This is a genomic window from Streptomyces sp. NPDC006134, assembly GCF_040628835.1.
GTDB lineage: Bacteria > Actinomycetota > Actinomycetes > Streptomycetales > Streptomycetaceae > Streptomyces.
Genome location: NZ_JBEXTV010000009.1, coordinates 114,269 through 169,119, shown reverse-complemented (window position 1 = coordinate 169,119; position 54,851 = coordinate 114,269). Strand labels below are relative to the sequence as shown.

The following is a 54,851-nucleotide window of genomic DNA, read 5'->3' as shown; positions in this document are numbered from 1 at the left end:
TATTCCCCTCCCCGACGCTCTTCCTTTCTCCCCCCCCGCGCCGGCCTGCCGGCCCGCCCCCGGTCCGGGGGCGGGCCGGCCCCTCATCCGAAGCTGGCCCGCTCCAGCCAGAAGTCCAGCAGCTCCCGCTCGCCGAGCACCTCCAGCCCCGGCGTGTCCAGGGGCAGCCGGCGGTAGAAGGCGAGCAGGAGGGTGGTGAGCGGCCCGCGGAGCGCGACGGTCGCCTTCTCGTGGCCGCGGCGCCAGTCGACGCCGTCCCCGGTCAGCTCGATCAGCCACTCGGCGTTCAGCCCGGGAGCGGTGTCGGTGGCGTGGAGGTGGAGGCTGCGCCCCGTTCCGCGCAGCTCCCGCGCCGGGCCGTCCGGCTGGACCCGCTGCACGAACCGCACGATCTCCAGCCACTCGTCGAGCGCGTCGGCGGCCACCTCGGGCCCGACCTCGAAGGGACGGCCCGCCTCAGGAAGCGCCTCCCCGGGGCGCCCTTCCCCGGGAAGACCGGCCACGGGAAGACCGGCCGCCAGCGCGGCGTCCGCCCGGTGGACGACGAGTTCGTGGGTCACCCGGCGGGCCCAGAACCCCGCGGTGGGAATCCCGGCCCACGACCACACCTTCGCGTCCGGCCCGGCCTGGCGCAGCGCGGCGACGACCGCCTCGCCGGACTCGGCCAGCCACGCGTCCAGCGCGGCGGCGTCCCCCCGGGCCTGCGGCCCGCCGCCCCCGGGCACCTCCTCGACGGGGACGCCCTCCTGCGCCCGGGTGCGCACCAGCAGCTCCACCCAGCGCAGGGCGCCGCCGACATGCCGTACCAGCTCTTCCAGGGTCCAGTCCGGGCAGGTCGGCACGGTCGCGGACAGATCGGCTCCGGAGGTGATCACGTCCCTGAACTGCCGTACCTGGTGGGCGATTTCGTCGCAGTACCGGTCGTGTGCGAGGAGTGTCATGCCCCGCACCCTACGACGGTCCGGTCAGCCGAGCACCACGATGTCGGCCGGGTCGAACTCCACCCCGACCTCGTCCCCGACCTCCGGCGCCGTCCGCAGCGCGCACGCCGCCTCCAGGCGCGGCGCGTCCTGCGGCTGGAGGTGTACGGCGACATGGGTGCCCTTGAACGTGCGGGCGGCGACCGTGCAGCGCAGCCCTTCCCCGGCGGGCACCAGGCGCACGCCGGCCGGCCGTACGAGCAGCGTGCGCTCCCCCTGCGGGGCGTCCTCCGGCACCGGCACCTTGCCCCAGGCCGTGTCCGCGGCCTGCCCGGCGACGGTCGCCCCGACGACGTTCTCGAAGCCGAGGAAGCGGGCCACGAACGCGTCCGCGGGCCGCTGCCACACGTCGAGCGGCGTCCCGGACTGGGCGATCCGCCCGTCCCGCATCACCACGACCCGGTCGGCGAGCGCGAACGCCTCGCCCTGGTCGTGCGTCACCGCGAGCACCGTGGTGCCCAGCCGGCCGAACAGTTCCCGCAGTTCGACGACGAGCCGCTCCCGCAGGGAGCGGTCGAGCTGCCCGAGCGGCTCGTCCAGCATCAGCAGCCGCGGCCGGGGCGCCAGCGCGCGGGCGAGGGCCACCCGCTGCTGCTCCCCGCCCGACAGCGCGGCCACCGCCCGGCGCGCGGCTCCCGGCAGTCCGACCAGCTCCAGCAACTCCCGTACCCGCTCGTGCCGTTCGGCGCGCGGCACGCCGTGCATGCGCAGCCCGAAGGCGACGTTGCCGCCCACGTCCCGCTGCGGGAAGAGCTGGTGGTCCTGGAACATCAGTCCCACCTCGCGCCGGTGCGCGGGCACGCCCGCCTGGTCCCGCCCGCCGAGCAGCACCGCCCCGCCGTCCAGGGGCTGGAGTCCGGCGACGGCCCGCAGCAGCGTCGACTTGCCGCTGCCGCTCGGCCCGAGCACGCACACCGTCTCGTGTTCGGCGACATCGAGGTCGACGGCGTCCAGCACGGTCCGTCCGCCGAAGCGGACGGTCGCGCCCCGAAGGCTGAGCAGCATCCCTAGAACTCCCCGGTCCGGTCGGTCCGCAGCCGCTCCAGCACCAGCAGCGCCACCGCGCACACCACCATCAGAATCGTCGACAGGGCCATCGCCTGCCCGTAGTTCGTCTCGCCCGGCCGTCCCAGCAGCCGCGCCACCGCGACCGGCAGCGTCGGGTTGTCGGGCCGCGCGATGAACACGGTCGCCCCGAACTCGCCCAGCGACACCGCGAACGCGAACCCGGCCGCGACCAGCAGCGCCCGCCGCACCAGCGGCAGGTCGACCTCCCGCCACACCCGCCACGGCGACGCGCCCAGCACCGCGGCGGCCTCCCGCAGCCGGGCGTCCACCGCCCGCAGCACCGGCAGCATGGTCCGTACGACGAAGGGGACGCCGACCAGCGCCTGCGCGAGCGGCACCAGGATCCACGAGCTCCTGAGGTCCAGCGGGGGTTCGTCCAGCGCGATCAGGAACCCGAAGCCGACGGTCACCGCGGACACCCCGAGCGGCAGCATCAGCAGCGCGTCGAACCCGCGCACCAGGCGGCCCGCGTCCCGCCGGGTGAGCGCGGTCGCGGCGAGGCCGCCGATCACCACGGCGAGGGCGGTGGCGGCGACGGCGTACTGGAGGGAGGCGCCGATCGCCTCGATCGGCGGGACCAGGAAGGTGCCGCCGTCCGCGCTGGTCAGCGCCCGGTAGTAGCCGAAGCCGGGCGCGTCCAGCGACCGCTCGACCAGCACGGCGAGCGGCAGCACCAGCAGCACGGCGACGGTCGCGAGGACACCGGCCAGCAGCGCCCACTGTCCCGCCCCGCGCGGCCGGCGCGCCGTCAGGGAGGCGTCCACCAGCCGCAGCGCGGTCTCCCGCCGCCGTACGGACCAGGCGTGGACGGCGAGGATCGCGCCGACCGCGACGAACTGGATCATGGTCAGCACGGCGGCCGTGGACAGGTCGAAGACGTCCGCGGTCTGCCGGTAGATCTCCACCTCCAGGGTGGCGAAGGCGGGCCCGCCGAGGATCTGGACGATGCCGAAGGAGGTGAAGGTGAACAGGAACACCATCAGCGCGGCGGCGGCCACGGCGGGGGCCAGCGCCGGGAGGGTGACCGTCCGCCAGGCGGCCGGTCGCGAGGCGCCCAGCATCCGCGCGGCCTCCTCCTGCCGCGGGTCGAGCTGCGCCCACAGTCCGCCGACGGTGCGGACGACGACGGCGTAGTTGAAGAAGACGTGCGCGAGCAGGATCGCCCACACGGTGGTGTCCAGCCGGACGCCCCACAGCTCGTCCAGCAGCCCGCCCCGTCCGGCCAGCGCGAGGAAGGCGGTCCCGACGACGACCGTCGGCAGCACGAACGGGACGGTCACCACGGCCCGCAGCACCTGCTTGCCGGGGAAGTCCAGGCGGGCGAAGACGTACGCGCCGGGCAGCGCGATCAGCAGCGTCAGCGCGGTGGAGGCCAGGGCCTGCCAGGTGGTGAACCACAGCACGTGCCGGACGCCGGAGTCCGCCAGCACCTGTCCGATCCGCCCGAGGTGCCAGCCGTCGCCGTCCTTCAGCCCGCGCCCGACGATCGCGACGACCGGGTAGGCGAAGAAGACGGCGAAGAACGCGACGGGCACGGCCATGAGCCCGAGCCGCGCCGCGCTCCCCCCGCGCCGGCGGCGTCCGGCTCCTTCGGTCACTTCAGTACGAGCGAGGTCCACGTCTTGACCCACTCGTCGCGGTGTTCGGCGATCTCGTCCGGGTCCAGGGTCTGCGGGTCCTCGGCCTGCGGCCCGTACTTCGTGAACTCCTCCGGCACCTTCGCGTCGTCCCGCACCGGGTGGACGAACATGTTCAGCGGCATGTCCTCCTGGAACCGCTTGCCGATCAGGAAGTCCAGGAGCGCCTTGCCGCCCTCGGGGTTCTTCGCGCCGCTCAGCAGCCCCGCGTACTCCACCTGGCGGAAGCAGGTGCCGGGGACGATGCCCGTGGGGGCGGTGTCCGGCCGGGGGTCGGCGTAGATCACCTCGGCGGGCGGCGAGGAGGCGTACGACACGACCAGCGGCCGGTCGGCCTTGGCCTTCCTGCCGCCGGCGGAACCGGAGAACTCCTCGTTGTAGGCCTCCTCCCAGCCGCCGACGACCTTCACGCCGTTGGCCTTCAGCTTCTTCCAGTAGTCCTGCCAGCCGTCGTCCCCGTAGCGGGCGGCGGTGCCGAGGAGGAAGCCGAGGCCGGGCGAGGAGGTGGCGGCGTTCTCGGTGACCAGGAGGTTCTTGTACCGCGGCTCGGCCAGGTCGTCGAAGGAGGCGGGCGGGGTCAGCTCGTGCTCGTCGAACCACTTCTTGTCGTAGTTGACGCAGATGTCGCCGGTGTCGACGGCCGTGACCCGGTGCTTGTCCTGGTCGGCCCGGTACTCCGGCTTCACCCGGTCCGCGTCCTTCGGCTCGTACGGCTGGAACAGCCCGTTGTCGAGCGCGCGCGACAGCAGGGTGTTGTCGACGCCGAAGAAGACGTCGCCCTGCGGGTTGTCCTTGGTCAGGATCGCCTTGTTGACGGCCTGCCCGGCGTCGCCGTCCTCCAGGACCCTTACTTTGTAGCCGGAGCTCTTCTCGAAGGCGGCGATGACGTCCTTCGACGCGGCCCACGAGTCGTGGCTGACCAGGGTCACGGTCCTGGAGCCGCCGGACGCCTCGTCGCCGCCGCCGGACGACCCGCACGCGGACAGCGTGACCAGGCCGAGCCCGACGGCCAGCACGGTGGCCTTCTTGGTGATGCTCACTGATGTCCTCCTGGGTGACCAGGAAGAGACGCGGCCCCGCCCGGGACCCTCGGAGGGTGTCCCGGGCGGGGCGCAACAGCTCGAGTGGTGACCGATCTCCCTACCCAGAATGACCTGGGCCAGGTTCGGAGGGTCTGCGGCCGGTGCCGCACTCTCAGCGCTGTGGCGCTCCCCTGTCGGAATATGCAGATGTTCTTACGGACGAGTGTGAAGTTGTTCTTACGACGGTCAGATTACCGTTCGCTCGCGGCGAGCTGTCCGCACGCCCCGTCGATCTCCTGTCCACGGGTGTCCCGGATGGTCACCGGCACACCGTGGGCGGCGATCGCCTCCACGAACGCCTTCTCGTCCTCGGGCCGCGAGGCGGTCCACTTCGAGCCCGGCGTCGGGTTGAGCGGGATGAGGTTGACGTGCACGGGCCTGCCCTTGAGCAGCCGCCCGAGCCGGTCGCCGCGCCACGCCTGGTCGTTGATGTCCCGGATCAGCGCGTACTCGATGGACAGCCGCCGCCCGGACTTCGCGGCGTACTCGAACCCGGCGTCCAGCACCTCGCGCACCTTCCACCGCGTGTTCACGGGGACGAGGGTGTCGCGCAGCTCGTCGTCGGGCGCGTGCAGCGAGATCGCCAGGCGGCACTTGAAGCCTTCGTCGGCGAAGCGGTGGATGGCCGGGACCAGGCCCACCGTCGAGACGGTGATCCCGCGCTGCGACAGCCCGAGCCCGTCCGGCTCGGGGTCGGTGAGCCGGCGGATGGCCCCGACGACCCGGTTGTAGTTGGCGAGCGGCTCGCCCATGCCCATGAAGACGATGTTGGACAGCCGGGCCGGACCGCCCGGCACCTCGCCGTCCCTGAGGGCCCGCATGCCGTCCACGATCTGGTGCACGATCTCCGCGGTGGACAGGTTCCGGTCCAGGCCGGCCTGCCCGGTGGCGCAGAACGGGCAGTTCATGCCGCACCCGGCCTGCGAGCTGATGCACATGGTCACCCGGTCCGGGTACCGCATGAGGACGGACTCCACGAGCGTCCCGTCGAACAGGCGCCACAGCGTCTTGCGCGTGGTGCCCTGGTCGGTCGACAGGTGCCGCACCACGGTCATCAGCTCCGGCAGCAGCGCCTCCTGGAGCTTGCCGCGGGAGCCGGCCGGGATGTCGGTCCACTGCTCCGGGTCGTGCGCGTACCGCGCGAAGTAGTGCTGCGAGAGCTGCTTGGCGCGAAACGGCTTCTCGCCGATCGCGGCGACGGCCTCCTTGCGCTCGGCGGGCGTGAGGTCGGCAAGGTGCCGCGGCGGCTTCTTGGCTCCGCGCGGGGCGACGAAAGTGAGTTCTCCGGGCTTAGGCATGGCTCTACCAGTGTCGCAGACATACGAAGCGGGGCCCGCCGCCCTGTGGACGACGGGCCCCGCACCGAGGAATCCGCAGGTCAGCCGGCCCCCACGAAGGCCACCAGCAGCAGCCACACCACCGGAGCCGTCGGCAGCAGCGAGTCCAGGCGGTCCATGATGCCGCCGTGGCCCGGCAGCAGCGACCCCATGTCCTTGATGCCCAGGTCCCGCTTGATCATCGACTCTCCGAGGTCGCCGAGCGTGGCGCTGGCCGCGACCGCGAGGCCGAGCAGCAGGCCCTGCCACCAGGAGCCGTCGTCGATGAGGAACTGCATGCACAGCGCGCCCGCGGCCATCGCGAACGCGACGGCCCCGAGCAGGCCCTCGCGGGTCTTGCCGGGGCTGATGCGGGGCGCGAGCTTCTTGCGGCCGAAGCGCCAGCCGACGGCGTAGGCGCCGGTGTCGCTGACGACCGTCAGCAGCAGGAACGTCAGGACGCGGAAGGGGCCGTCGTCCGCCGTCAGCATCAGGGCGACGAACGTGGCCAGGAACGGCACGTAGAAGGCGGCGAAGACGCCCGCCGTGACGTCCTTCAGGTAGTTCTCGGGCGGTTCCGTCATGCGCCAGACCAGCACCGCCAGCGCGGTCAGCGCCATCGCCACCCAGGCGGCCTCGGGGCCGCGCACGTAACCGGCGACGACCATGGCCGCACCGCCGACGGCGAGCGGGACGAGGGGCGCCTTGATGCCCTTGCGCTCGTCCAGCCGCTTGGTCAGCTCCCACAGGCCGACCACGACGGCGACGGCGATCACGCCGACGAAGACGGCCTTGACGATGAACAGCGACGCGACGATCACCGCTCCGAGCCCGACCCCGACCCCTATCGCGGCACCCAGGTCGCGCCCCGCGCTCTTCTTCTGCGGCGCGGGTGCCGGCTGCGGGGCGTCGGGCATGGGCTCCGGATTCTGCGGCACGGCCCCCGAGGGCGGTGCCTGCGGCGTGTCGTGAGGCCGCGGCTGCGGCGTGTCGTACAGGTCCGTCCGCGGCGGCCCGTACGGTCCCGGCTGCGGCGTTCCGTACGGTCCCGGCTGCGGCTGCGGCGTCTCGTCGCGGAACAAGGGGCCGCTCAGCCGAGCGGCCCCCCGGTCGTCATCCTGGTCTCCGCCGTGTTCGGGTACGTCGGGCACGATGGGCATGGGGCGAGTCTGCTGCGCTTGGTGCGCATCGTACGCGGGACCCGCCGGGGCTGCCCCCTGGGCATGCCCCCGGTCGGTGGGCCCCCAGTACCCGGCTTGCGGCGGCGCCCCCCAGGAAGAGTCGTTCATCAGACCTCGAGCAGCTCCGCTTCCTTGTGCTTCAGGAGCTCGTCCACCTGGGCGACGTACTTGGCGGTGGTGTCGTCGAGCTCCTTCTCCGCACGGCGGCCCTCGTCCTCGCCGACCTCGCCGTCCTTGACCAGCTTGTCGATGGCGTCCTTGGCCTTGCGGCGCACGGAGCGGATCGAGACCTTGGCGTCCTCGCCCTTGCTCTTGGCGACCTTGATGTACTCGCGGCGGCGCTCCTCGGTCAGCTCGGGGAACACCACGCGGATGATGTTGCCGTCGTTGCTCGGGTTGACGCCCAGGTCGGAGTCGCGGATCGCCTGCTCGATGTTGCGCAGGGCGCTCTTGTCGAACGGCGTCACCACGGCCATGCGCGGCTCGGGCACGGAGAACGAGGCCAGCTGGTTGATCGGCGTCGGCGCGCCGTAGTAGTCGGCCACGATCTTGTTGAACATCGCCGGGTGCGCACGGCCCGTGCGGATCGCGGCGAAGTCCTCCTTGGCGACCACGACGGCCTTCTCCATCTTCTCCTCGGCCTCGAGGAGGGTCTCTTCGATCACCACTTGCTCCTGCGTGTCTTGAGTAGGCCCGGCTGCGGTTCCTTGCGGGGGCGGCGGCCGGCTGCGTCGCGTCTTCTTCCTGCACGGTTCCCGACCGGCAGGACATTGTCCATCCCCCGGCCCGGCTCCGTCCCGTCCGTCCCTCGTACAGGTGGTGCGGACAGGCGCGGCCCCGGCCGGGGCGGGTCCGGGGTCAGTCCCGGCTGCCCTCGTCGCCCACCAGCGTGCCGATCTTCTCACCCTTGACGGCGCGGGCGATATTGCCCTCCTTCAAGAGCTCGAAGACCACGATCGGGAGCCTGTTGTCGCGGCAGAGGGTGATGGCGGTGGCGTCGGCGACCTTCAGGTCGCGGGTGATGACCTCGCCGTAGCCGAGCGCGTCGAACTTGACCGCGCCGGGGTTGGTCTTCGGGTCGGAGTCGTAGACCCCGTCGACGCCGTTCTTGCCCATCAGCAGTGCCTCGGCGTCGATCTCCAGGGCGCGCTGGGCGGCGGTGGTGTCGGTGGAGAAGTACGGCATGCCCATGCCCGCACCGAAGATGACGACGCGGCCCTTCTCCAGGTGGCGCACGGCGCGCAGCGGGATGTACGGCTCGGCGACCTGGCCCATGGTGATGGCGGTCTGCACGCGGCAGTCGACGCCTTCCTTCTCCAGGAAGTCCTGGAGGGCGAGGCAGTTCATGACGGTGCCGAGCATGCCCATGTAGTCGGAGCGGGCGCGGTCCATGCCACGTACCTGGAGCTCCGCGCCGCGGAAGAAGTTGCCGCCGCCGATGACGATCGCGATCTGCGCGCCGTCCCGGACGACGGCCGCGATCTCGCGGGCGATGGCGTGCACCACGTCGGGGTCGACGCCCAGGCCGCCGCCGCCGGAGAAGGCCTCTCCGGACAGCTTCAGCAGAAACCGGCCGCGTACTTTGCCGTCGTCGCTCTTGTCGGCCTTGGTGGTCATGGAGATCCCGCCTCTGTTACGTGTTGCACATGCGAAGAAGGCCATTGCCGGTGGGTGGTTCGCATCCCATGCGCGGCAATGGCCTCCTCGTCAGATCTGCTGTCGTCCGCCGCCCGCGTGTGCGGATCGGCCTACGCGAACGCGCAGACGACTGCTGTCGACCCTACCGGGGTCGCGTGTCCGTCGCGGTGCGGACTCAGATGCCGACCTTGATGCGCGCGAAGCGCTTCAGGGTGACACCGGCCTCGTCCAGGACCTTCTGGACGGACTTCTTGTTGTCCAGCGCGTACGGCTGGCCGAGCAGCGTGGCGTCCTTGAAGAAGCCGTTGAGGCGACCCTCGACGATCTTCGGCAGGGCGGCCTCGGGCTTGCCCTCGGCGCGGGTGGTCTCCTCGGCGATGCGGCGCTCGGCCTCGACGACCTCGGCCGGGACGTCCTCCTTGGAGAGGTACTTCGGCGCGAAGGCGGCGATGTGCTGGGCGACGCCCTTGGCGACCTCGGCGTTCGGCTTATCCAGCTCGACGAGGACACCGATCTGCGGGGGCAGGTCGGGCATCGTGCGGTGCATGTAGGCGAGGACGAAACCGTCGGCGAACTGCGCGAAGCGGTCCAGGACGATCTTCTCGCCGAGGTTGGCGTTGGCCTCGTCCACGAACGCCTGGACGGTCTTGCCGGGCTCGATCTCGGAGCCGAGCAGCGCCTCGATGTCGGCCGGGGAGGTCTTGGCGACGTGCTCGGCGATGGCCTGGGCCACGGCCTGGAACTTGTCACCCTTGGCGACGAAGTCCGTCTCGCACTTCAGCTCGACGAGGACACCGGAGGAGTTGTCGTCGGCGATGATCGAGACGACGGCACCGTTCTCGGCGGAACGGCCCTCGCGCTTGGCGACGCCCTTCTGGCCCTTGATGCGGAGCGCCTCGACGGCCTTCTCGACGTTGCCCTCGGCCTCGTCCAGCGCCTTCTTGCAGTCCATCATGCCGGCGCCGGTGAGCTCACGAAGCTTCTTGACGTCGGCGGCGGTGTAGTTCGCCATGAGTCTGTGAATCTTTCTCGAAGTCTGGAAGATCGAAGATCTGCGGGATGCGCGGTCCATGGAGCCGGACCACGCTGTCCTTCCGCTGACCTACGGGTGAACGGCGGGAGCGGTGAGGGCACCTCCCCCGCCCCAGGGGCGAGGGAGGATCATGTCACCGCTCCCGCCGTCACCACTGACGCTGACGGGTCGGTCAGGCCTGCTCGGCCTCGGCGGCCGGAGCCTCGGCAGCCGGGGCCTCGGCGGGAGCGGCCTCGGCCGGCTTCTCGGCCTCGGCGTCCTTCTTCTCACCCTCGAGCAGGTCGCGCTCCCACTCGGCGAGCGGCTCGCCCGCGGCCTTGTCACCCTTGCCGGCCTCGGCGACGCCGGAGCGGGCCATCAGGCCCTCGGCGACGGCGTCGGCGATCACGCGGGTGAGCAGGGTGACGGAGCGGATCGCGTCGTCGTTGCCCGGGATCTTGTAGTCGACCTCGTCGGGGTCGCAGTTGGTGTCGAGGATCGCGACGACCGGGATGTTCAGCTTCCGGGCCTCGCCGACGGCGATGTGCTCCTTCTTGGTGTCCACGATCCAGACGGCGCTGGGCACCTTCTGCATCTCGCGGATACCGCCGAGGGTCTTCTCCAGCTTGGCCTTCTCGCGCGAGAGGACCAGGAGCTCCTTCTTGGTCAGACCGGAGGACGCGACGTCCTCGAAGTCGATCTGCTCCAGCTCCTTCAGGCGCTGCAGACGCTTGTAGACGGTCGAGAAGTTGGTGAGCATGCCGCCCAGCCAGCGCTGGTTGACGTAGGGCATGCCGACGCGGGTGGCCTGCTCGGCGATGGCCTCCTGCGCCTGCTTCTTCGTGCCGACGAACATGACCGTGCCGCCGTGGGCGACGGTCTCCTTGACGAACTCGTAGGCGCGGTCGATGTACGACAGCGACTGGAGCAGGTCGATGATGTAGATGCCGTTGCGCTCGGTGAAGATGAAGCGCTTCATCTTCGGGTTCCAACGGCGGGTCTGGTGACCGAAGTGGACGCCGCTCTCCAGCAGCTCCCGCATCGTGACGACGGCCATGGCCGTACTCTCCTTGAGTTCTCGGTTGTGCCGCGGGTGCCGGACGGCTCCCGCGCCTGACGCCCGCGGTGCGCCGTGCCGCGTAGGACCGAGGGGCGCTGATACCGGGAGACCGACGCGTGCCGGCCCCGATACCGGGGCGTGCGAAGTCGACCCGGTGGCCCGGGTCGCCACCAGAAGTGTACGGGACCCGGGAGGCACCGGGTGACGCCGCCGTCCACAACCGGCGAGTACTCCACAGGTCCCGGCCGTGAGCGGCGGCGGCGCGGCAGGGTTGCCGCATGCGACTGAGGCGATGCGTGCACCCGTGGACGTGGCCGGCCCTCCTGGCGGCGCTGCTGCCGGGTCCGGGTCCGGGTCCGGGCTCGGGCCCGGTGCCCGCTCCGGTTCCGGTTCCGGCGGCGGTGGTCACGGCCGGCGGGCGGCCCACCGGCCCGGCGGTACCGGCGGTACCGGCAGTACCGGCCGTGGGCCGCGTCTGGCCGGTCGGCACCCGTCCCCCGGTCCTGCGGGGCTGGGCGCCTCCGCCCGGCCCGTACGCCCCCGGCCACCGCGGCGTGGACCTCGCCGCGCCGCCGGGCGCCCCGGTGCGCGCGGTGGCTCCGGGACGGGTGTCCTTCGCGGGCCGGGTGGCCGGGAAGGGCGTCGTCTCGGTGGAACTCGCGGGCACGGGCGACCCGCCCCTGCGGACGACGTACGAACCGGTCCGGGCGTCGGTGCGCGAGGGCGAGGAGGTGACGGCGGGCGAGGTGATCGGCGCGGTGGAGCCGACGGGGTCCCACTGCGCGGCGCCGTGCCTGCACTGGGGTCTGCGCGCCGCCGGGACCTATCTGAACCCTCTGACGCTGCTGCCGCCATGGCTGCTGCGGGCGGGCCCGACGCGTCTGCTGCCGGTACTCGGCGTACCACTGCCGCCGTGACAGCCGCCGTCTTCCGCCCCCGCCCACAGCGCGGGCCGGGGCGGGGCGGGCGAAACCGTGGTGGGGCGGCACCGGCCGTGGTGGGGCCGCGGGCTGTGGTGGGGCGGCACCGGCCTCGGTGGGCGCTTCGGCCGTCACGGCGGTGGGAGAGAGGGAGGGGAGGGGGGAGGGGGGAGGGGGACCACTGCCTCGCGCAGCCATCGGCAGACACACCGGCGCACCAACGGCGGCCGGGCACCTCCCCCTCCGCGGAACCGGCGGAACCGGCGGAACCGGCGGGTCACGGACGCGGGCACACCGTGCCGACGATGGCGAAGACGGCGCCCACCCGGCGCCGCCCTCGTCAGCCCCGTACGCCCCGCAGTGCCATCGAGACCGCCGCGTCCGTGACCGACGCCGGGTCCTCCGCGGCCCCCAGTTCGATGCGCCGCACCGCCGCGTCGACGATCCCTTGCAGCAGCATCGCCGCCAGCCGGGGCTGGGCGTGCCCCAGCTCTCCCAGCGCCTCGACGATCATCGCGACCAGGCCGCCGTGGGCCGCCCGGATCTTCTCCCTGGCCCCGGCGTCCAGTTCGCTCGCCGAGATCGCCACCACGGCCCGGTGCCGCCGGTCGCCGACGAGGTCGAGCTGCTTGCGCACATACGCCTCGACCTTGGCCTCCGGCCCGTCGACCGCGGCCATCGCCGCCTCGACCTCCGCCGCCCAGAGAGGGAAGTCGACGGCGCACAGCTCCTCGACGACCGCCGCGCGCGACCGGAAGTACTCGTACACGGACGACCGGGCCAGCCCCGTGCGCTCCGCGAGGGCCGGGAAGGTCAGCGCCTCCGTCCCGCCCTCGGACAGCAGGGAGCGTGCCGCGTCCAGCAGGGCGGCACGCTGCATCGACCGGTGCTCGACCACGGAGGCCGCTCGAATCCTTGGCACGCCGTCCACTTTACGGACGCGCCACCGCGGGCGGGAGTCACTCCCTCCCCTCACCCGGCTGCCGTGCCGCGCCCGAGGGCGGGTCAGCGTCCGAATCCGGCCAGCTTCGCCCGCAGCTGCAGCACCGACTTGGTGTGGATCTGGCTGACCCGGCTCTCGGTCACGCCCAGCACGTTCCCGATCTCGGCGAGGGTGAGCCCTTCGTAGTAGTACAGCGTGACCACGGTCTTCTCCCGGTCGGGCAGCGTGTTGATGGCCCGTGCCAGCAGCTGCCGCAGCTCCCGGTCCTCGGCCACCTCCACCGGGTTGTCGGCGGCGGTGTCCTCCAGGGTGTCCATCAGGCTCAGCCGGCCGCCGCCCTCGCCGCCGGCGTGCAGCAGCTCCTCCAGTGCCACCACGTTGGCCAGCGACAACTGGCTGAAGACGGCGTGGAGTTCCTCGACGGCGATGCCCAGCTCGGCGGCCACCTCGCCCTCCGTGGGGGTCCGCCGCAGCCGCGCCTCCAGCGTGGCGTAGGCCCGCTCGACGTTCCGCGCCTTCTGCCGCACGGAGCGTGGGATCCAGTCGAGCGCCCGCAGCTCGTCGATCATCGCGCCCCGGATGCGCGTGATCGCGTACGTCTCGAACTTGATCTCGCGGTCGATGTCGAACTTCTCGATCGCGTCGATCAGCCCGAACACTCCGGAGGAGACGAAATCCGCCTGCTCGACATTGGGCGGCAGCCCGACGCTGACCCGGCCCGCCACGTATTTCACGAGGGGCGAGTAGTGCAGGATCAGCTGCTCCCGCAGCCGCTCGTCCCCTGTCGCCTTGTACGACCGCCACAGCTCGTCGAGCGTCGAGGGGGCGGGCGGCCGCACGCTGCCACCGTCCCGGGCGGCTGGGGGGATCGCCGCCCGGTCGGACCCGGAGGTGTGCTGGGGCATTCGTCGCCTTGTGCCGTTCTGCCGTGAAGTGAGGTGCCTCGGTGACCTGTCGTCCCGGGCCCGCTTGCCGATCTGTGTGGGGGTCCTCGTGAGCGTAGCGTGACTGGGGCGTCGCGGTGCGCGAAGAGCGGAGGGGGAATCGTACGCCGATACGTTCCGCGGGACACCGCACCGGAGGCATGATGATCGCTCTGCGTGATCACTCACCTGCCTCAACTGCGGTGATTCCCAAGGTTGTCGGCGTTCCCTCGGACGGCCGAACACGCTCGGTCAACTTGGCGGCCGGCCGGCCCGGCTGGACATCACTGCCTGGCGTGTCAACTTCCAGCCGTCGTCGTGTCGTTCGACGTAACCGAGTGCTCGAAGCTCGTACAGTCTCGCGATCGCGTCGTCCTCCGTCGTCCGGGCGCCCCTCGCGATCTCGGACGGCGCCGCCGTCCGGCGCGCCGGCAGGGCGGCCAGGACCTGGCGGGCGGGCCCGGGCAGCAGGTCGGCGGGGAGCACCGGGCCGCGTCGCTCCGGGGCCAGCTCCCCCATGGCCCCGACCAGCTCGACGACGTCGGCGGCGTCGGTGACGAGGGTGGCGTCCCCGCGCAGCAGTTCGTGCACGCCCGCGGAGAGCCCGCTGGTGGCCGGGCCGGGTACGCCCATCGTGTGCCGGCCCAGGCGCTGGGCCGCGCGGGCCGTGACCAGCGAGCCGCTGCGGTGTGCCGCCTCGACGACCACGGTGCCGCGGGTGAGCGCGGCGATCACCCGGTTGCGCAGGACGAATCTGCTCGGCGTCGGGTGCTCGCCCGGCGGCAGCTCCCCCACCACCAGTCCCTGGTCCGCGATCCGGCCGATCAGCCCGGCGTGTCCGCGCGGGTAGGGCCGGTCGACGCCGCAGGCGAGCACGGCGACGGTGGCGCCGCCCGCGCCGAGGGCCCCTCGGTGGGCGGCGCCGTCGACTCCGTAGGCGCCGCCGGAGACCACGACCCAGCCTCGTTCGGCGAGGCCGGCGGCGAGCGTGGCCGCCATGTGGGTGCCGTACGCGGTGCAGGCGCGGGCGCCGACGACGGCCACCGACCGCAGCGCCCACATCCGCAGGTCGGGCCGTCCGCGCACCCACAGCCCCAGCGGCCGCGCGTCCCCGAGGTCGTCGAGCTGTCCCGGCCATTCGACGGTGCCGGGACGCACGAACCGCACGTCCGCCGCACGCGCGGCGGCCAGGTCGCCGCGCGGATCGGCCCGCTCGGCCCGCGCCCGCAGCCCCGCCCAGCGCTTCGCGCTCACGCCCGGCAGGGCCGCCCCGTCCGCGCGCAGCCGCCGGGCCACCTCCCGCACGCCGTGCTCCCGCACCCACCGCCCGCCGGTCTCGTCGCCGGGCTCGAGGACCCGGGTGAGGAGGACGCGGTCGAGCAGTTCGGGGTCCACGCCGTCCCCGGCGTTCACGTCAGCGCCCCGATGGCCATGGGCACGCCGCGGGGCACGCCGGTCCGCAGCTGGAGCGCCAGGGCCACGTCCGTGGCGCCGGGCCGGTCGTGGCCGGCGAGGTCGGCGACGGTCCAGGCGACGCGGAGCACCCGGTCGAGGCCGCGGGCGGTCAAGAAGCCCCGTTCCAGGCTCCGCTCCGCCTCGTCCATCGCCCCCGGCGCGGCCGGCCAGCGGTGGCGCAGTTCGTGTCCGGGGATCTCGCTGTTGCTGCGCCAGGGCGTGCCGGCCAGGCGTGCGCCGGCCCGCTCCCGGGCCGCCCTGACGCGTGCGGCGACGGTCGCGGTGGATTCGCCGGGGGCACCGCGCGCCGCCAGTTCGGTGCGGGTGACGCGGTCGACCTCGACGCGCAGGTCGACGCGGTCCAGCAGCGGTCCGGAGAGCCTGGCCTGGTAGCGGCGGACCGCCGAGGGCGGGCACTCGCACAGGGTGTCCGTCTGCGAGAAGCGCCCGCAGGGGCAGGGGTTGGCGGCGAGCACCATGAGGAATTTCGCGGGGAACCGTACGACGCCCGCGCTGCGCGCGATGACGACGTGCCCGGCCTCCAGGGGCTGCCGCAGTGCGTCCAGGGCGTGGCTGCTGAACTCGGGCGTCTCGTCCAGGAACAGCACGCCCCGGTGGGCGAGCGAGACGGCGCCGGGCCGGGCGATGCCGGGGCCGCCGCCGACCAGAGCCTGCATCGTGGCCGAGTGGTGCGGGGCGCAGTACGGGGCCGCGTCGATCAGTGGTTTGCCCGGTGGCAGCAGGCCCGCGACCGAGTGCACGGCCGTGACTTCCAGCGACTCCTTGCGGCCGAGCCGGGGCAGGAGCGCGGGGAGCCGTTCGGCGAGCATCGTCTTCCCGGCGCCCGGGGGTCCCTCCAGGAAGAGGTGGTGCCCGCCGGCCGCGGCGACCTCCACCGCCGTGCGCGCCGAGGTCTGGCCGACGACGTCGGCGAGGTCGTGGCCGTGGTCGGACGGCGCCGCTCCGACGAGGTGGATGCCCGCGCCGGGCACGCGCAGGCCGGCCGCCAGGGGGTCGGGGCGGCCCTGTTCGTCCGGCTCCTCGTCGGGCACGGGTTCGTCCGCGAGGACGGCGATCAGCTGGCGGAGGGTGCGTACCCCCAGCACCGAGACTCCGGGCACCAAGGACGCCTCCGCGGCGGCGCACTCCGGTACGACCACCTGTTCGAAACCGGCGTCCGCCGCGGCCAGCACCGCCGGCAGGATGCCCCGGACCGGCCTGACCCGCCCGTCCAGGCCCAGTTCGCCGATCATCACGATGTCGGCGAGCACACGGGGGTCGATCCGCTCGGCGGCGCCGAGGACGGCGCTGGCGACGGCGATGTCGAAGCCGCTGCCCGCCTTGGGCACCGACGCCGGGCTGAGGCCCACCGTGAGCTTCTTCTGGGGCCACTCGGCCCCGGAATTGACCACGGCGGCCCGCACCCGGTCCCGGCTCTCCGACAGGCTCTTGTCGGGCAGTCCCACCAGCGTGAACGTCGCGACGCCCGGTTCGAGGTCGGCCTGGACCTCGACGACCACGCCCTCGACCCCGACCAGGGTCACCGAGCACGTCCGCGCGAACCCCATCACGCCACCCCCCGCACGTGCTCGACGACCGGGGCTCCGCGCTCCGGCAGCACCACGCCGATCAGGTCGATCCGGGCGCCGCCGGGCGGCGCTCCGCCATGGGTGTGGATCCAGCGCTCGGCGAGCCGCCGCAGCCGCTCGGCCTTCTCCGGGGTCACGGCGGCCATCGGATGTTCGAAGCAGCCGCCCCGGCGGGTCTTCACCTCGCAGAAGACCAGGGCGTCCCCGTCCCGGGCCACGATGTCGATCTCACCGGTCCTGCCGCAGCGCCAGTTGCGCTCCAGGACCGTCATCCCGGCCTCGGACAGCCGCCGTGCGGCCAGATCCTCGCCGTACCTGCCCAGCGCTCCTCGTGCGTTCATCTCGGCACCACCTCCGGTGCCTACGATGCGGGCGGGCCGACGAGCTGTTGGATCTTGGTGGACGGCTCGGCGATTGTGGAAAACTCACTCACCCACACGGGGGACGGACCACCCGGCGTCACCCACTCGGCAGCTCCAGGTCACTCTTGTTGAGCTCCTCGATGTTCACGTCCTTGAACGTCAACACGCGTACCTGCTTCACGAAGCGCGCCGGCCGGTACATGTCCCACACCCACGCGTCCGCCATGGTGACCTCGAAGAACACCTCGCCCTGGACCGAGTGGACCTGCATCTCGTAGTCGTTGGTCAGGTAGAAACGCCGCTCGGTCTCGATCACGTATTTGAACAGACCGACGACATCGCGGTACTCCCGGTAGAGCTTGAGCTCCATCTCGGTCTCGTACTTCTCGAGGTCCTCGGCGCTCATGGCATGTTCCCCTTCAGCCGTGCGATCCCACCATTGTGCGCCAGTCCCGTGAGCCCCTAGACGATTTCCGGGTCAAGGGTCACGGGCCCGGCCGGGGGACCTTCGTCGAGCAGCGTGCGCAGCAGCTCGGCGAGTCTGTTCGGATACACCGTCTCATGTGCCCGGGCCAGTTCCTGGTACGTCCACCAGCGCGCTCCCACGACGCTGCGCCGTTCCAGCTCGGTCAGACCCGCGGCCACGGTCGCCGTCCGGTCCGTACGGGCCAGGTAGTACCACTCGTCCTGGTTCCAGCGGCGGCCGGCGAAGGGGAAGGAGCACCGCCGTCGCCACAGCACCGGGCCGAGCTCGACCTCGGTGATCCCGGTCTCCTCGGCCAGTTCCCGCAGGGCGGCCTGTTCCCGGGTCTCGTCGCCCTCCACGCCGCCGCCGGGCGTGAACCACCAGTCGTCGGCCGGGTCGTCCGGCTCGTGACCGTGCAGCAGCAGGATGCGGTCCCGCGGGTCGAGCAGCACCACCCGGGCGACCTTGCGCAGCCCGCCCTCGTACGTGTCCTGCCCCGCCCGCGTCGTCTCAGCGGGCACCGGCCGCCTCCCTCCCGGTCCGGGCGCGGGAGGCGGCGGCCCGCTTGGCGAGCGGACCGTAGGCCGCGCCGCCGAAGATCAGCACCACGCCGGCGATCACCAGCGCCACGATCGTCCGGAGCGGGCCGGGCGAGGAGAGGGGGCCGAGCGCCTCGAAGCCGGTCGCCGGCCGGAGCATGCCGTCCATGGGCCAGGCGACGGCGTCGACCCGCGCCTCGACGGCGCCGACCGCGACGGTGCCGTGGGCCGCCTCGGTCAGGTGGGCGGTGGAGTCCAGGGAGGTGCCGCGCTCGTCGCCGAGCAGGAACAGCCGTCCCTTCGGGACGGTCACGGCCGGGAAGGAGCCGTCCTCGGCCGCGGCCCCCTCGGGCAGGTAGGGCTCGTCGATCTTCTTGCCGTCGACCGTCAGCCTGCCGTCCTGGCAGCAGGCGACGGTGTCACCGCCGACGGCGACCACACGCTTGACCATGGGGGCATCGGCCCAGGTGGCGTCCTTGAAGACGACGACGTCGCCGCGGCGGACGTCCTCGCCGCCGATGCGCTGCGCCAGGACCCGGTCGCCGGCGTCGATGGTCGGCGCCATCGAACCGGTCGGCACGGTGTACGGCCGGTAGACCACCGCTCCCCAGGCGAAGCCGCCGAGGAACAGCACCAGGCCCAGCGCCACGGCCAGCCCGGACAGCCGCTGCCCGGCCCGGCCGCCCGCCGGGCCCGTGGTGGCGCCACCGCCGTGCGGTGCCGTACGTGTCATGCTCTCGCCGCCCATGGATCCGCACCCTACCCGGCGGTACCCGGGAGGTCAGCCCTTCCCCGGCGATCGGGACCCGCCCGCGTACGGCCCGTCCTCCCGGAAGGTCTCCCGGAAGTCCTCCGGGAAAGCCCTCAGCGGGTCTCGGCGGGGGCGATCCGCCGGCGCCGCCACAGCGCGACCGGCACGACGCCGGCGAGGGCGAGGCCCTGCGGCGCGACCGACAGGGCGCCGGCCGCCGCGGGGGCGGCGTTCAGGCCGGGCTGGTCGAAGGTGTCCGGCACCGGCAGGGTGGCCCAGCGGTTGACCGGCCAGGCGACCACGATGGCGCGGCCGACGACCTCGTCCACCGGGACCATGCCGTTGTGCTTGTCGGAGCGGTTGTAGCGGGAGTCCCGCGAGTTCTGGCGGTGGTCGCCCATGACCCAGATGTAGCCCTTGGGGACCTCGACCTTGAACTGGCCGCCGTTGTCGTCGACGCTGCACGGGGTGTTGCCGGGGTAGACGAAGTCCCGGTCGTCCAGTGCCTTGCCGTTGACCTTGAGCGGGCCGGAGCCCTTGCACTCGACCGTGTCGCCGCCGACACCGATCACCCGCTTGATCAGGTCCTTCTCCTCGACGGACGGCATCAGGCCGATCCAGCTGAGGAAACTCTGCAACGGGTTGGGGTCGGGCGTCGGCTCGCCCGCCAGCCAGTCGTCGGGGTCGTGGAAGACGACGACCTCGCCGCGCTCGGGTTCGGAACCGAACCAGGGGGTGAGCTTGTCGACCAGGACCCGGTCGCCCTGCTGGAGGGTGTTCTGCATCGAGTCGGAGGGGATCGAGAACGCCTGCACCAGGAACGTCTTGATCAGCAGCGCCAGCACGAGCGCGATGCCGATCAGGATCGGCAGTTCCTTCCAGAAGGAACGCTGTTTCCTGGCCTCCTTGGGGGGCGGCGCTCCGCCCGGCCCCCGGTCCTCGTTTCCGCCGGTCTGTTCGCCCGTCACCGTGCCGTCCTCAGTCGTCGTCCCGGAAGCCGCCGTCCCGGATCCGCTCCCGGAGGCCGCGGTGGTGTCCGCGGCCGGGCCGGCCGCTTCCACGGGGCGTCCGCGGTGTTCCTCGCCGTCGTGTCCGGACCGTGCGCCGACCGCCACATCCCCCACGCCAACTCCTCACTCTGTGCCGCCGCCTGCCCCATGTGCGGCGCAGGCCCACCACTCCCATAACGAGCGGGAGTTCCGCAGGGCTCGGGAGCTGGATCATTCCGTTCGGATCGTCGGGGGCAACCCTATGCGACAGGCGGGGCCCGGCGGTCGATCCGGAGGCCGCGTCGGACACGGCCGCGTACGTCTCCGGCTCCCCCAGGGTGCTCCAGTGGCCGAACGGCCAGGCGATGACCATGGCCCGTCCGACCACCTGGTCCTCGGAGACCGTACCGCCGTACTCGCGGTCCTGGTGGACGCGGGAGTCGGCCGAGTTGGACCGGTGGTCGCCCATCACCCACAGCCGCCCCTCGGGGACCGTGACGTCGAACCGGATGGTGGAGGGGACGTCTCCGGGGTGGAGGTAGCCCTCGTCGAGGGGGACGCCGTTGACGGTGATCCGCCCTTGCGCGTCGCAGCACCGGACGCGGTCGCCGCCCACGCCGACGACCCGCTTGATGAGGTCCTTCTCGTCGTCGGAGGGCAGCAGGCCGATGAAGGTGAGACCTTCCTTGATCTGCTTGACGACGACCGGATCGTCCTGCTCGGCGGACTGCTCGCCCTGGAGCCAGCCGCCGGGATCGCGGAAGACGACGACGTCCCCGCGTTCGGGTTCGGAGCCGAACCAGGGGGTGAGCTTGTCGACCAGGACCCGGTCGCCGATCCGGATGGTCTGCTCCATGGAGCCCGAGGGGATCACGAAGGCCTGGACGAGGAAGGTCTTCAGCACCAGTGCTATGAGGACGGCGACGCCGACGAGGAGCGGTATCTCCTTCATCGCGCTGCGTCTGCGGCGCCGTTTGACCTTGCGCTGGAGCTTGCGCCGCTCGGCGCGGGTCCGGCCGCCCGTCCGCCCGCCGGCGCGCCGGGAGCCGCCGGGCGGCGGGTCGCCCGCCGGGCCGTCGGAGGCGCCGCGCCGGGGCCTGCCGCGGCTACCCATGGCCGCCCTCCCCCGCCCGCGCGGCGGGCACGCGCGCGTAGCCGCCGGGGCGGTCCAGGCGGGTGGCGTGACCGAAGGGCCAGACGATCCAGTCGGCGCGGCCGATCACCTCGTCCACGGGGATCATGCCGCCGCCCGGCGAGCCCAGGTGGTCCCGGGAGTCGCTGGAGTCGCTGCGGTGGTCACCGAGGACGAACAGCGTGCCGTCGGGCACGACGACGTCGAAGCGGACCGTGGAAGGGCTGTCCCCGGGGTACAGGAACTCCGACTCGTCGACCGGCCGTCCGTTCACCTCGATCCTCCCCTCGCCGTCGCAGCAGACCACGTGGTCTCCGCCCACTCCGACAACGCGTTTGATGTAGTCGCCGTGCCCGAAGTACCCGGTCCCGTCGAACACGACGACGTCGCCCCGCCGCGGCCGGTCCCCGAAGCGGTAGGCCAGCTTGTTGACGAGCACGCGGTCGCCGATCCGCAGCCCGCCCTCCATGGACCCGCTGGGGATCCGGAACGGCTGCAGGACGAAGGTGAAGACCAGCAGCAGGCAGAGCAGCGAGGCCAGCAGGGTCACGGTGATCCAGCCGCCGGGGACCCACTCCGTGACGCGGTCCGCCAACGCGAAACGCGACCGTCCCTCCCGCTCCTCCGGTTCCGAGGTGTCCTCGGCGTCGGAAGGGCGGGGGGAGCGGTCGCGCTCCGTCGGCTGTGCTTCGGTGTCCATCGGGGCCAGATGCTATCCGGCCCCGCTGTGGACCCCCGAGCGCGCTCAGCTCTCGCGCTTCTCCTTGATCTTCGCCGCCTTGCCGCGCAGCTCGCGCAGGTAGTACAGCTTGGCGCGACGCACGTCACCGCGGGTGACGAGCTCGATCTTCTCCACGATCGGGGTGTGCACCGGGAAGGTGCGCTCGACGCCGACGGAGAAGGAGACCTTGCGGACCGTGAAGGTCTCGCGCACGCCGGAACCCTGGCGGCGGATGACCACGCCCTTGAACTGCTGCACACGGGAGCGGTTGCCCTCGATGACGCGGACGTGGACGTTGACGGTGTCACCCGGACGGAAGGCCGGGACGTCGCTGCGCAGCGACGCGGAGTCGACGGAGTCGAGCAGGTGAGACATTTCGTCTGCTTTCTTCGCTGATGCCACAGGTCATCAACGGGACTAGGTGGTTCGGATCGGGGCCGTGCGGGTCGGAGCGGGCGTCGTCTCCCCCTGTGGCAGGGGCACACGCCGGACGGACGCACAGCAGCGGCCTATTCTTCCACGCCCCCGGTCCTGCGCCAAAATCGGCCGTACGGCTCCCCCGCCGGGTCCGGTTCCCAGCCCAGGATGGAGAGCATCTCCCGGTCCTTCTTGTCGAAGGTCTTGGGGTCGCAGCGCTCGATCAGGTCGGGCCGGTGGGCCGTGGTGCGCTTGAGGGCCTCGTCGCGGCGCCAGCGGGCGATCTTCCCGTGGTGGCCGCTGAGCAGCACCTCGGGGATGTCCCGGCCGCGCCACAGGGGCGGCTTGGTGTAGACGGGTCCTTCGAGGAGATTGGCCATGGCGCCGGGGGCGAAGGAGTCGTCGCGGTGGGACTCGGCGTTGCCGAGGACGCCGGGCAGCAGCCGCGCCACCGCCTCGGTGACGACGAGGACGGCCGCCTCGCCGCCGGCGAGGACGTAGTCGCCGATGGAGACCTCGTAGACGGGCATGCGGGTGGCGTACTCGTCGACGACGCGCCGGTCGATGCCCTCGTAGCGGGCGGGCGTGAAGATCAGCCAGGGACGCCCGGAGAGGTGGACGGCGAGTTCCTGGGTGAAGGGACGGCCGCTGGGGGTGGGCACGACGAGGGCGGGTTCGCCCGAGCCCGTCTCGTAGCCGTCGGCCAGGACGGTGTCCAGCGCGTCGCCCCACGGCCCGGTCTTCATCACCATGCCGGGGCCGCCGCCGTACGGGGTGTCGTCGACGGTGTTGTGCCGGTCGTACGTCCACGCGCGCAGGTCGTGGACGTGCACGTTCAGCTGCCCGCGCGCGCGGGCCTTGCCGACGAGGGAGACGTTCAGCGGTTCCAGGTACTCGGGGAAGATCGTGACGACGTCGAGCCTCATGCGTTCTCGTCCCTCGACGAGGCGATCTCGGCCCGGTCGTCGATGAGGCCCGGCGGCGGGGCGATGACGGCCCGCTGCTCCTCCAGGTCGATCTCGGTGACGATCTCCGCCACGAACGGCACGAAGACCTCGCTGCCGTCGGGGCGCTCCACCACGAACAGATCCTGGGAGGGCAGGTGGGAGATCTCGGTGATCCGGCCGACCTCCGTCCCGTCCTCGGTGACGACGTCGAGGTCGATCAGCTGGTGGTCGTAGTACTCGTCCTCCTCCTCGGGCAGCTCCTCGGGGTCCACCTCGGCGATCAGGAGGGTGTTGCGCAGGGCCTCGGCGGCGTTGCGGTCGTGCACGCCCTCGAAGCGCAGCAGGAGACGGCCGCTGTGGACGCGGCCCGTCTCGATGGTCAGCGGCCCGGCCGAGGCGGGGTCGGTGGCCAGGACGGCGCCGGGGGCGAGCCGCAGTTCCGGCTCGTCGGTACGGACCTCGACGGTGACCTCGCCCTTGATGCCGTGGGCGCGGCCGATGCGAGCGACTACCAGCTGCACTTGTGTGAATCTCCTGTCATACGACTACGGGCCGGGGACGGCCCTGTGGCCCTCCCCGGCCCGAGCCGGTTGCGATAAGCGTCAGCGGACGTCGTCCACGTCGACCAGGTCGACGCGGACGCCGCGGCCGCCGATGGCGCCCACGACGGTGCGCAGAGCGCGTGCGGTGCGGCCGTTGCGGCCGATCACCTTTCCGAGGTCGTCCGGGTGGACCCGGACCTCGAGCACACGCCCACGGCGCAGGTTGCGCGAGGCGACCTGCACATCGTCAGGGTTGTCGACGATGCCCTTCACGAGGTGCTCGAGAGCCTCCTCGAGCATGCTCAGGCCTCGGTCGACTCAGCCGAAGAAGACTCGGTCGCAGCCTCGTCCTTCTTCTCGGCCTTCTTCTTCTGGGTGATGGCCTCACCCTTGCCCTCGTCCTCACCGCTGATGGCCTCGAACGACGGGCGCGCCGGCTTCTCGGCCGGCTGCAGCAGCGGAGCCGGGGCGGGCTCGCCCTTGAACTTCTGCCAGTCGCCGGTCTTCTTCAGGATGGCGAGCACGGGCTCGGTGGGCTGGGCGCCGACAGAGAGCCAGTACGCCACGCGCTCGCTGTCGACCTCCATCACCGACGGGTTGTACGTCGGGTGGTACTTGCCGATCTCCTCGATGGCCCGGCCGTCACGGCGGGTACGGGAGTCGGCGACGACGATGCGGTAGTGAGGCGAACGGATCTTGCCCAGACGCTTCAGCTTGATCTTGACTGCCACGGGAGTGGGTTCTCCTGGAATTGACGTGGTTGGGCACGGCGAGAGAGCCGCGTGGGGTTGCGGTACCCGAGTGCCCGATGGACGCGTCAGCCGGAGGAGAGAGGGGTCCTATGCGGCTGTCGAGTACAGCTAGCCATTCTGCCACACCTCGCGGACCGCTTCCGGCCCGGGGGCGCCGGACCGGAAGCGCGGACGCGGCTGCCGCGAACGGCCGCGCTCTCAGCCGGCCGCCGCGCCCACGACCTCCGGGATCCGGAACGGCTTCCCGCAGCCGCCGCACACGATCGGGGCCTGGGCCAGCACGGACGGGACCACCCGTACGTTGCGGCCGCAGTCGCAGACGGCCTTCACGCGCACGCCGCCGCCGGAGGAGCCGTGACGGGCGGCCGGGCCGCGGAAGGTGCGGGCGGAGTCGGCGGCGGTCGCCGCGGAGTGGGCCTTCAGGGCGCGCTGGAGGCGCTCGATCGTCGGGCGGTAGCGGCGCTTCGCCTCGGGGGTGAGCGTGACCAGCGAGAAACCGCTGCTCGGGTGCGGCTCCTCGGGGTGGTCCAGGCCCAGCTCCTCGGCGATCGCGAGGAATCTGCGGTTGTGGTACCGGCCGGCGCGGGAGGTGTCGCGTACACCGCGCGCCGCGGCGATGCCGTGGACTGCCTCATGGAGCAGTCGTTCGAAGGAGAGGGTGTGCCCGCAGGCGGACGACGACTCTCCGATCAGGGACTCGGGCGCGGCAAGATCGGGCAGCTCGGGGTGGTGCCGCTGAATGTCGGCCCACGCCTGCGCCAGCTCTGCGGCGAGAACAGGTGGTGTCGTGCTCACGTAATGGCAACGAGCCGGGGTGCCGCTGTGTTCCTATTCCGGGGCATCCCAAATATTTTGCTCGTACCCGTCAGTTGCCGCTGATGCGCGCCGACGAGGGCGGGTGCGCCGATCTGCGGAGAAGCCGCACAGCTCGTACCAAGGTGGTGCGTAGCCCGCCGTACGCGCCCGCGTGTAGCGCGTGTCCACACGCCGGGTCGTGCGGAGTGCGCCGGTGCGCAAGGGGCGTTTCGGCCGCGTGCGCGCCGGAGGACACCATCTTGGTGAACACGCGCGCCGACGACGTTACCGGGTGGGGTGCCGGCGTCCGGCACCGGCCCGCCCTCGGCGACCGAACGCCGTGCGGTCACCGCGGGCCCGGCCGGCCCGGCCTCGCCCTTCCCGCCGGGCACCGCCCGCGGCAGGCGGGCCCGGCCGCCCGTCGCCCGCGGCCCGCCGCCGGTCGCCGAACTCGCGGACCTTGGCCGGAACCGCCTCGCCGTCCTTCGCCGCGAGGACGGGGACGTCGGCCGTGAAACCGGCGCGCACGTCCCGCTGGAGGCGCCCACCGCCTTGATGCGTGCGTCCGTCTCCCGCCGGGTCCGCCTCCTCGGGCCCCTGCCCGTGCGGCCGGATCACCCTGGTGCCGCGCACCGGGACGTCGCCGGCCGGTCCGGTCCCGGCGGCCGGCTCCCGGCACCGGCGCGGGGAGCCGTCGGCCCGGAGCGTGGGGGCGGGCGCCCCGGCCGGGCCTCGATGGTGCGGGCAGGTTGCAGGGAGGTGAAATCTCGCCACGCACCCGCCGATTACGCAAACCGGTCCCCTCGACCACTGGACGTCACGGCGAGCCCGGAGTTTCCTGGCATACGGGGAGTGCGGGCGCACCGCACGGGGGCCACCGACAACAGGGCACAGCGGCAACTTGCGAGAACTCTCGGCGATTGGGGCGCTTTCCTATGACACCTACGCTCGTGCGGCAGCACCCATCTCACGCCGGGGCGGCGCCCCGCGTGGACCTGCGGGCACGCGCGCGTGACTGGTCCGAGATCCAGGAGCGGATGCTCGTACCGCTCTACGAGGCCGTCTACGAGCGACTGGACGTGGGGACCGGCACACGACTGCTGGGGCTCGGCTGCGGTTCCGGGCTGGCCCTGCTGATGGCCGCCTCCCGGGGTGCCGCGGTCACCGGTGTCGACTCCCGCGCACCGGAACGGCTGGCCCTCGCGCGGGAGCGGCTGCTGCCCGGCGCGGCGGGGGCGGAGCACACGCGCGCGCGTGCGGACACCCGGATCGTCGAGGGCTCGCCCCGGGACGTGGACGGCACGGACGACGCCGGCCGCGCCGCGTACACCCTGGTGACCGCCTTCGAGCCCATCGGGTGCCTGGCCGGTGACGCGGAGGGGCTGGGCGAGCTGCTCGCGCAGGCGACGCCGCTCGCCGAGCGGGGGGCGCCGGTGGTGCTGGCCGGCTGGGGGCCGCCGGAGCGCTGCGCCACGTCGTCCGTGCTGCGGGTGGCCACCAAGCTGGCCGATCCGCTGCGCAGCGCGGGCAGCTGGCGGCCGGCGCTGCGCGACGACCTGGAGGAGGTCGCCCAGCGCGCCGGTCTGCGGCCGGACGGCTCGGGACGGGTGGCCTGTCCCTTCGGGTACGCCGACGTCGCCAGCGCGGTACGGGGCCTGCTGTCGACGGGGCTGTTCGACGCGGCGGTCACCGCGACGGACCGGGAGCAGGTGGACAAGGAGCTGGCGGAGGCGCTGCACGCGTACCGGCGCGAGGACGGGACGGTGTGGATGCCGAACGTGTTCCGGTACCTGATCGCCCGCGTCCCGTGACCTCCGCCGGGGTGCGGCGCGGGACCGTCAGGTCTCCGGGGCGTCCTTGCGCAGGCGCGTGATCCCGGCGATCCGGTAGGCGTCCGCCTCCTCCAGCGTCTCGTTCTCCAGCAGGGCCCGGGCGAGCGCGTCGAGCTGCCCGCGGTGGTCGCGCAGCTTGCGGCAGGCCTCCTCGTAGCACTCGTCGACGATCCGCCGCATCTCGCCGTCGATCGCGTCGAGGGTCTGCGGGGCGGCGGCGAGCCCGTAGGTCTGCTGGGCGTCGTTCGGGAGGGCGGAGAGGCGGCCGACGCGTTCGCTCATGCCCCAGCGGGCGACCATGCCGCGGACGATCCGGGTGACCTGTTCCAGGTCGTTCTCGGAGCCGGTGGTGATGACGCCGTAGACGACGTGCTCGGCCGCCATGCCGCCGAGCGCGCCGATGATGCGTCCGCGCAGGTACTCCTCGGTGTACGCGTACTTGTCCGAGTCCGGCGTCGACAGGGTCACGCCGAGCGCGCGCCCGCGCGGGACGATGGTGATCTTGCGGACGGGGTCGGCGCCCGGCTGGAGCATGCCGAGCAGGGCGTGGCCGCTCTCGTGGTAGGCGGTGCGCCGGCGCTCCTCCTCGGGCATGACCAGCGCGCGTTCGGCACCGAGCTGGACCTTCTCCAGGGCGTCGGACAGGTCCGTCTGCGTCACGCGCCGCTGCTTGCGCTTGACGGCGAGGAGGGCGGCCTCGTTGGCGAGGTTGGCGAGCTCGGCGCCGGTCATGCCGGGGGTGGTGCGGGCGACCTGCCCGAGGTCGACGTCGGGGGCGAGCGGGATGGCGCGGGTGTGGATGCGCAGGATCGCCTCCCGGCCGCCCCGGTCCGGCGGGGAGACGGTGACGACCCGGTCGAAGCGGCCGGGGCGGGTCAGGGCGGGGTCGAGGATGTCGGCGCGGTTGGTGGCGGCGATGACGATGACGCCCTCGGCTCCGGAGAAGCCGTCCATCTCGGTGAGGATCTGGTTCAGCGTCTGCTCGCGCTCGTCGTGGCCGCCCATGCCGGAACCGCCACCGCGGGCCCGGCCGATGGTGTCGATCTCGTCGATGAAGATGATCGACGGTGCCACCTTGCGCGCCTCGGCGAACAGCTCCCGCACCCGGGAGGCCCCGACGCCCACGATCATCTCGATGAACTCGGAGGCGGACGCCGAGAAGAACGGCACCCCCGCCTCGCCGGCCACCGCGCGCGCCAGGAGCGTCTTGCCGGTGCCGGGCGGGCCGGACAGCAGGACGCCGCGGGGCATCTTGGCGCCCATGCGGCGGTAGGCGTCGGGGTTCTTCAGGAAGTCGACGACGTCGTTGAGCTCGCCCTCCACCTCGTCGATGCCGGCCACGTCCGCGAACGTGGTGCGTGCGCGGCCCGGCTCCAGCTCCACCGGCTTGGGCGGTGCCTTGCGGCCGAGCATGCCGCCGGCGCCGCCCATCGCCCCGCGCATCCGCCGGGCGATGACGATCCACAGGACGATCAGCAGCAGCATCGGCGCCAGCGAGATCAGCAGGTTGGCGAGGAAGCCGCGCTGCTGCACGACCGGTTCGGCGGTGACGGTGACGTCGTGCCGGGTCAGGTCCTCCCAGAGCCGGTCGTCGGCGAAGGCCGGGCGCTGGGTCTGGAACTTGGTGTAGGTCCCGTCGCCCTCCGGGTCGTCCCGGGCCTTCTTCAGCTGGCCCTGGATGGCGTCGCCCTTGGAGTAGATCTTGCTGACGTTGCCCGCATCGACCTGCCTGCTGAACTCGGTGTAGGAGATCGTCGGCTCGTCGCCCTCGTCGAGGAAGGAGAGCACGAGGTTGGTGACGAGGTAGACGACCAGCGCGGCGACGACCAGGCTCCACCAGCCGCCGCGCATGCGCCGCCCGCCGGGCGGCGGCTTCTGCGGCTCCTCGGGCGTGCCCTCGGTCCGCCAGGGCGGCTCCGGGGCGTTGCGCGGCGGGGAGTTGTCGGCCATATCCGGACGTTACGACACGAATGCCGCGCGGGCATGCGCGGATACGGCATACGGCACCGGGGGCGCCCCCTGATGCGAGGGGCGCCCCCGGTGCCGTAGACGCGGGCCGGTCCGTCGGCCTTCGCCGGCCTCCGTCAGCCCATGAACTTCTTGAACTCGTCCGGCAGCTCGAAGTCCTGGGCGCCCTGCTGGGGCAGGTTGAAGGCGCCGCCGTTCTGTGCCGCGGCGGCGCGGCGGGCGGCCTCCTCCTGCTCCTGCTGCTTGCGCTTCATCGGGTTGCCGGAGCGCTGCTTGCCCTTGGCCTTCTTCTGCTGCTTCTTCGCCCGGCCGGGCCCGCCGCCCATGCCCGGGATGCCCGGCATGCCGGGCATGCCGCCGCCCTGGGCCATGCGGGACATCATCTTGCGGGCCTCGAAGAACCGCTCGACCAGGTTCTTCACCGCGCTGACCTCGACGCCGGAGCCCTTGGCGATACGGGCGCGGCGCGAGCCGTTGATGATCGTCGGGTCCTGGCGCTCGGCCGGGGTCATCGACTTGATGATGGCGGCCGTGCGGTCGACGTCCCGCTCGTCGATGTTGTTGATCTGGTCCTTGATCTGGCCCATGCCGGGGAGCATGCCGAGCAGCTTGCTGATGCTGCCCATCTTCCGGACCTGCTCCATCTGGGCCAGGAAGTCGTCCAGGGTGAAGTCCTGGCCCTTCTTGGACGCCAGCTTGGAGGCCATCTTGGCGGCCTCTTCCTGGCTGAACGTCTTCTCCGCCTGCTCGATCAGGGTGAGCAGGTCACCCATGTCGAGGATGCGGGAGGCCATGCGGTCCGGGTGGAAGGCGTCGAAGTCGTCGAGCTTCTCGCCGTTCGACGCGAACATGATCGGCTTGCCGGTGATCTGCCGGATCGACAGGGCGGCACCACCGCGGGCGTCGCCGTCGAGCTTGGAGAGCACCACGCCGTCGAAGCCGACGCCGTCGCGGAAGGCCTCGGCGGTGTTGACGGCGTCCTGGCCGATCATGGCGTCGACGACGAAGAGGATCTCGTCCGGCCGCGTGGCGTCCCTGATGTCGGCGGCCTGCTGCATCATCTCCTGGTCGATGCCCAGGCGGCCGGCGGTGTCGACGATGACGATGTCGTGGACCCTGGCCTTGGCGAACTCGATGGAGTCCTTGGCGACCTTGACCGGGTCGCCGACGCCGTTGCCCGGCTCGGGCGCGTAGACGGCGACACCGGCGCGCTCGGCGACCACGCTGAGCTGGTTCACGGCGTTGGGGCGCTGGAGGTCGCAGGCGACCAGCAGCGGCGAGTGGCCCTGCTCCTTGAGCCACTTGCCGAGCTTGCCCGCGAGGGTGGTCTTACCGGCACCCTGGAGACCGGCGAGCATGATCACGGTGGGCGGCTGCTTGGCGAAGCGCAGGCGCCGGGTCTCGCCGCCGAGGATGGTGACGAGCTCGTCGTTGACGATCTTGAGGACCTGCTGGGCCGGGTTCAGCGCCTTGGAGACCTCGGCGCCCATGGCCCGTTCCTTGACGTTCTTGATGAACGTCCGGACGACCGGCAGGGCCACGTCCGCCTCGAGCAGCGCGATGCGGATCTCGCGCGCCGTGGCGTCGATGTCCGCTTCGCTGAGACGCCCCTTGCCCCTGAGAGACTTGAAGGTGGCTGAAAGGCGATCGGAAAGGGTATCGAACACGGCGGCGTCGGTCCTCGGAGTCGGGGGCGGTCTGAGCGTCTTCCAGGGTATCCGGCCGTGCAAGACAATCGTCCCCGCCCGCGGCATTCAGCGGGCGGGGACTCGACCCCGCAGTGGCGGGGACGACATCCGGGAAGCGGTCGCGCCGGACGGCATCCTGGGACCACCCCCGCGGCGGCGGGGAGCACGCACGGACAAACGCACGACATGACCGCGAGGTCACGCCCGCAGCGTCTCCTCCAGCTTCCGCGCCACGGCCACCGCCTCCTCCCCCGGCAGGGGGGCTCCGTCGGTGCCGGTGACGTAGAACGCGTCGACAGCATTGGCACCCAGCGTGCTCACGTGCGCGCTGCGCACCCGCACCCCCGCCTCCTCCAGCGCCCGCCCGATCCGGAACAGCAGCCCCGGCGCGTCCTGCGCACGCACCTCGATCACCGTGGCCAGGCGCGAGGCGGCCGACGCGACCGTCACCCGCGGCGGCGGCGCGACCACGCCCCGGCGCCGGGGGTAGGCGGCGTCCCGTTCGGCGAGGCGGGCGGCGATGTCCAGGGAGCCGTCCAGGGCGCGCACCAGGTCCGCGCGCAGCCGGGCGGCCTGTGGCAGGGAGCCGTACTCGGCGGCGACCCGCCAGTCCAGGAGCAGGACCGAGCCGTCGACACCGTCCGGCAGCGGCAGGGAGCGCAGCTCGGCGGTGCGGACGGTCAGCCGGTGCACGGCCAGGACACCGGAGACGGCGGGCAGCACGCCCGGCTGGTCGGGCACGGCGATCAGCAGCTCGACGCCGAGCGGCTCGGGTTCCCCGGCCGTCTCCCCTGCCGTCTCCCCGGCGGGCGGCTCGGTCTGGGCCCGCAGCGCCAGCACCGGGCCGCCCGTGCGGAAGGCCTCGACGGCGAGCCGTTCCTGTTCCGCGGTGGGGGCGGCGTCCTCGGGGTCGGCGGGGGCGTCCCCCGACAGCACGGCCGAGACCCGTTCGACCAGGCCGGCGACGAGGGAGCCGCGCCAGGACGACCAGGCGGCCGGGCCGGTGGCCAGGGCGTCGGCCTCGGTGAGGGCGTGCAGCAGCTCCAGCGTGCCCTGGGTGCCGACCGCGCCGGCGACCGCGCGGACGGTGTCCGGGTCGTCCAGGTCGCGCCGGGTGGCCGTCTCGACGAGCAGCAGGTGGTGGCGTACGAGGGTGGCGACGACGGCGGTGTCCGCGCGGTCGAAGCCGATGCGGGCGGCCACGTCGCGGGCGATGATCTCGCCGGCCACGGAGTGGTCGCCGGGCCAGCCCTTGCCGATGTCGTGCAGCAGCGCGGCGACGAGCAGCAGGTCGGGACGGCTGACGCGGCGCGTGAACGCGGAGGCGCGGACGGCGGTCTCGATGAGGTGCCGGTCGACGGTCCACAGGTGCACGGCGTTGCGCTGGGGGCGGCAGCGGACCCGCTCCCAGTCGGGCAGGAGACGGGTGATCAGCCCCTCCGCCTCCAGCGCCTCCCACACCTCGACGGTGGGGCGGCCGGAGCCGAGCAGGGTGACGAGCTGCTCGCGCGCCTCGGCGGGCCAGGGCGCGGGCAGGGGGCGCGCGGTGGCGGCGAGGCGCCGTACGGCGTGCAGGGAGAGCGGGAGCCCGGCCTGCGCGGCGGCGGCCGCGGCGCGCAGCGGGAGCACGGGGTCGCGTTCGGGGCGCGCGGTGCGGGCGAGCACCACCTCGCCGTCCTGCTCGACCACGCCCTCCGCCAGCGGCGACCGTTCGGTGGCCGGTTTCCCCCCGTTCGGCGCCCTCCCGTCGCCCGCCACCGCCCTTCTGAGGAAGTCGCTTCGCTCCCTTGCCAGTTTGCGCAGGCGCGGACGCACCGCGCGCGACCGCAGCACGCGCCCCACTTCCCGCCAGGTGACATCGCCGGCGTACGCGATGACGCGGGCCGCCTCGTACACCTGCCGCAGCAGGGTGTCGGCGTCGAGGAGGCCGAGCTCGGCCGCGACCTGGTCCTGCTCCTGGAGCGCGAGCCGGTCGGTGGCCCGGCCCGTGGCCAGATGCAGTGCGTCGCGTACGTCGAGCAGGCGGCGCCGGGCATCGGCGAGGCCCTCGCGCGGGGCGTCGGCGAGCCAGGAGGCGGCGACGGCACGCAGGGCGGTGGCGTCGCGCAGCCCGCCCCGCGCCTCCTTCAGGTCCGGTTCCAGCAGGAACTGCAGCTCGCCCTGGCGTGCGGCCCGTTCGGCGCACAGCTCCCGGAGTTCGGGGAGGCGCCTGGGCGCCTGGTTGCGCCAGTCGGCGAGGACGGCGGTGCGCAGTCCGGCGGTCAGGCCGAGGTCGCCGGCGAGGTGGCGGGCGTCCAGCAGGCCGAGGTGGACCTTGAGGTCCTCCCCCGCCGTCCTCCGCGCCTCGGCGGGGGTGCGCACGGAGTGGTCGAGGGCGATGCCGAGGTCCCACACGGGGTACCAGAGGCGGTCGGCGAGGGCGGCGACCGCCTTCGGGTCGCCGCCGTCGTGCAGCAGGAGCAGGTCCAGGTCGCTGCGCGGGGACAGTTCGCCGCGGCCGTAGCCACCGACGGCGACCAGGGCCACGCCCCTGAGCCCCGCCGCTCCCGCGCCGAAGAGGCCGGCCAGCCAGTCGTCCGTCAGACCGGCGAGGGCACTGCGGCGCGGCGGCCCGGACCGCGACCTCTCGGTGAGGAGGCGCAGCCGGGCCGCCGCGTAGCCGCCGGGTCCCGAGTCCTCTGCTTCTTCCGTCACGTCCGTACTCGTCACCCGGTGGCTCCTGTTCCGCTGCCGTGTCAGAGGGCGTCCGGACCGCGCTCGCCGGTGCGGACCCGGACGGCCGTCTCGACCGGGACGGCCCAGACCTTGCCGTCTCCGATCTTGCCGGTGCGGGCCGCCTTGACCACCACGTCGATGAGCTGTTCGGCGTCGTCGTCCTCGGCCAGCACCTCGATGCGGATCTTGGGCACGAGGTCGACGGTGTACTCGGCGCCCCGGTAGACCTCGGTGTGGCCGCGCTGGCGGCCGTAGCCGCTGGCCTCGGTGACCGTCAGGCCGTGCACGCCGAAGGCCTGGAGGGCCTCCTTGATCTCGTCGAGCCGGTGCGGCTTGACGACGGCGGTGATGAGCTTCATGCGTCCACCTTCTTGTTCTCGGCCGGGGCGGCCACGGGGGCCGGCGCGGCGGTCGTACGGGCGGCACCGCCGCCGGCCCCGCTGAAGTCGTATGCGGTCTCGGCGTGTTCGGCCTGGTCGATGCCGGCCACCTCGTCGTCCTCCGATACCCGCATGCCGATCGTCTTGTCGAGGACGAAGGCCAGGAGGGCGGAGACGGCCAGGGAGTAGGCGAGGACGGCGAAGACTCCGGCGCACTGCTTCCAGAACTGCTCCAGGCCGCCGCCGTAGAACAGGCCCGCGACGTCGGACTGGCCCTTGCCGGTGGCGAAGAGGCCGACCAGGAGGGAGCCGGCGATGCCGCCGACCAGGTGGACGCCGATGACGTCGAGGGAGTCGTCGTAGTTCAGCTTGTACTTCAGGCCGACGGCCATGGCGCACAGCAGTCCGGCGACGGCGCCGACGGCGATCGCGCCGAGCGGGGAGACCGCGCCGCCGGCCGGGGTGATGGCGACCAGGCCCGCGACCGCGCCGGAGGCGGCGCCCAGCGTGGTGAACGCGCCGTGGCGGATCTTCTCGTAGGCGAGCCAGGCCAGCATGGCGGCGCCGGTGGCGACCTGGGTGTTGACGAACATCAGCGCGCCGACGCCGTCGTCGTTGCCCAGCCAGGAGCCGGCGTTGAAGCCGAACCAGCCGAACCACAGCAGGCCCGCGCCGAGCATGACCAGCGGCAGGCTGTGCGGGCGCATCGGGTCCTTCTTGAAGCCGATCCGCCGGCCGATGACGAGGATCACGCCGAGCGCCGCCGCACCGGCGTTGATGTGGACCGCCGTACCGCCGGCGAAGTCGATGACGCCCAGCTCGAAGGCCCAGCCGCCGGCGCCCCACACCCAGTGGGCGACCGGGAAGTAGACGACCGTGGCCCACAGGGCGACGAACAGCGCCCACGCGGTGAACTTCACCCGGTCCGCGAGGGCGCCGCTGATCAGGGCGGGCGTGAGGATCGCGAACATCAGCTGGAAGGCGCAGAAGACGAAGACGGGGACGGTGTAGCCGTCCCACAGCTCGGTCAGGCCGATGCCGCCGAGGCCGACCCAGTCGGAGTTCCAGCCGATGAGGCTGCCGGAGTCCGTGCCGAAGGCGAGGGAGAAGCCGTACAGCACCCACAGGACGGTGACGATCCCGAGGCTGATGAAGCTCATCATCAGCATGTTCAGGGTGCTCTTGACGCGGACCATGCCTCCGTAGAAGAAGGCCAGCGCCGGGGTCATGAGCATCACCAGGGCGGTGCAGATGAGCATGAAGCCTGTGTTGGCGGCAGAGAGCTCCGTCTCTGCGGCGAGCGTGATGGCTGGTGCCATCGGCGTCTCCTCGTCGTTGGTACGGCCCCGTGCGGGCGAAGCCTGGGCGGATGCCAGAGCGGTATGAGGGGTGGGCCGGTTCTGCGCCACGAGACTGGCGCAGCGCGGTTTCGGTGGGGGCCCCTCGTTGTTTCGCCGCCGTGACGAAGGCGCCGTGCGTGTTACGCGTCGATGAACCGCGGGATGTCCGGCCGCGCGGCCGTTATCGTGGCGCAACCAAAGGGACCGGCCGCGGCGGCCTTCCGCTGACCTGGCGTGGGGGGAGCCGAGTCGGGCAGTTCGGGAAGGCCGGCCGCGGCCGGGGCTTGCGGGGTGTTCACCCCATGGGAGAACACCCTGGGGTGTCAGACCGCCACGGCGGTCTCCGGGAGTTCGACGGCGAGCCGTTCGGTGAGGTCGACGACCTCGGCGAGGTCGCCGAAGTCGCGTGCGGCCGTGTCGATCGTCTTGCGGATACGGGTGTTGACGCGCTCGGAGCGGACCTTGGCCGCGATCCGCATGGCCTCCTTGGCGTAGGCGGTGCTCTCCTCGGGCTCCCGCCGCAGCAGGTGCACGGTGGCCATGCCGATCAGGTTCAGTGCGTACGACCGCTGGTGTTCGCCGTCCTTCTCGAACAGCTCCACGGCCCGCCGCATCAGCGGCTCGGCGAGGGAGGCGTAGGCGGGGCTGCGGCCGGCGACGTAGGCGAGGTCGCGGAAGGAGTGGGAGTTCTCGCCGTGCAGTTCGGCCTCGGAGAAGAAGCGGATCCAGTCGGGGTCCGGCTCGTCCCACTCGTCGGCGTCGGCGAAGGTGTCCTCGGCCAGGCGGACCGCCCGCTTGCACTTGCCGGGCTGGCCCATGTTGGCGTAGGCGCGGGCCTCCATCGCATACAGCATCGACTGGGTGCGCGGGCCGGCGCAGTCCCGGCTGCCGTACTGCGCGAGGTGGATCAGCTCCAGCGCGTCGTCCGGCCGGCCGAGGTGGATCATCTGCCGGCTCATGCTGGAGAGGATGTACGAGCCGAGCGGCCGGTCGCCCGCCTCCTTGGCGGCGTGCAGGGCGAGGACGAAGTACTTCTGCGCGGTGGGCTGGAGCCCGACGTCGTACGACATCCAGCCGGCGAGCTCGGCCAGCTCGGCGGCGACCTTGAACAGCCTCCGGCGCACGGACTCGGGCTGGGACTCCTGGAGGAGATCGGTCACCTCGTGGAGCTGGCCCACGACCGCCTTGCGGCGCAGGCCGCCGCCGCACTGGGCGTCCCAGCGCCGGAACATCACGGTGGTCGTCTCCAGCAGGTCCAGCTCGGGCCTGGACAGGCGTCCGCGCGCGCGTGTGGCGGGCGTCGGCTCGGGGTCCGGCCGGGGGGCCGGGGGCGCGGGGACGAGCCAGCGCTGCATGGGTTCGATGAGGGACGGGCCCGCGGAGAGGGCCAGCGAGGTCCCGAGGAAGCCGCGCCGCGCCAGCATCAGGTCGCTGCGCGAGAACTCGCTGAGCAGGGCCACGGTCTGCGGGCCCGTCCAGGGCAGGTCGACGCCGGTCGCGGAGGGGAGCGGGCGGGAGGTGCGCAGGCCCAGGTCCTCGATGGAGACGACGACGCCGAAGCGTTCGGAGAACAGCTCGGACAGGATGCGCGGGATCGGCTCGCGCGGGTTCTCCCCGTCGAGCCAGCGCCGCACGCGCGAGGTGTCCGTGGAGATGTGGTGGGCGCCCAGCTGGCGGGCGCGGCGGTTGACCTGGCGGGCGAGCTCGCCCTTGGACCAGCCGCTGCGCACGAACCACGACGTGAGCAGCTCGTTGGGGCGCTTCTCGGAGCTCGCGGTGTGTCCGGTGTGCGCAGCGTGTCCAGCGCTCGTCCCGCTTCCGCCGTTGCCGCCCACTGGAACGCCCCCATCCCTGAAACCACTTGTCGCCGAGTGCGTCAAGCCCTATCAGAATGCCGGTGGTCACGGCCGTCCGTCCGGCGCCTGCCGCCCTTCGGACGGAAAGCCGCCTTGCCTCCGGCATACCCACGCGTGCATGTGCCTCCAGGCTCTGTGCACACAAAGTAATCCTACGATCACCCGTCCGGCCATGGGGTTCACGGAAACGCCACCATTCGCCACCCCATCGAATGAACGCACGGGGACCGCTGCGCGATTCACTTGACAGAGGCCGCACGGGAGTGGGTGCAGCGGTGCACACCGGGGCGCGTGTCGCCGAGCCCACCACCCCGAGTGCCACAAGGCGCTGCCTGGATCGCGCGGTGCCGGGGATGTGAAAGCAGAGAGTAACTTAGTGTGTCCGGTGCGTAATCATCGGTGCGCCGGACCGTTGGAGGGGGTATGGGGTTCACCATCGGCAGCAGTCGGGGCATCCGCGACTTCCGGTCCGGCTCGCGCCGCCGTGGCCGCTCGTCGGAGTGCACGGCCGTGGCCGAGTTCACCGGGCTGTGGGGCTGGGACGTCGTACCGGGCGCGCGGGCCGCCGCGGGCGCCTGCTCCTGCGGCCACCGCAACTGCCGCGCCCCGGGTGCGCACCCGCTGGTCTTCGCGGCGGAGATCCCCGCCGGCTCCACGCTGGACGAGGTGACCGAGGCGTGGGCCGAGGTCCCCGGCGCCTCGGTGATGCTGCCGGTCGGCCGGACCTTCGACGTGATCGAGGTGGCGGAGCCCGCCGGGCGCCGGGCCCTGACCCGGCTGGAGCGCATGGGCCTGCCGCTCGGCCCGGTCGCGGCGACCCCGCAGGGCCGCGCCCACTTCTTCGTCGCGCCGGGCGGCGCCGCCGAGCTGCCCCGGCTGCTCTACCGCATGGGCTGGGACACCCCCTCCGCCCTCGACCTGCGCGGCCTCGGCCCCGGTACGTACATCACGGCCCCGCCCTCCGACCGGGGCGGGCTCGGCCCGGTGCGCTGGCTGCGCCCGCCCGCCCTCGACTCGGCGACCAGGCCGCCGGCGGCGCGGCTGCTGCTGGGGGCGCTGGCGTATCTGGCACATCGGTCGCGGGCCTAGCGGAACGGGCGCGCGCCCCGTACGCGGAACGAGTACGGGGCGCGTACACGGAACGAGTACGGGGCGCGTACGCGGAACGGATATGCGCCCCGTACGGCGAAGCGCCCGCTCCCGGCGGATGCCGGGGCGGGCGCTCTTCCTGAGCAGTCACCGATTTCAGCAACTGCGTCCGGAGGGCTCGGTAACCGCGTCTCAGTCACCGATCAGTGCGTCCACGAACGCCTCCGGTTCGAACGGCGCGAGGTCGTCCGCGCCCTCGCCGAGGCCGATGAGCTTGACCGGCACGCCCAGCTCGCGCTGTACGGCGACCACGATGCCGCCCTTGGCGGTGCCGTCCAGCTTGGTGAGCACGATGCCGGTGATGTCGACGACCTCGGCGAAGACGCGGGCCTGCACCAGGCCGTTCTGACCGGTGGTGGCGTCGAGCACGAGCAGCACCTCGTCCAGCGGGGCGTGCTTCTCCACCACGCGCTTGACCTTGCCCAGCTCGTCCATGAGGCCGGTCTTGGTGTGCAGGCGTCCGGCGGTGTCGATGAGGACGACGTCGGCGCCGATCTCCTTGCCCTCCTTGACCGCGTCGAAGGCGACGGAGGCCGGGTCGCCGCCCTCGGGGCCGCGCACGGTGTGGGCGCCCACCCGCTCGCCCCAGGTCTGGAGCTGGTCGGCGGCGGCGGCGCGGAAGGTGTCCGCCGCACCGAGGACGACGGAGTTGCCGTCGGCCACCAGGACGCGGGCGAGCTTGCCGGTGGTGGTGGTCTTGCCGGTGCCGTTGACGCCGACGACCATCACGATGCCCGGCTTGCGGCCCTCGGGCTCGGTCTTGACGGTGCGGTCCAGGTCGGGGCCGACCAGCGTGAGGAGTTCCTCGCGCAGCAGGCCGCGCAGCTCCTGCGGCGTGCGGGTGCCGAGCACCTTCACACGCTCGCGCAGTCGCTCGACCAGCTCCTGGGTGGGCTGCACGCCGACGTCGGCGGTGAGCAGCGTGTCCTCGATCTCCTCCCAGGTGTCCTCGTCGAGGTGCTCGCGGGACAGCAGCGTGAGCAGCCCCTTGCCCAGGGCGTTCTGGGAGCGGGAGAGGCGGGCGCGGAGCCGGACCAGACGGCCGGCGGTGGGCTCGGGCACCTCGATCGGAGGCACTTCGAGCTCTTCGACGGCGGGCGGTTCCTCGACGGCGACGGGGCCGGTGCCCCCGTCCGGGAGGTCCACCTCCTCGACCGTCCGGCGCGGTTCGTCGCGCGGCGTCTCGGCCTCTTCACCGACGTGCGGCTCGGCCGGAGGGGCGGTGATGTCGGGCGCGGCGGGCGGCGGCTGGGGCAGCTGCCGCTTCTTACGGCGACTGCCCACCACCAGCCCGCCGAGCGCGCCGACCACGACCACGGCGATGACTACAGCAAGGATGACGATTTCCATAACCCGTCCAGTATCAGCCATGGCCCCTCGGGACACCCTGTTTGTGGCTTTCTCCAAAGGACAAAGGCCCCTACGGGGAGGGAGTCGGAGCAAAGTACGATGGAAGACGACGCGTCAACGCGCGTAGAGTCCGGACGACCCTTCCTCCCCTTCCTCCCCCACGGCCCGGGGCCGGACCGACACGGCCCCAGGCACGCCCCCCCCCACGACCGAGGCACGGAAACCCGACTTTCATGAGCAAAACCGCCGAGACCGAAGGCGCTCTGGAAACCCGCGGCATCGAGCAGGTGCCCGACCACGAGCGCACCGCGAAGACGCGCGAGCTGTTCCCCACCTGGGTGGGCGCCAACATCAGCGTCCTGCTGCTCACGATGGGCGCGAGCCTCGTCGTGGCCTACCACCTCAACCTCTGGCAGGCCCTCGTCGTCGCCGTGGCCGCCCCGATCGTGTCGTACGGGCTGGTCGGGCTGATCGGCATCGCGGGCAAGCGGGGCGGCGCGCCCGGCATGGCGCTGTCCCGGGCGGTGTTCGGACAGCGCGGCAACCTGCTGCCCGGTTCGCTGATCTGGGTCGCCCGCTGGGGCTGGGAGACGATCAACGCGGTCACCGGCGCCTACGCGATGCTCTCCGTGCTGGACATCCTGTTCGGCATACGGGCCAACAGCGTCCTGGACATCGTGATGCTGCTCGCCTTCGTCGTCGCGACCTTCGCGATCTCCGGGCTCGGCATCAACGCGGTCCAGAAGTGCAACAAGTACGCGACGTACCTGTTCGGTGTCTTCTCGGTGCTGGTGCTGGTGTACCTGGTGGTCGACACGGACTGGGCGCGGGTCTTCGACCGGCCCGCCGGGTCGGTGGCCGCGGTGATCACCGGCGTGGGCCTGATCGCGGCGGGCGGCGTGAGCTGGATCCCGTCCGCCCCCGACTTCACCCGCTACCTGCCGCGCACCGCCTCCGCCAAGGGCATCGTGGGCGTCACCGTCGGCGGTGCCGGCATCGTCGTCCTGCCCATGGTCCTGATGGGCGTGGTCATGGCGGTCTCCACGCCGGACCTGGCCTCCGCCTCCGACCCGGTCTCCTTCCTCGGCGAGATCCTGCCGACGTGGATCGCGGTGCCGTACCTGCTGATCGCCCTGATCGGCATGCTGCTGATCAACTCGATGTCGATGTACTCGGCGGGCTTCACCGCGCAGACCCTGGGCATCAAGGTCCCGCGGCACTGGGCCGTCTCCGTCAACGCCGTGATCTCGCTGGTCTTCGGCGGCGTGCTGATGCTGGTGGCGACCAGCTTCATGGGCTCCTTCATCGCCTTCCTGTCGCTGCTCGCGGTCGCCTTCTCCGCCTGGGTCGGCGTCTTCGGCGCGGACATGCTGCGCCGCAAGGAGTACGACGGCGAGGCCATGGCCGACACCGGGCGCACCAGCGCCTACTGGTACCGGGGCGGGTTCTCCCCCGCCGCAGTGGCCGCCTGGGCGGTGGGCCTGGTCGCGGGCCTGATGTTCAGCACCTCCGACTGGTTCACCGGTCCGCTCGCCACGAACAACGTCATCGGCGAGTACGGCCTGGGCTGGGTGGCCACGGTCGTGATCTCCGGCCTGCTGTACCTGGTCCTGCCGAAGCCGGCGGTGGTCTCGCCGGCGCGGCACGCCGGGCAGGCGGACCCCGCCGGGCCGACCGGCCGGGCCGCACAGCCGGACTCGGTCGCCGTCTGATCCTCGGATTCCGGTTCCGCCGCGTCCCTGCGTCCCCCTCCGCCCGGCCGGGCGGAGGGGGACGTCGTCGTTCGCGCGGCCGCCGGCCGCCGTGTGCCGCCGCCGTACCGCGTTCGGGGAGGGCCGGTCCGGGTGCCCCACGGAAGGGGCGGTACGGAAGCCGGGCGGCCCACGGTCAGGACAGCACGGGAGCCGGGCGGCCCACGGTCAGGACAGCACGGGAGCCGGGCGGCCCACGGTCAGAGTGGTACGGGAGGCCGGGCGCTCCACAGTCAGGGCGGAGGGAAGCGGCGCGGAGCGCCGACGGGAACGGCGGGGGACGGCGCGGAGCCGCGAGGAACCGCGGAAAGCGGCGGGGGAACCGCGGAGAGCGGCGGGGGGGAACCGCGGAGAGCGGCGGGGGGGAACGGTTCGCCGGCCTGAGGCCGCATCGCGCGGGGCGGCGTCCGGCCGGGTGGCCGGGGAGCGCCCGGTCTGTGCCGGCGGTCGCCCCGGGGGGCAGCCGGCCCGCGCAGACGCGCCGACGTCGGGGAACGCCGGGCTTGCCCCGGCGGGCCCGAACCGGGCGTACGTCCGCACGCCGCCGCCCCGCCCCTTCCCGCGCCTCCGCCCCGAGCAGCCGCAACGGTCGGCGCGGACCTGTAGCGGCGGCCCCGTAGGGGGCTCCGCCGACAGCACCCCGCCTCGCGCACCGCGCCCCACGTCGTCACCCTCCCCCTGAGTCCCAGGCCGCTCTCAAGGGGCCTGGGGAAAAGCGCGCTGCCCCGGCTCCACCGACCATCGCGGTCGGAGAGCCGGGGCAGTGCGCCTCGGGTACGAGGAGAGGGGCAGCGGGGTCTTGGCCCCTTCTCCTCGGGTCTCTTCGGGCCCCTTCGGGTTCCCTCGGGTCTTCCCTGGTCTGCCGGACGGGCCGGTCAGCCCATCTCCTCCAGGGCCTTGCCCTTCGTCTCCTTCACGAACTTCAGGACGAACGGGATGGAGAGTCCGGCGAAGACCGTGTAGATCACGTAGGTGAGGGAGAGGTTCCAGTCGGCCAGCGACGGGAAGCTCGCGGTGATGGCCCAGTTGGCGATCCACTGCGCGGCGGCGGCGACGCCCAGCGCGGCGGCGCGGATCTTGTTCGGGAACATCTCGCCGAGCATGACCCAGACGACCACACCCCACGACAGGGCGAAGAAGAGGACGAACATGTGGGCGGCGATCAGGGCGACCCAGCCCTGGGTCTCCGGCAGCTTGCCGCCGACCAGGTCGAAGGAGAAGGCCCAGGCTTCCAGCGCCAGGCCGATCACCATGCCGACCGAGCCGATGATGGCGAGCGGCTTGCGGCCGATGCGGTCCACGAAGATCATCGCGATCACGGTGCCGACGATGTTGATGATCGACGTCGTGAACGAGTAGAGGAACGAGTCCGACGGGTCGACGCCGACCGACTGCCACAGCGTCGAGGAGTAGTAGAACGCGACGTTGATGCCGACGAACTGCTGGAAGACCGACAGGCCGATACCGATCCAGACGATCGGCTTGAAGAAGAAGGAGCCACCGAGCAGGTCCTTGAAGGAGGACTTCTCCTCGCGCTTCATGCCCGTCTCGATCTCGGTGACGCGGGCGTCCAGGTCCACGTCCTTGCCCTCGACCTCGGCGAGGATCTCGCGGGCGCGGTCGTGCTTGCCGACGGAGATCAGGAAGCGGGGGGACTCGGGGATGGCGAAGGACAGCAGGCCGTAGAGGACGGCCGGGACGACCATGACGCCGAGCATGACCTGCCAGGCCTCCAGGCCCAGCAGCTCACCGCGCTGATCGCCGCCGGCGGCGTTCAGCAGGCCCCAGTTGACCAGCTGCGACACGGCGATACCGATGACGATGGCGGCCTGCTGGAAGGAGCCGAGCCGGCCGCGGTAGGCGGGCGGGGCGACCTCGGCGATGTAGGCGGGGCCGATCACGGAGGCCATGCCGATGGCGAAACCGCCGATGACGCGCCAGAAGGCGAGGTCCCACAGCGCGAAGGGCAGGGCGGAGCCGACGGCGCTGACGGTGAAGAGGGCCGCGGCGATCTGCATGCAGCGGATGCGGCCGATGCGGTCGGTGATGCGGCCGGCGGTCGCCGCGCCGATGGCACTGCCGATCAGCGCGATGGCGACGACCTGGGCCAGCGCCGCGGAGCCGACGTCGTAGCGGTCCCGGATGGCCTCGACGGCGCCGTTGATGACGGAGCTGTCGTAGCCGAAGAGGAAGCCGCCCATCGCGGCCGCCGCCGCGATGAAGATGACGTGCCCGAGATGTTCGGGGTGAGCCGTCCTGGCTCCTGACTTGGGTGCCTGCGCTGTGCTGGTCACGTGTACTCCTCGGGCCACCGGCAACGCTGCCGGGGTGGGTGAAGCCCTTCGAGGTGACCTGAAGGTACCTGAAGGTAAAAGCAACGTTGCAGAGACTATGCCTTCAAGTTTCGAAGTCAATAGGCCAACGACTGTGAGTTTTCAGCCACGGCGTGTTGACCTTGCATTCAAGAGTTGAAGCTCTTGAGGAGAGGTTTCCAGATGCGCAGGTCACGACAGGTCTAGACCTGCGCGGGGTCCGGTCGCGGCCTCAGCGGAGCCGCTGGGAGATGACCTTCGACACACCGTCGCCCTGCATGGACACGCCATACAGCGCGTCGGCGACCTCCATCGTCCGCTTCTGGTGCGTGATGACGATCAGCTGCGAGGTCTCCTGCAGCTCCCGCATGATCCCGATGAGCCGCTGCAGGTTGGTGTCGTCGAGGGCCGCCTCGACCTCGTCCATGACGTAGAACGGGCTCGGCCGCGCCTTGAAGATCGACACGAGCAGCGCGACGGCGGTCAGCGACCGCTCCCCGCCGGACAGCAGCGACAGCCGCTTGACCTTCTTGCCCGGCGGACGCGCCTCGACGTCCACACCCGTGGTGAGCATGTTGCCGGGGTCGGTCAGCACCAGATGTCCCTCGCCGCCCGGGAAGAGACGGCCGAACACGCCCTCGAACTCGCGGGCGGTGTCCCGGAATGCCTCGGTGAACACCTGCTCGACCCGTTCGTCGACCTCCCTGACGACCTGGAGCAGGTCGGCACGGGTCTTCTTCAGGTCCTGAAGCTGCTCGCCGAGGAACTGGTGCCGCTCCTCCAGCGCCGCGAACTCCTCCAGGGCCAGCGGATTGACCTTGCCGAGCCGCTGGTAGGCGCGCTCGGCGGCCTTCAGCCGCTTCTCCTGCTCGGCCCGTACGAAGGGCCGGGGCCGGTTGCGCGGATGTTCCGGGTCCTCCGGCAGCTCCTCGCCCTCGGCGGGGGGCGAGGGCGGCACCGGCTGGTCCGGTCCGTACTCGGCGACGAGTCCCGCCGGTTCCACACCGAGTTCCTCCAGCGCCTTGGTCTCCAGCTGCTCGATCCGCAGCCGTTTCTCGGCGCCGAGTACCTCGCCCCGGTGGACTGAATCCGTCAATTTGTCGAGCTCGGCCTTGAGGTCCCGGCCCTGGGCGCGCGCGGCGGCCAGCTCCCGCTCGCAGCGCGCCCTGGCGGCCTCGGCGGCGGCCCGCTCCCGGTCGGCGCGGGCGAGGGAGACCTCGACGTGCGCCAGCAGCTGCCGCGCGCCGGAGGCGACCGCCGCGGCGACGGCGGCCTCGTGACGCAGCCGGGCCCGCCGCTGTTCGGCACGCGCGCGTGCCTCGCGTTCCGCGCGGGCGGCCCGGTCCAGCGAGTCCGCCCGTCCGGCCAGCCCCTTGACCCGTTCCTCGTGCGTACGGACCTGGAGACGGGCCTCCATCTCGGTCTGGCGGGCGTTGGCCCCGTCGGCGGCGAGCCGGTCGCGCCGCGCGGTGTCGGGCTCCTCCTCCAGGGGCGTCTCCTCGGCGACGGCGAGCCGTTCGGCGAGCTCCTCCACCTGGGCGAGCGCCTCGTCGAGCGCCTCCTGGGCCCGCCGCGCGGCGGCCTCCGACCGCTCCGCCTCTCCGGTGGCGCCCCGCGCCTGCCCGGCGAGCCGCCCCAGCCGCTGGGCCACGGCCGACTTCTCCCGGTCGGCGGCCCGGCGCCGCTCCCCCAGCTCCTCGACGAGCGCGGCGCACGCCCGGCGCCGCTCCCCGGCCGCGCGCTCGGCCTCGGCGAGCTCCTCGCACCGGACGGCCAGCTCCTCGAGCTCGGCGGCGGCCTCGTCCACAGACGCCTGCACCTCGATGAGGCTGGGCGCCCCGGCGGACCCGCCCTGCGCGACGTGCGGTCCCAGCAGGTCGCCCTCGGCGGTGACGGCGGTCAGACCGGGCCGCGCGCGCACGAGGTCCTCGGCCTCCTCCAGGGTGCCGACGACGACGATCCCGCGCAGCAGCCGCCGTACGGCGGGCATGAGCGCCTCCGGCCCGCGCACGAGAGCCGCGGCGTACGGCGGCCCGCCGGTCGCCGCGTTGTCCGGTACGGCGTCCACACCGTCCTCCGGTACGTCGCCGGGGGCGCCGGCGACCAGCAGGGTGGCCCGGCCCGCGTCCTGTCCGCGCAGCAGGCGCAGGGCGTCGGCGGCGGCGGACGGGGTGGCCACCGCGAGCGCGTCGGCGGCGGCACCGAGGGCGGCGGCGAGCGGGACCTCGTAGCCGGGCGTGACGGTGAGCAGCTCGGCGGCCGGGCCCAGCAGGCCGGTGAGACGATCCTGCGCGGCGAGCAGCGCGCCGGTGCCGTCCTTGCGGCGCAGGCCCAGGGCGAGGGCGTCGTGCCGGGCCCGGGTGGCGGCGCGCCGGCGCTCGGCGGCTGCTGCTGCCTCGCGGGCTTCGGCCAGCTCCGCCTCCGCCGCGGCCAGCTCGCGCCTGGCCGTCTCGTGCCGTTCGGCGAGTTCGGTGTCGCCGGCGTCGAGGCCGTCGACCTCGGCCTTGAGCGCCTCGTACTCCTCCTGGGCGGCCACCGCCCGTTCCCGGGCCTCGTCCCGGGCGGCGCACAGGCGTTCTCTCTCGGCCTGGGCGGCGGCGGCGCGCGAGCGGGCCGCGCCGACCTGGCCCTTCAGCCGGGCGAGGCCCTCGCGGCGGTCGGCGAGGGAGCGGGCGGCGTCCTTCAGCCGCCGTTCCTCCTGTGCCAGTTCCCGTTCCAGCTCGGCGCGGTGGGCGACCGTGTCGTCCAGGGCGCACCGGGCGGCCTCCAGAGCGGCTTCGAGTTCGGCCTCCTGTGCGCGGACGCGGGCGGCCTCGCGCTCCAGGTCCTCCGGGTCCCGGCCGCGCCGCTCCTCCACCGGTGCCGACGTGGCGCTCTGCACGCGCGCGTCGGCCAGCGAGACGGTGCCGCGCACCCGCTCGGCCAGCTGGGACAGCTCGTACCAGGTCTGCTGGGCGTGGTTCAGGCGCGGGGTGAGCCGGCGGAGCTCGTCCTCCAGCCGGGCCTCGCGCCGCAGGGCCTGGTTCAGGTCCTGCTCGGCGGCTTCCTTGCGCTCCTTCAGAGCCGCCTCGTCGGCGATCTCGGCCTGGAGGGCCTCCCGCAGCCGTACGAGGTCGTCGGCGAGCAGGCGCAGCCGGGCGTCTCGCAGGTCGGCCTGGATGACGGCGGCCCTGCGTGCCACCGCCGCTTGGCGGCCGAGCGGCTTGAGCTGCCGGCGCAGCTCGTCCGTCAGGTCCTGCACGCGCGCGAGGTTGGCCTGCATCGCGTCCAGCTTGCGCAGGGCCTTCTCCTTGCGCTTGCGGTGCTTGAGGACGCCGGCGGCCTCCTCGATGAAGGCCCGGCGGGCCATGGGGTCGCCGTGCAGGACGGAGTCGAGCTGGCCCTGGCCGACGATGACGTGCATCTCGCGGCCGATGCCCGAGTCGGAGAGGAGCTCCTGGATGTCGAGGAGGCGGCAGGTGTCGCCGTTGATCTGGTACTCGCTGCCGCCGTTGCGGAACATGATCCGCGTGATGGTGACCTCGGAGTACTCGATGGGCAGCGCCCCGTCGGAGTTGTCGATGGTCAGTGACACCTCGGCGCGGCCGAGCGGCGGGCGGCCGGTGGTGCCGGCGAAGATGACGTCCTCCATCTTGCCGCCGCGCAGCGATTTGGCGCCCTGCTCCCCCATGACCCAGCTGAGCGCGTCCACGACGTTGGACTTGCCCGAGCCGTTGGGTCCGACGACGCACGTGATCCCCGGTTCGAAGCGGAGTGTGGTCGCCGAGGCGAACGACTTGAACCCGCGCAGGGTCAGGGCCTTCAGGTGCACGCCGTCGGACTCTACCTTCCGGGGGTGGCCCGCTCCACGAACCGGCGGCCTCCTGCGGTTTCACGGATGAAGGCGCAGGGCACACCAGACGTTAAGACACTGAAAGGATGCGCGGGACAGGGGCATAGGGGCAAGAAAGAAGGGACGCCGAAGCGTCCCTTGCAACTCTGACAACCGAGCGGTTGATACGAGCGGCCCCACCACTGCTTGTGCTGTCGTGAGCGGGCAGTGATCAGGTCAGCGCAGGCTCCGCCTGGTGTGCGTCAACGCTCTCCATGATCCTGTCGTGAGAAGCGGCAGCCGTCAGCGCCTCGTTCTCCGCCTGGATCCGTACGAGCTCGGATTCCAGGTCCTGGACGCGCTGCTGGAGCCGTCGCATCTCGGCGAGGAGTCGAGGGTCGGAGCCGCCGACGTAACCGAGAAGCGCCTTTGCCATGATGGATGGTCCTCCACACTGAGTGACCGACCGAAGCGGTGCGGGTCGTGAGGGATTTTTGCACCCGCGGTGCTTGGCAGGCCTGGAGTTGTGCTGCCGTTCAGCCATGCCAAACAGCTAAGGTGCGCGGGCTTTCAGCGTCTCACCAAAAAGTTTGACGGTCAACACGATCACGCCCTGTAGGGGCGGGCGACCGGGGGCGCGCGGCCGGAAGCGGCGGCGCTGCGACTCCTACGGGCCCTCAGGGCGTGGTGATCATCCTGTCGCGCGTGGCCCGCGAGGGCAAGCCCTTCTCCGCCATCACCTGCTCTTTTTCCTTCCGGGCGGCCACCGGGGCGGACCCACCGGTCCCCGGCGGGGCCGCTCCGGGCGGGGATCAGCGGATGGCGAAGCCGTCGTAGCCGCCGCGGGGTGTGTCCCAGATCTCCGTGACGCCGTCCACGCGCCCGGGCGTGTCGTTGCCGCGGAGCCAGTCCAGGAGGTCTTCACAGCGCTCCCGGGGGCCTTCCGCGACCACCTGGACCCGCCCATCGTCCAAATTGAGAGCAAAACCACTCAGACCACCGAGCTCCAGGGCCCGCGCCCGCGTGAACCAGCGGAAACCCACACCTTGGACGCGTCCCCGCACCCAGGCGACCAGCCGTACATCCTCGCTCATGGGTGCAACCTAACCGGCCAATGTCTCTTCGGGCACGTCGTCCCCACGCGCCATGCGGTACCGTCCCGACGCAATGCATCTCATATGAAACTCACCCGTTCGTGTGAGTTTCATAGTGATCGCGAGGACGAGTCGACCGCGAGGACGAGGGAAGGCCAGGACATGGGACGCCACCGACGCTCCGCCGCCGGCCGCGCCGCCACGGGCCGCGCCACGGAGGCCGGGCACACCGACGGCCCTTCCGCACAGGGGCACGACCCGCTGGACCCGCCCCCGGCGGACCGCCCGGCCAGGGGGAGCGCGCCCTATCTGAGCCCCGAGGCGTACGCCGAGGCCTGCGCGAAGAGCGACGCGTACCTCTTCGGGACGGACGACGCGGCAAACGGCGCGCCCGCCGAGGGCCCCGGACAGGACGGCACCGGCCCCGCCTCCCACCCGGGTGACGGCTTCGGCGGTTCCGGCGGCTTCACGCCCGACCCCGGCACGCGGCGTGCGGGGGCCCGGCGGCGCCGGAAGAAGAAGGACGCGGCGCCGGTCCGCACGGGCCTGCTCGGCGTCTCCGCCGCCGTCGCCATCGGCGCGGTCGCCGTCACCTCGGGCGTGGTGCCCGGACTCGACAACTACCGGCTCGGCAACGGCACCGGCGACCAGGTGCGCTCCGCCGACCTCCCGGCCAACACCCCCACCGAGCAGGGCGGAACCTCCGGCAGCGCCGAGAGCGAGGGCGGCACGGCCACGAGCCCCGGCACCGGCGGCTCCGGCTCCCCCTCCTCGCCCGCCTCGACCCCGTCCCCGTCCGCCTCGTCCCCGTCCGCCTCCTCCGCGTCACCGTCCGGGACGCCGTCGCGGTCCGCCGGGCCGGACGGGTCGCGGGCGGCGAAGGAGCCGGCGGAACCGGACGAACCGGCGCCCTCCGGGAAACCGACGGCCTCCGCCGGCAAGAAGACGGCCCCGGCGCCCAGCCGCACGGCCACGCGGGAGCCGGAGCGGTCCGGCGCCCCCGTGACGGTGTCCCGGGAAGCCGCCGCCGAGGCCGAGGTGCTCCGGCTCGTCAACCAGGAGCGGGCCAAGGTGGGCTGCAGCCCCCTCGCGGCGAACAGCGCCCTGGCCGGCCTGGCCGGGGACTTCAGCGACGCCATGGCGGAGCAGGGCTTCTTCGACCACACCGACCCCAGCGGCGCGACTCCGTGGGACCGGGCCGAGAAGGCCGGGATAAGCAATCTCGGCGGCGAGAACATAGCCCGGGGCCAGGCCGACGCACAGGCCGTCATGGAGTCCTGGATGAACAGCCCCGGCCACCGCGCCAACATCCTGAACTGCGACTTCACGACGCTGGGGGTCGGTGTGCACTTCGGGTCGGGCGGCCCGTGGTGGACGCAGGACTTCGGCTACTGAGGCCCGTGCGGGCCCCGCGCCCGGTGCCCCCTCTCCCGCGTTCCGGCCGGACCGGGAGCCGGCGCCGGACCGGAGGCGTCTACGGCGTGACGCGTGGCGCCCGCTGGCACTTCGGGCAGTAGTAGCTGGAGCGGTTCATCCAGGGGCGCCGGCGCACCGGGGTGGCACAGCGGCGGCAGGGCAGGCCCTCACGGCCGTACGCGTCGAGCGAGCGGTCGAAGTAGCCGGACTCGCCGTTGACGTTGACGTACAGGCTGTCGAAGCTGGTGCCGCCGACCGCGAGGGCCGCGTTCATGACATCCCGGATGTGGCCGAGGAGCTGGAGCGTGCGGGGGCGGGTGAAGCCGGCCGTCGGGCGCTCGTAGTGGAGGCGGGAGCGCCACAGGGCCTCGTCGGCGTAGATGTTGCCGACGCCGCTGATCAGGGACTGGTCGAGCAGGGCCCGTTTGATGGTGGTGCGCTTGCGGCGCAGCGCCCGGTGGAAGGCATCGTCGTCGAAGAGCGGGTCCAGCGGGTCGCGGGCGATGTGCCCGATGACGTCGGGCAGCCCGTCGGGGGTGGTGTCGTGCAGCGACAGGCCGCCGAAGGTGCGCTGATCGACGAAGCGCAGTTCGGTGCCCAGGCCGTCGGCGAAGCGGACGCGGACGCGCAGGTGCTTCTCGTCCGGCGCCGTGTGCGGCTGGACCAGGAGCTGGCCGCTCATGCCGAGGTGGGCGAGGATCGCCTGGCCGGTGTCCTCCAGGGGCAGCCACAGGTACTTGCCGCGGCGGCTGGGGGTGCCGATGCGATGGCCTTTCAGGCGGTGGGCGAAGTCGTCGGCGCCGGCGACGTGGCGGCGTATCGCGCGCGGGTGCAGCACCTCGGCGTCGGCGACGGGGCGGTGGGCGACCCACCGCTCCAGGCCGCGCCGGACGACCTCGACCTCGGGCAACTCGGGCATGTGCTCCCCTGTCCACACGTATGTGGCCCGAACATATCTGTCCGGGCCGTCGTAGGGCCCGTGCCCACCGCTGCCGGGCCGTCGCAGGGCTCGCGGCGGGGGCCGGGCCGCCGGAAGGACCGAGCGCCCGTCCCCGGGGAGGGGGCGGGCGCTCGGGCAGGGCTCGGCGTCAGGCGGAGGCCGACGAGGTGTCGGCGCTGTCCTGGACGACGGCTTCGGCGGCCGTCGCCTGAGTGGCGCGCTCGTCCGCCGCGGCCCGGATGGACCGCCACGCGGACTCGGCGGCCTGCTGCTCCGCCTCCTTCTTGCTGCGGCCGGTGCCGGTGCCGTACGAGACGCCTCCGACGCGGGCGGCAGCAGTGAAGGTCTTCTCGTGATCGGGACCGGTCTCCGTGACCAGGTACTCGGGCACGCCGAGCCCCTCGGTCGCGGTGAGCTCCTGGAGGCTGGTCTTCCAGTCCAGGCCGGCTCCGAGGTTGGAGGACTTCTCGATCAGGGGGTCGAACAGGCGGTGCACCAGTTCGGACGCCGCGTCGAGGCCCTGGTCGAGGTAGACCGCGCCGATCACCGCTTCGAGGGTGTCGGCGAGGATGGACGCCTTGTCCCGGCCGCCCGTGCCCTCTTCACCGCGGCCGAGCCGGATGAAGGAGCCGAGGTCGAGCGAACGTCCCACCTCTGCCAGCGCGCGCGAGTTGACCACCGCGGCCCGCAACTTGGCCAGCTGGCCTTCGGGCAGGTCGGGGTGGGTGCGGTACAGCGTGTCGGTGACGACGAGGCCGAGGACGGAGTCCCCGAGGAACTCCAGCCGCTCGTTCGTCGGCAGACCGCCGTTCTCGTACGCGTAGGAACGGTGGGTCAGTGCTCGCACCAGAAGGGCGGACTCGACCTGGTAGCCGAGCCGCCCTTCCAGAAGCGTGTGGGACGAGGCCTGGTTGTCCGCCGGGCCGCCCCCGCGTCGGCGGGAACTGCCGGCTTCGGCGTCTTCCGCCTTCTTGGCAGTGGACACAGTGCCTCTCACCAGCCGCTCAGACCTCGAGGACCTGGCGCTTGTTGTAGGTGCCGCACGACGGGCACGCGATGTGCTGCAGCTTGGGCTCGTGGCAGCGCTCGCACGCAACCAGGGTGGGGACCGCAGCCTTCCACTGCGACCGGCGGTGGCGCGTGTTGCTGCGCGACATCTTCCGCTTCGGAACAGCCACGGCTACTTCTCCTGCTTCTCGTCGACGCCCGCTTCGGCGCCGCTCTTGTCGTCCTTATCGCCGGGTTCGAGTGAATCGGCGAGTCCCTGCAGTGCCGCCCAACGGATGTCGACGGCGTCATGGTGGTGGTCCGGGTCGTCCGCCAGCCGTGCCCCGCACTCGGCGCACAGACCGGGGCAGTCTTCCCGGCACACCGGCTGCATCGGCAGTGCGAGCACCACCGCATCACGCAGCACGGTTTCGAGGTCGATCAGACCGTCCTCGACAAAGAGCCTGTCCTCGTCGTCCTCGGCGTCGTCGCCGGGTTCCGCAACGGGGCGGCCCCGGTCGTCGGCGTCAGGGTACGAGAACATCTCCTGGAAGTCCGCTTCGAGCTCCAGCTCGACCGGCTCCAGACACCTTACGCACTCCCCCTCGGCCGTTGCACGGGCGGTGCCTGTGACGAGCACACCTTCCATGACCGACTCGAGGCGGAGTTCGAGCTCCACCGGGGCGCCTTCCGGCACCCCGATCACTCCCTGGATACCGAGGTCCCGGGGAGCGTCGACCGTGCGGGTCAGGCGCTGCAGCGCACCAGGCCGCCGCCCCAGCTCGTGGGTGTCGAACACGAGAGGGTTGCGGTGGTCGAGGCGGGCGTTCAGAGCCATTCCTGCTTTCGGTCTTCGTCGAGCTCAGAGGGACGCCGCCCTGCGGTGTCCCCGGGCAGCGCTGATCGCGGACGTACACGCGACCGAAGAGCCAGGATACTGGACCTTTCGCTCTCGGCCCAATCCGCGGTCAGCGACCCTGCTCGTACTGCTGTTCGTACTGGCGCAACTGCTCTGCACTGATCATGCTCGTGTCGAAGAGGCTGGTCTCGTCCAGGGCGTACCCCTGAGGGCTTCCCTGGGAGCCCGCCTGAGGGCTTCCCTGGTGGCCCGCCGCTCCGGTGCTCCCCTGGTGAGCCCCCTGGTGGCCCTCCTGGGCTCCGTGGAGGGCCTCGTAGTCCTGGACGGGGGCCCCTCCCGCCGGGGCGTAGCCGGCGGCGGAGGCGTACGGGTCGGCCTGCTGGTAGCCGTAGGGGTCCTGCCCTCCGTACTGCTGCTGGTAGCCGTACGGGTCGGCCTGGGACGGCTGCTGCTGGTAGGCGTAGGTCTCCTGGGCGCCGTACGACGGCTGGGCCGGCACCGCCGGGGGTGCCGCCGGGGGCTGCGGCGGGGCGGCGGGCCCGGCGGCGAGGGCCGCCAGGTCGGCGAGGTAGTCGGCGTCGCTGGAGTGCTGGACGGTGGTGGTGTCGTCGGCGAGGGCGCCGAGGTCGTCGCTGGCGATGCGGCCGTGCAGCTTCTCCCGGCCGCGGCCGACCGCGTCCAGCGTCTTGGCGAGGACGGCCTCGAAGGCGCCCAGCTTGGCGTCGACGTAGGCGTCGGCGTCGCGGCGCAGGGTCTCCGGGTCGTGACTGCGCTCGGGGGCGTCCTCGTCCTCGTAGCCGTTCTCGTCGAGGCCGGGTCCGGTGCCGAGCAGCTTCTCCCGGCCGCGGCCGACGGAGCCGAGGGTCTTGGTGAGGACGACCTCGAAGTTGGCGAGCTTGGAGTCGACGTACTCGTCGGCCTCGGCGCGGATCTCCTCGGCCTCCTGGCGGGCCTCGGCGAGGATCCGGTCGGCCTCGGCCTGGGAGCGGCGGGCGACCTCGGTGTCGGAGATCAGGGAGCCGCGCTCGGCGTGCGCGCTCTCGATGATCCGCTCGGCCTCCTGGCGGGCCCGGGCGACCAGCTGCTCGCGGTCGCCGATCAGCTCCTGCGCCTGGGCGAGGGAGTCGGGCAGCGCCGCGCGCACCTCTTCCAGCATCGAGAGCAGTTCGGCGCGGTTGACCACGCACGAGGCCGACATGGGCATGCCCCGGGCCCCGGAGACCATGGTGACGATCTCGTCGAGCTTCTTCTGCACGTCCACCTGTGCTCGCCACTCTCTACAGCTGTGTTGGAGACGGACGGGACGACTGTACGGCCCCGGGGCGGCCGGGGGACACCGGGTGACGGCCCGTCAGGCCGATGGCGGGCCGAGGGCGGGCGTACGGCGGGCCCGCGGGAAGGCGGTGGCACCCGGTCCGGTCGCGCTCAGTTCTCGCGCAGGCGCTCGGTCAGTGCCCCGAGGACCGCCTCGGGCACCAGGTGGGAGACGTCGCCGCCCCAGGTGGCGACCTCCTTGACCAGGGAGGACGACAGGAAGCTGTAGGTCGGATTGGTGGGGATGAAGAGGGTCTCCACGCCCGAGAGGCCGTTGTTCATCTGGGCCATCTGCAGTTCGTAGTCGAAGTCGCTGACCGCGCGCAGGCCCTTGACGATGGCGGGGATGTCGCGCTGCTTGCAGAAGTCGACGAGCAGGCCGTGGAAGGACTCGACGCGGACGTTGCCGTACTCGGCCGTGACCTGGCGGATGAGGTCGATCCGCTCCTCGATCGTGAACAGTCCCTTCTTGGACTGGTTGATCATCACCGCGACGTAGACCTCGTCGTACAGCCTGGACGCGCGGGCGATGATGTCGAGGTGTCCGTTGGTGATCGGGTCGAACGACCCGGGACAGACGGCGCGGCGCACTTGTGATCCCTCGCTCTCCGGTCCGGTCATCGTGCGTCTTCGCACGTAGAGGCGGCGCGACCGTACCAAAACGTTCCCTCGCCGTAGCGACGGGACCGGAGCGCCTCGAAGCCGTCCGGCCACCGGAATTCACCGCCTCTGGTGCTGCGCTCCACGGTGACGAGGGCTTCTGCCGTGAGCCAGCCCTCCGAGCGGAGTGTGAGCAGAATCTCCCGGAGATCGTCGTCCGAGACGGCGTACGGCGGGTCCAGGAAGACCAGGTCGTACGGCCGGGCCGGGGG

General features: G+C 72.4%; 50 protein-coding genes and 1 riboswitch (1 of these 51 cut by a window edge). Of the genes, 5 read left to right on the top strand and 45 right to left on the bottom strand.

The genetic code is table 11. The features are described 5' to 3' along the window. Nucleotides 1-83: 83 nt before the first annotated feature. From ABZ340_RS08740 to rpsB, 10 genes are all read right to left on the bottom strand, one after another. A complete protein-coding gene (locus tag ABZ340_RS08740) occupies nucleotides 84-941 on the bottom strand; it encodes a maleylpyruvate isomerase family mycothiol-dependent enzyme (protein WP_358781027.1) in 858 nt (285 codons plus the stop codon). 24 nt (nucleotides 942-965) lie between these two features. Beyond that, entirely contained in the window at nucleotides 966-1,985 is a 1,020-nt protein-coding gene (locus tag ABZ340_RS08735) for an ABC transporter ATP-binding protein (RefSeq protein WP_358781026.1), read from the bottom strand. 2 nt (nucleotides 1,986-1,987) lie between these two features. Beyond that, complete coding sequence (locus ABZ340_RS08730) at nucleotides 1,988-3,667, bottom strand: iron ABC transporter permease (protein ID WP_358781025.1); 1,680 nt, start codon at nucleotides 3,665-3,667, stop codon at nucleotides 1,988-1,990. After that, nucleotides 3,643-4,725 (bottom strand): thiamine ABC transporter substrate-binding protein, encoded by a 1,083-nt coding sequence (locus tag ABZ340_RS08725; protein ID WP_358781024.1) that lies wholly within the window; start codon nucleotides 4,723-4,725, stop codon nucleotides 3,643-3,645. Before ABZ340_RS08725 ends, ABZ340_RS08730 begins: the two co-directional genes overlap by 25 nt. Before the next feature lie 79 nt (nucleotides 4,726-4,804). Beyond that, nucleotides 4,805-4,910, bottom strand: a riboswitch (TPP riboswitch). Between the two features lie 48 nt (nucleotides 4,911-4,958). Further along, nucleotides 4,959-6,065: a 23S rRNA (adenine(2503)-C(2))-methyltransferase RlmN gene (rlmN, locus tag ABZ340_RS08720; protein ID WP_358781023.1), complete on the bottom strand. Its 1,107-nt coding sequence runs from the start codon at nucleotides 6,063-6,065 to the stop codon at nucleotides 4,959-4,961. Nucleotides 6,066-6,145: 80 nt separating this feature from the next. Beyond that, nucleotides 6,146-7,372 (bottom strand): phosphatidate cytidylyltransferase, encoded by a 1,227-nt coding sequence (locus tag ABZ340_RS08715; protein ID WP_358781022.1) that lies wholly within the window; start codon nucleotides 7,370-7,372, stop codon nucleotides 6,146-6,148. Then, the gene (gene frr / locus ABZ340_RS08710) at nucleotides 7,372-7,929 is read right to left on the bottom strand and encodes a ribosome recycling factor (RefSeq protein WP_029385531.1); all 558 of its coding nucleotides are present in this window, start codon (nucleotides 7,927-7,929) and stop codon (nucleotides 7,372-7,374) included. Before frr ends, ABZ340_RS08715 begins: the two co-directional genes overlap by 1 nt. 193 nt (nucleotides 7,930-8,122) lie before the next feature. After that, nucleotides 8,123-8,881 carry a UMP kinase gene (pyrH, locus tag ABZ340_RS08705; protein ID WP_358781021.1) on the bottom strand — a complete coding sequence of 253 codons (759 nt, stop codon included), beginning with the start codon at nucleotides 8,879-8,881 and terminating at the stop codon, nucleotides 8,123-8,125. Between the two features lie 196 nt (nucleotides 8,882-9,077). Beyond that, nucleotides 9,078-9,914 carry a translation elongation factor Ts gene (gene tsf / locus ABZ340_RS08700; RefSeq protein ID WP_358781020.1) on the bottom strand — a complete coding sequence of 279 codons (837 nt, stop codon included), beginning with the start codon at nucleotides 9,912-9,914 and terminating at the stop codon, nucleotides 9,078-9,080. Between the two features lie 193 nt (nucleotides 9,915-10,107). Beyond that, nucleotides 10,108-10,971 (bottom strand): 30S ribosomal protein S2, encoded by an 864-nt coding sequence (gene rpsB / locus ABZ340_RS08695; protein ID WP_358781019.1) that lies wholly within the window; start codon nucleotides 10,969-10,971, stop codon nucleotides 10,108-10,110. A 281-nt stretch (nucleotides 10,972-11,252) separates the two neighbouring features. Between rpsB and ABZ340_RS08690 the strand changes: the two genes are divergently transcribed. Beyond that, nucleotides 11,253-11,891, top strand: a complete 639-nt coding sequence (locus ABZ340_RS08690; protein WP_358781018.1) for a M23 family metallopeptidase — start codon at nucleotides 11,253-11,255, stop codon at nucleotides 11,889-11,891. Between the two features lie 343 nt (nucleotides 11,892-12,234). Here the strand turns inward: ABZ340_RS08690 and ABZ340_RS08685 are convergent, their stop codons facing one another. The 17 genes from ABZ340_RS08685 to ABZ340_RS08605 all read right to left on the bottom strand — a co-directional run bounded on the left by ABZ340_RS08685 (nucleotide 12,235) and on the right by ABZ340_RS08605 (nucleotide 25,217). Further along, the gene (locus tag ABZ340_RS08685; protein WP_358781033.1) at nucleotides 12,235-12,792 is read right to left on the bottom strand and encodes a helix-turn-helix domain-containing protein; all 558 of its coding nucleotides are present in this window, start codon (nucleotides 12,790-12,792) and stop codon (nucleotides 12,235-12,237) included. Nucleotides 12,793-12,899: 107 nt separating this feature from the next. After that, nucleotides 12,900-13,742 (bottom strand): RNA polymerase sigma factor WhiG, encoded by an 843-nt coding sequence (gene whiG / locus ABZ340_RS08680; RefSeq protein ID WP_358781017.1) that lies wholly within the window; start codon nucleotides 13,740-13,742, stop codon nucleotides 12,900-12,902. A 270-nt stretch (nucleotides 13,743-14,012) separates the two neighbouring features. Then, complete coding sequence (dprA, locus tag ABZ340_RS08675) at nucleotides 14,013-15,173, bottom strand: DNA-processing protein DprA (protein WP_358781016.1); 1,161 nt, start codon at nucleotides 15,171-15,173, stop codon at nucleotides 14,013-14,015. Further along, entirely contained in the window at nucleotides 15,170-16,783 is a 1,614-nt protein-coding gene (locus ABZ340_RS08670) for a YifB family Mg chelatase-like AAA ATPase (protein WP_358781015.1), read from the bottom strand. The genes dprA and ABZ340_RS08670 overlap by 4 nt, the downstream gene beginning before the upstream one ends. Next, on the bottom strand, nucleotides 16,783-17,145 hold the full coding sequence (locus ABZ340_RS08665) for a YraN family protein (RefSeq protein ID WP_358781014.1): 363 nt from the start codon (nucleotides 17,143-17,145) through the stop codon (nucleotides 16,783-16,785). The genes ABZ340_RS08670 and ABZ340_RS08665 overlap by 1 nt, the downstream gene beginning before the upstream one ends. Nucleotides 17,146-17,263: 118 nt before the next feature. Then, nucleotides 17,264-17,572 carry a DUF2469 domain-containing protein gene (locus ABZ340_RS08660; RefSeq protein ID WP_018544766.1) on the bottom strand — a complete coding sequence of 103 codons (309 nt, stop codon included), beginning with the start codon at nucleotides 17,570-17,572 and terminating at the stop codon, nucleotides 17,264-17,266. 56 nt (nucleotides 17,573-17,628) lie between these two features. After that, nucleotides 17,629-18,153 (bottom strand): NUDIX hydrolase, encoded by a 525-nt coding sequence (locus tag ABZ340_RS08655; RefSeq protein ID WP_358781013.1) that lies wholly within the window; start codon nucleotides 18,151-18,153, stop codon nucleotides 17,629-17,631. Then, on the bottom strand, nucleotides 18,143-18,919 hold the full coding sequence (lepB, locus tag ABZ340_RS08650; protein ID WP_358781012.1) for a signal peptidase I: 777 nt from the start codon (nucleotides 18,917-18,919) through the stop codon (nucleotides 18,143-18,145). The genes ABZ340_RS08655 and lepB (ABZ340_RS08650) overlap by 11 nt, the downstream gene beginning before the upstream one ends. A gap of 116 nt (nucleotides 18,920-19,035) precedes the next feature. Further along, nucleotides 19,036-19,983, bottom strand: a complete 948-nt coding sequence (lepB, locus tag ABZ340_RS08645; RefSeq protein WP_358781011.1) for a signal peptidase I — start codon at nucleotides 19,981-19,983, stop codon at nucleotides 19,036-19,038. Then, entirely contained in the window at nucleotides 19,901-21,025 is a 1,125-nt protein-coding gene (gene lepB / locus ABZ340_RS08640; protein WP_358781010.1) for a signal peptidase I, read from the bottom strand. Before lepB (ABZ340_RS08640) ends, lepB (ABZ340_RS08645) begins: the two co-directional genes overlap by 83 nt. Then, on the bottom strand, nucleotides 21,018-21,743 hold the full coding sequence (gene lepB / locus ABZ340_RS08635) for a signal peptidase I (RefSeq protein ID WP_358781009.1): 726 nt from the start codon (nucleotides 21,741-21,743) through the stop codon (nucleotides 21,018-21,020). The genes lepB (ABZ340_RS08640) and lepB (ABZ340_RS08635) overlap by 8 nt, the downstream gene beginning before the upstream one ends. A 45-nt stretch (nucleotides 21,744-21,788) precedes the next feature. Then, nucleotides 21,789-22,139, bottom strand: coding sequence for a 50S ribosomal protein L19 (rplS, locus tag ABZ340_RS08630; protein ID WP_358781008.1), 351 nt, complete (start codon nucleotides 22,137-22,139; stop codon nucleotides 21,789-21,791). Nucleotides 22,140-22,273: 134 nt separating this feature from the next. After that, on the bottom strand, nucleotides 22,274-23,107 hold the full coding sequence (gene trmD, locus ABZ340_RS08625; RefSeq protein WP_358781007.1) for a tRNA (guanosine(37)-N1)-methyltransferase TrmD: 834 nt from the start codon (nucleotides 23,105-23,107) through the stop codon (nucleotides 22,274-22,276). Beyond that, entirely contained in the window at nucleotides 23,104-23,649 is a 546-nt protein-coding gene (gene rimM, locus ABZ340_RS08620) for a ribosome maturation factor RimM (RefSeq protein ID WP_358781006.1), read from the bottom strand. Before rimM ends, trmD begins: the two co-directional genes overlap by 4 nt. 81 nt (nucleotides 23,650-23,730) lie before the next feature. Then, nucleotides 23,731-23,970 carry an RNA-binding protein gene (locus ABZ340_RS08615; protein WP_030612780.1) on the bottom strand — a complete coding sequence of 80 codons (240 nt, stop codon included), beginning with the start codon at nucleotides 23,968-23,970 and terminating at the stop codon, nucleotides 23,731-23,733. A 2-nt stretch (nucleotides 23,971-23,972) separates the two neighbouring features. Beyond that, complete coding sequence (rpsP, locus tag ABZ340_RS08610; RefSeq protein WP_358781005.1) at nucleotides 23,973-24,401, bottom strand: 30S ribosomal protein S16; 429 nt, start codon at nucleotides 24,399-24,401, stop codon at nucleotides 23,973-23,975. Nucleotides 24,402-24,620: 219 nt separating this feature from the next. After that, nucleotides 24,621-25,217 carry a hypothetical protein gene (locus ABZ340_RS08605; protein WP_358781004.1) on the bottom strand — a complete coding sequence of 199 codons (597 nt, stop codon included), beginning with the start codon at nucleotides 25,215-25,217 and terminating at the stop codon, nucleotides 24,621-24,623. A gap of 935 nt (nucleotides 25,218-26,152) precedes the next feature. On the opposite strand from ABZ340_RS08605, the gene ABZ340_RS08600 reads away from it, so the two are divergent. Continuing rightward, complete coding sequence (locus ABZ340_RS08600; protein ID WP_358781003.1) at nucleotides 26,153-27,028, top strand: SAM-dependent methyltransferase; 876 nt, start codon at nucleotides 26,153-26,155, stop codon at nucleotides 27,026-27,028. Between the two features lie 27 nt (nucleotides 27,029-27,055). On the opposite strand, the gene ftsH is transcribed toward ABZ340_RS08600, so the two are convergent. The 6 genes from ftsH to ABZ340_RS08570 all read right to left on the bottom strand — a co-directional run bounded on the left by ftsH (nucleotide 27,056) and on the right by ABZ340_RS08570 (nucleotide 36,975). Beyond that, the gene (gene ftsH, locus ABZ340_RS08595) at nucleotides 27,056-28,999 is read right to left on the bottom strand and encodes an ATP-dependent zinc metalloprotease FtsH (protein WP_358781002.1); all 1,944 of its coding nucleotides are present in this window, start codon (nucleotides 28,997-28,999) and stop codon (nucleotides 27,056-27,058) included. A 134-nt stretch (nucleotides 29,000-29,133) separates the two neighbouring features. After that, complete coding sequence (ffh, locus tag ABZ340_RS08590; protein ID WP_358781001.1) at nucleotides 29,134-30,684, bottom strand: signal recognition particle protein; 1,551 nt, start codon at nucleotides 30,682-30,684, stop codon at nucleotides 29,134-29,136. Between the two features lie 219 nt (nucleotides 30,685-30,903). After that, nucleotides 30,904-33,414 carry a [protein-PII] uridylyltransferase gene (locus ABZ340_RS08585; RefSeq protein WP_358781000.1) on the bottom strand — a complete coding sequence of 837 codons (2,511 nt, stop codon included), beginning with the start codon at nucleotides 33,412-33,414 and terminating at the stop codon, nucleotides 30,904-30,906. A 26-nt stretch (nucleotides 33,415-33,440) separates the two neighbouring features. Further along, entirely contained in the window at nucleotides 33,441-33,779 is a 339-nt protein-coding gene (locus ABZ340_RS08580) for a P-II family nitrogen regulator (protein ID WP_358780999.1), read from the bottom strand. Then, nucleotides 33,776-35,119 carry an ammonium transporter gene (locus tag ABZ340_RS08575; RefSeq protein WP_358780998.1) on the bottom strand — a complete coding sequence of 448 codons (1,344 nt, stop codon included), beginning with the start codon at nucleotides 35,117-35,119 and terminating at the stop codon, nucleotides 33,776-33,778. Before ABZ340_RS08575 ends, ABZ340_RS08580 begins: the two co-directional genes overlap by 4 nt. 344 nt (nucleotides 35,120-35,463) lie before the next feature. Continuing rightward, the gene (locus ABZ340_RS08570; protein ID WP_358780997.1) at nucleotides 35,464-36,975 is read right to left on the bottom strand and encodes a hypothetical protein; all 1,512 of its coding nucleotides are present in this window, start codon (nucleotides 36,973-36,975) and stop codon (nucleotides 35,464-35,466) included. Nucleotides 36,976-37,419: 444 nt separating this feature from the next. Here ABZ340_RS08570 and ABZ340_RS08565 point away from each other — a divergent pair, with 444 nt between their 5' ends. Then, nucleotides 37,420-38,085, top strand: a complete 666-nt coding sequence (locus ABZ340_RS08565; RefSeq protein ID WP_358780996.1) for a bifunctional DNA primase/polymerase — start codon at nucleotides 37,420-37,422, stop codon at nucleotides 38,083-38,085. Between the two features lie 192 nt (nucleotides 38,086-38,277). On the opposite strand, the gene ftsY is transcribed toward ABZ340_RS08565, so the two are convergent. Beyond that, a complete protein-coding gene (gene ftsY, locus ABZ340_RS08560) occupies nucleotides 38,278-39,495 on the bottom strand; it encodes a signal recognition particle-docking protein FtsY (RefSeq protein ID WP_358780995.1) in 1,218 nt (405 codons plus the stop codon). A gap of 233 nt (nucleotides 39,496-39,728) precedes the next feature. Between ftsY and ABZ340_RS08555 the strand changes: the two genes are divergently transcribed. Continuing rightward, nucleotides 39,729-41,207: a cytosine permease gene (locus ABZ340_RS08555; protein WP_358780994.1), complete on the top strand. Its 1,479-nt coding sequence runs from the start codon at nucleotides 39,729-39,731 to the stop codon at nucleotides 41,205-41,207. Between the two features lie 914 nt (nucleotides 41,208-42,121). Here ABZ340_RS08555 and ABZ340_RS08550 read toward each other — a convergent pair. From ABZ340_RS08550 to ABZ340_RS08535, 4 genes are all read right to left on the bottom strand, one after another. Continuing rightward, entirely contained in the window at nucleotides 42,122-43,540 is a 1,419-nt protein-coding gene (locus ABZ340_RS08550) for a sugar porter family MFS transporter (protein WP_358780993.1), read from the bottom strand. 250 nt (nucleotides 43,541-43,790) lie between these two features. After that, the gene (gene smc / locus ABZ340_RS08545; protein ID WP_358780992.1) at nucleotides 43,791-47,369 is read right to left on the bottom strand and encodes a chromosome segregation protein SMC; all 3,579 of its coding nucleotides are present in this window, start codon (nucleotides 47,367-47,369) and stop codon (nucleotides 43,791-43,793) included. A 232-nt stretch (nucleotides 47,370-47,601) separates the two neighbouring features. Continuing rightward, nucleotides 47,602-47,805: a hypothetical protein gene (locus ABZ340_RS08540; protein WP_003993245.1), complete on the bottom strand. Its 204-nt coding sequence runs from the start codon at nucleotides 47,803-47,805 to the stop codon at nucleotides 47,602-47,604. A 376-nt stretch (nucleotides 47,806-48,181) separates the two neighbouring features. Further along, nucleotides 48,182-48,463, bottom strand: a complete 282-nt coding sequence (locus ABZ340_RS08535; RefSeq protein WP_358780991.1) for an acylphosphatase — start codon at nucleotides 48,461-48,463, stop codon at nucleotides 48,182-48,184. Nucleotides 48,464-48,625: 162 nt separating this feature from the next. Between ABZ340_RS08535 and ABZ340_RS08530 the strand changes: the two genes are divergently transcribed. Next, nucleotides 48,626-49,858 carry a CAP domain-containing protein gene (locus tag ABZ340_RS08530; protein WP_358780990.1) on the top strand — a complete coding sequence of 411 codons (1,233 nt, stop codon included), beginning with the start codon at nucleotides 48,626-48,628 and terminating at the stop codon, nucleotides 49,856-49,858. Nucleotides 49,859-49,937: 79 nt separating this feature from the next. Here ABZ340_RS08530 and mutM read toward each other — a convergent pair whose 3' ends face one another. From mutM to rsmD, 7 genes are all read right to left on the bottom strand, one after another. Beyond that, nucleotides 49,938-50,798: a bifunctional DNA-formamidopyrimidine glycosylase/DNA-(apurinic or apyrimidinic site) lyase gene (mutM, locus tag ABZ340_RS08525; protein WP_358780989.1), complete on the bottom strand. Its 861-nt coding sequence runs from the start codon at nucleotides 50,796-50,798 to the stop codon at nucleotides 49,938-49,940. Nucleotides 50,799-50,967: 169 nt separating this feature from the next. Then, nucleotides 50,968-51,816, bottom strand: coding sequence for a ribonuclease III (rnc, locus tag ABZ340_RS08520; protein ID WP_358780988.1), 849 nt, complete (start codon nucleotides 51,814-51,816; stop codon nucleotides 50,968-50,970). A gap of 7 nt (nucleotides 51,817-51,823) precedes the next feature. Next, the gene (rpmF, locus tag ABZ340_RS08515; RefSeq protein WP_007493396.1) at nucleotides 51,824-51,997 is read right to left on the bottom strand and encodes a 50S ribosomal protein L32; all 174 of its coding nucleotides are present in this window, start codon (nucleotides 51,995-51,997) and stop codon (nucleotides 51,824-51,826) included. Between the two features lie 2 nt (nucleotides 51,998-51,999). After that, nucleotides 52,000-52,644 carry a YceD family protein gene (locus ABZ340_RS08510; protein WP_358780987.1) on the bottom strand — a complete coding sequence of 215 codons (645 nt, stop codon included), beginning with the start codon at nucleotides 52,642-52,644 and terminating at the stop codon, nucleotides 52,000-52,002. A gap of 130 nt (nucleotides 52,645-52,774) precedes the next feature. Beyond that, nucleotides 52,775-53,926: an ATP synthase F0 subunit B gene (locus ABZ340_RS08505; protein ID WP_358780986.1), complete on the bottom strand. Its 1,152-nt coding sequence runs from the start codon at nucleotides 53,924-53,926 to the stop codon at nucleotides 52,775-52,777. Nucleotides 53,927-54,090: 164 nt separating this feature from the next. Beyond that, a complete protein-coding gene (coaD, locus tag ABZ340_RS08500; protein ID WP_358780985.1) occupies nucleotides 54,091-54,570 on the bottom strand; it encodes a pantetheine-phosphate adenylyltransferase in 480 nt (159 codons plus the stop codon). 26 nt (nucleotides 54,571-54,596) lie between these two features. Beyond that, nucleotides 54,597-54,851, bottom strand: partial view of a 16S rRNA (guanine(966)-N(2))-methyltransferase RsmD gene (rsmD, locus tag ABZ340_RS08495; protein ID WP_358780984.1) — the final stretch only. It continues 333 nt past the right edge of the window; only the last 255 of its 588 coding nucleotides appear in the window; the start codon falls outside the window, past its right edge — the gene reads right to left on this strand; its stop codon occupies nucleotides 54,597-54,599.

Coding starts and splice junctions, on each gene's coding strand:
- ABZ340_RS08740 (WP_358781027.1), bottom strand. CDS start 941: ATGACACTCCTCGCACACGACCGGTACTGCGACGAAATCGCCCACCAG.
- ABZ340_RS08735 (WP_358781026.1), bottom strand. CDS start 1,985: ATGCTGCTCAGCCTTCGGGGCGCGACCGTCCGCTTCGGCGGACGGACC.
- rlmN (WP_358781023.1), bottom strand. CDS start 6,065: ATGCCTAAGCCCGGAGAACTCACTTTCGTCGCCCCGCGCGGAGCCAAG.
- ABZ340_RS08715 (WP_358781022.1), bottom strand. CDS start 7,372: ATGAACGACTCTTCCTGGGGGGCGCCGCCGCAAGCCGGGTACTGGGGG.
- pyrH (WP_358781021.1), bottom strand. CDS start 8,881: ATGACCACCAAGGCCGACAAGAGCGACGACGGCAAAGTACGCGGCCGG.
- tsf (WP_358781020.1), bottom strand. CDS start 9,914: ATGGCGAACTACACCGCCGCCGACGTCAAGAAGCTTCGTGAGCTCACC.
- rpsB (WP_358781019.1), bottom strand. CDS start 10,971: ATGGCCGTCGTCACGATGCGGGAGCTGCTGGAGAGCGGCGTCCACTTC.
- ABZ340_RS08690 (WP_358781018.1), top strand. CDS start 11,253: ATGCGACTGAGGCGATGCGTGCACCCGTGGACGTGGCCGGCCCTCCTG.
- whiG (WP_358781017.1), bottom strand. CDS start 13,742: ATGCCCCAGCACACCTCCGGGTCCGACCGGGCGGCGATCCCCCCAGCC.
- ABZ340_RS08670 (WP_358781015.1), bottom strand. CDS start 16,783: ATGGGGTTCGCGCGGACGTGCTCGGTGACCCTGGTCGGGGTCGAGGGC.
- ABZ340_RS08665 (WP_358781014.1), bottom strand. CDS start 17,145: ATGAACGCACGAGGAGCGCTGGGCAGGTACGGCGAGGATCTGGCCGCA.
- ABZ340_RS08660 (WP_018544766.1), bottom strand. CDS start 17,572: ATGAGCGCCGAGGACCTCGAGAAGTACGAGACCGAGATGGAGCTCAAG.
- lepB (WP_358781012.1), bottom strand. CDS start 18,919: ATGGGCGGCGAGAGCATGACACGTACGGCACCGCACGGCGGTGGCGCC.
- lepB (WP_358781010.1), bottom strand. CDS start 21,025: ATGGGTAGCCGCGGCAGGCCCCGGCGCGGCGCCTCCGACGGCCCGGCG.
- lepB (WP_358781009.1), bottom strand. CDS start 21,743: ATGGACACCGAAGCACAGCCGACGGAGCGCGACCGCTCCCCCCGCCCT.
- rplS (WP_358781008.1), bottom strand. CDS start 22,139: ATGTCTCACCTGCTCGACTCCGTCGACTCCGCGTCGCTGCGCAGCGAC.
- trmD (WP_358781007.1), bottom strand. CDS start 23,107: ATGAGGCTCGACGTCGTCACGATCTTCCCCGAGTACCTGGAACCGCTG.
- ABZ340_RS08615 (WP_030612780.1), bottom strand. CDS start 23,970: ATGCTCGAGGAGGCTCTCGAGCACCTCGTGAAGGGCATCGTCGACAAC.
- ABZ340_RS08600 (WP_358781003.1), top strand. CDS start 26,153: ATGACACCTACGCTCGTGCGGCAGCACCCATCTCACGCCGGGGCGGCG.
- ftsH (WP_358781002.1), bottom strand. CDS start 28,999: ATGGCCGACAACTCCCCGCCGCGCAACGCCCCGGAGCCGCCCTGGCGG.
- ABZ340_RS08580 (WP_358780999.1), bottom strand. CDS start 33,779: ATGAAGCTCATCACCGCCGTCGTCAAGCCGCACCGGCTCGACGAGATC.
- ABZ340_RS08575 (WP_358780998.1), bottom strand. CDS start 35,119: ATGGCACCAGCCATCACGCTCGCCGCAGAGACGGAGCTCTCTGCCGCC.
- ABZ340_RS08565 (WP_358780996.1), top strand. CDS start 37,420: ATGGGGTTCACCATCGGCAGCAGTCGGGGCATCCGCGACTTCCGGTCC.
- ftsY (WP_358780995.1), bottom strand. CDS start 39,495: ATGGAAATCGTCATCCTTGCTGTAGTCATCGCCGTGGTCGTGGTCGGC.
- ABZ340_RS08555 (WP_358780994.1), top strand. CDS start 39,729: ATGAGCAAAACCGCCGAGACCGAAGGCGCTCTGGAAACCCGCGGCATC.
- ABZ340_RS08540 (WP_003993245.1), bottom strand. CDS start 47,805: ATGGCAAAGGCGCTTCTCGGTTACGTCGGCGGCTCCGACCCTCGACTC.
- ABZ340_RS08535 (WP_358780991.1), bottom strand. CDS start 48,463: ATGAGCGAGGATGTACGGCTGGTCGCCTGGGTGCGGGGACGCGTCCAA.
- ABZ340_RS08530 (WP_358780990.1), top strand. CDS start 48,626: ATGGGACGCCACCGACGCTCCGCCGCCGGCCGCGCCGCCACGGGCCGC.
- mutM (WP_358780989.1), bottom strand. CDS start 50,798: ATGCCCGAGTTGCCCGAGGTCGAGGTCGTCCGGCGCGGCCTGGAGCGG.
- ABZ340_RS08510 (WP_358780987.1), bottom strand. CDS start 52,644: ATGGCTCTGAACGCCCGCCTCGACCACCGCAACCCTCTCGTGTTCGAC.